50 protein-coding genes and 1 pseudogene (1 of these 51 only partly in view) are annotated in these 57,330 nt (G+C 72.8%); 26 read left to right on the top strand and 25 right to left on the bottom strand.

The genetic code is table 11. The features are described 5' to 3' along the window. Positions 1-388, top strand: partial view of a DUF1992 domain-containing protein gene (locus tag AB0C12_RS31100; RefSeq protein WP_360553413.1) — the 3' portion only. It extends 23 nt beyond the left edge of the window; 388 of the gene's 411 nt are visible here — the last part of the coding sequence; its start codon lies beyond the left edge, outside the window; its stop codon occupies positions 386-388. Positions 389-392: 4 nt separating this feature from the next. Here the strand turns inward: AB0C12_RS31100 and AB0C12_RS31095 are convergent, their stop codons facing one another. The 3 genes from AB0C12_RS31095 to AB0C12_RS31085 all read right to left on the bottom strand — a co-directional run bounded on the left by AB0C12_RS31095 (position 393) and on the right by AB0C12_RS31085 (position 4,208). Beyond that, complete coding sequence (locus AB0C12_RS31095; RefSeq protein ID WP_360553412.1) at positions 393-1,832, bottom strand: hypothetical protein; 1,440 nt, start codon at positions 1,830-1,832, stop codon at positions 393-395. A gap of 16 nt (positions 1,833-1,848) precedes the next feature. Then, positions 1,849-3,489 carry a DUF6114 domain-containing protein gene (locus AB0C12_RS31090; RefSeq protein ID WP_360553411.1) on the bottom strand — a complete coding sequence of 547 codons (1,641 nt, stop codon included), beginning with the start codon at positions 3,487-3,489 and terminating at the stop codon, positions 1,849-1,851. A gap of 83 nt (positions 3,490-3,572) precedes the next feature. Then, positions 3,573-4,208, bottom strand: coding sequence for a DUF6230 family protein (locus AB0C12_RS31085; RefSeq protein WP_360553410.1), 636 nt, complete (start codon positions 4,206-4,208; stop codon positions 3,573-3,575). Between the two features lie 443 nt (positions 4,209-4,651). Between AB0C12_RS31085 and AB0C12_RS31080 the strand changes: the two genes are divergently transcribed. From AB0C12_RS31080 to AB0C12_RS31060, 5 genes are all read left to right on the top strand, one after another. Further along, positions 4,652-6,280 (top strand): ATP-binding protein, encoded by a 1,629-nt coding sequence (locus tag AB0C12_RS31080; RefSeq protein ID WP_360553409.1) that lies wholly within the window; start codon positions 4,652-4,654, stop codon positions 6,278-6,280. 10 nt (positions 6,281-6,290) lie between these two features. Further along, a complete protein-coding gene (locus tag AB0C12_RS31075) occupies positions 6,291-8,207 on the top strand; it encodes an ATP-binding protein (protein ID WP_360553408.1) in 1,917 nt (638 codons plus the stop codon). Between the two features lie 178 nt (positions 8,208-8,385). Next, positions 8,386-9,015, top strand: coding sequence for a hypothetical protein (locus AB0C12_RS31070; protein ID WP_360553407.1), 630 nt, complete (start codon positions 8,386-8,388; stop codon positions 9,013-9,015). Between the two features lie 107 nt (positions 9,016-9,122). Then, entirely contained in the window at positions 9,123-11,552 is a 2,430-nt protein-coding gene (locus AB0C12_RS31065; RefSeq protein WP_360553406.1) for a glycogen/starch/alpha-glucan phosphorylase, read from the top strand. A 127-nt stretch (positions 11,553-11,679) separates the two neighbouring features. After that, positions 11,680-12,477 (top strand): hypothetical protein, encoded by a 798-nt coding sequence (locus AB0C12_RS31060; RefSeq protein ID WP_360553405.1) that lies wholly within the window; start codon positions 11,680-11,682, stop codon positions 12,475-12,477. 13 nt (positions 12,478-12,490) lie between these two features. Here the strand turns inward: AB0C12_RS31060 and AB0C12_RS31055 are convergent, their stop codons facing one another. The 4 genes from AB0C12_RS31055 to AB0C12_RS31040 all read right to left on the bottom strand — a co-directional run bounded on the left by AB0C12_RS31055 (position 12,491) and on the right by AB0C12_RS31040 (position 17,002). Beyond that, entirely contained in the window at positions 12,491-13,591 is a 1,101-nt protein-coding gene (locus tag AB0C12_RS31055) for a crosslink repair DNA glycosylase YcaQ family protein (protein ID WP_360553404.1), read from the bottom strand. A 78-nt stretch (positions 13,592-13,669) separates the two neighbouring features. Then, positions 13,670-14,584: a carbohydrate ABC transporter permease gene (locus AB0C12_RS31050; protein ID WP_360553403.1), complete on the bottom strand. Its 915-nt coding sequence runs from the start codon at positions 14,582-14,584 to the stop codon at positions 13,670-13,672. Then, the gene (locus AB0C12_RS31045) at positions 14,581-15,522 is read right to left on the bottom strand and encodes a sugar ABC transporter permease (RefSeq protein WP_360553741.1); all 942 of its coding nucleotides are present in this window, start codon (positions 15,520-15,522) and stop codon (positions 14,581-14,583) included. Before AB0C12_RS31045 ends, AB0C12_RS31050 begins: the two co-directional genes overlap by 4 nt. A gap of 115 nt (positions 15,523-15,637) precedes the next feature. Further along, a complete protein-coding gene (locus AB0C12_RS31040; RefSeq protein WP_360553402.1) occupies positions 15,638-17,002 on the bottom strand; it encodes an ABC transporter substrate-binding protein in 1,365 nt (454 codons plus the stop codon). A 293-nt stretch (positions 17,003-17,295) separates the two neighbouring features. On the opposite strand from AB0C12_RS31040, the gene AB0C12_RS31035 reads away from it, so the two are divergent. Continuing rightward, positions 17,296-19,134 (top strand): diguanylate cyclase, encoded by a 1,839-nt coding sequence (locus AB0C12_RS31035; protein WP_360553401.1) that lies wholly within the window; start codon positions 17,296-17,298, stop codon positions 19,132-19,134. A gap of 79 nt (positions 19,135-19,213) precedes the next feature. On the opposite strand, the gene AB0C12_RS31030 is transcribed toward AB0C12_RS31035, so the two are convergent. From AB0C12_RS31030 to AB0C12_RS31020, 3 genes are all read right to left on the bottom strand, one after another. Further along, entirely contained in the window at positions 19,214-19,903 is a 690-nt protein-coding gene (locus AB0C12_RS31030; protein ID WP_360553400.1) for a response regulator transcription factor, read from the bottom strand. Between the two features lie 114 nt (positions 19,904-20,017). After that, a complete protein-coding gene (locus AB0C12_RS31025; RefSeq protein ID WP_360553399.1) occupies positions 20,018-21,235 on the bottom strand; it encodes an APC family permease in 1,218 nt (405 codons plus the stop codon). 45 nt (positions 21,236-21,280) lie between these two features. Then, a complete protein-coding gene (locus tag AB0C12_RS31020) occupies positions 21,281-21,913 on the bottom strand; it encodes a phosphotransferase (RefSeq protein WP_360553398.1) in 633 nt (210 codons plus the stop codon). Positions 21,914-22,032: 119 nt separating this feature from the next. On the opposite strand from AB0C12_RS31020, the gene AB0C12_RS31015 reads away from it, so the two are divergent. Both AB0C12_RS31015 and AB0C12_RS31010 read left to right on the top strand, forming a co-directional pair. Beyond that, the gene (locus AB0C12_RS31015; protein ID WP_360553397.1) at positions 22,033-22,836 is read left to right on the top strand and encodes an FAD binding domain-containing protein; all 804 of its coding nucleotides are present in this window, start codon (positions 22,033-22,035) and stop codon (positions 22,834-22,836) included. Beyond that, positions 22,833-25,514, top strand: coding sequence for a molybdopterin cofactor-binding domain-containing protein (locus AB0C12_RS31010; RefSeq protein WP_360553396.1), 2,682 nt, complete (start codon positions 22,833-22,835; stop codon positions 25,512-25,514). Before AB0C12_RS31015 ends, AB0C12_RS31010 begins: the two co-directional genes overlap by 4 nt. Before the next feature lie 22 nt (positions 25,515-25,536). Here AB0C12_RS31010 and AB0C12_RS31005 read toward each other — a convergent pair whose 3' ends face one another. The 4 genes from AB0C12_RS31005 to AB0C12_RS30990 all read right to left on the bottom strand — a co-directional run bounded on the left by AB0C12_RS31005 (position 25,537) and on the right by AB0C12_RS30990 (position 29,930). Further along, complete coding sequence (locus AB0C12_RS31005; RefSeq protein ID WP_360553395.1) at positions 25,537-26,181, bottom strand: response regulator transcription factor; 645 nt, start codon at positions 26,179-26,181, stop codon at positions 25,537-25,539. Next, positions 26,172-27,875: a histidine kinase gene (locus tag AB0C12_RS31000; RefSeq protein ID WP_360553394.1), complete on the bottom strand. Its 1,704-nt coding sequence runs from the start codon at positions 27,873-27,875 to the stop codon at positions 26,172-26,174. Before AB0C12_RS31000 ends, AB0C12_RS31005 begins: the two co-directional genes overlap by 10 nt. A gap of 84 nt (positions 27,876-27,959) precedes the next feature. Beyond that, positions 27,960-28,796, bottom strand: a complete 837-nt coding sequence (locus AB0C12_RS30995) for a type II CAAX endopeptidase family protein (RefSeq protein WP_360553393.1) — start codon at positions 28,794-28,796, stop codon at positions 27,960-27,962. A gap of 81 nt (positions 28,797-28,877) precedes the next feature. Beyond that, complete coding sequence (locus tag AB0C12_RS30990; protein ID WP_360553392.1) at positions 28,878-29,930, bottom strand: class I SAM-dependent methyltransferase; 1,053 nt, start codon at positions 29,928-29,930, stop codon at positions 28,878-28,880. Positions 29,931-30,002: 72 nt separating this feature from the next. On the opposite strand from AB0C12_RS30990, the gene AB0C12_RS30985 reads away from it, so the two are divergent. Then, positions 30,003-32,105 (top strand): alpha/beta fold hydrolase, encoded by a 2,103-nt coding sequence (locus AB0C12_RS30985; protein ID WP_360553391.1) that lies wholly within the window; start codon positions 30,003-30,005, stop codon positions 32,103-32,105. On the opposite strand, the gene AB0C12_RS30980 is transcribed toward AB0C12_RS30985, so the two are convergent. Next, positions 32,042-35,329 carry an AAA family ATPase gene (locus tag AB0C12_RS30980; RefSeq protein ID WP_360553390.1) on the bottom strand — a complete coding sequence of 1,096 codons (3,288 nt, stop codon included), beginning with the start codon at positions 35,327-35,329 and terminating at the stop codon, positions 32,042-32,044. The two genes, AB0C12_RS30985 and AB0C12_RS30980, sit on opposite strands and share 64 nt — an antisense overlap. 131 nt (positions 35,330-35,460) lie before the next feature. On the opposite strand from AB0C12_RS30980, the gene AB0C12_RS30975 reads away from it, so the two are divergent. The 5 genes from AB0C12_RS30975 (at position 35,461) to AB0C12_RS30955 (ending at position 38,618) form a co-directional block, all read left to right on the top strand. Beyond that, complete coding sequence (locus AB0C12_RS30975) at positions 35,461-35,898, top strand: SRPBCC domain-containing protein (protein WP_360553389.1); 438 nt, start codon at positions 35,461-35,463, stop codon at positions 35,896-35,898. Continuing rightward, positions 35,885-36,223, top strand: coding sequence for a metalloregulator ArsR/SmtB family transcription factor (locus AB0C12_RS30970; protein WP_360553388.1), 339 nt, complete (start codon positions 35,885-35,887; stop codon positions 36,221-36,223). The genes AB0C12_RS30975 and AB0C12_RS30970 overlap by 14 nt, the downstream gene beginning before the upstream one ends. Positions 36,224-36,291: 68 nt before the next feature. Further along, on the top strand, positions 36,292-37,083 hold the full coding sequence (locus tag AB0C12_RS30965) for a DUF899 domain-containing protein (protein WP_360553387.1): 792 nt from the start codon (positions 36,292-36,294) through the stop codon (positions 37,081-37,083). 133 nt (positions 37,084-37,216) lie between these two features. Continuing rightward, entirely contained in the window at positions 37,217-37,699 is a 483-nt protein-coding gene (locus tag AB0C12_RS30960; RefSeq protein ID WP_360553386.1) for a CAP domain-containing protein, read from the top strand. A gap of 46 nt (positions 37,700-37,745) precedes the next feature. Beyond that, the gene (locus AB0C12_RS30955) at positions 37,746-38,618 is read left to right on the top strand and encodes a 5'/3'-nucleotidase SurE (protein WP_360553385.1); all 873 of its coding nucleotides are present in this window, start codon (positions 37,746-37,748) and stop codon (positions 38,616-38,618) included. 4 nt (positions 38,619-38,622) lie between these two features. On the opposite strand, the gene araD is transcribed toward AB0C12_RS30955, so the two are convergent. The 3 genes from araD to AB0C12_RS30940 all read right to left on the bottom strand — a co-directional run bounded on the left by araD (position 38,623) and on the right by AB0C12_RS30940 (position 41,717). Continuing rightward, complete coding sequence (gene araD, locus AB0C12_RS30950) at positions 38,623-39,342, bottom strand: L-ribulose-5-phosphate 4-epimerase AraD (RefSeq protein ID WP_360553384.1); 720 nt, start codon at positions 39,340-39,342, stop codon at positions 38,623-38,625. Positions 39,343-39,539: 197 nt separating this feature from the next. Then, positions 39,540-40,337, bottom strand: coding sequence for an ATP-binding protein (locus AB0C12_RS30945; RefSeq protein WP_360553383.1), 798 nt, complete (start codon positions 40,335-40,337; stop codon positions 39,540-39,542). A gap of 162 nt (positions 40,338-40,499) precedes the next feature. After that, on the bottom strand, positions 40,500-41,717 hold the full coding sequence (locus tag AB0C12_RS30940; protein ID WP_360553382.1) for a cysteine desulfurase-like protein: 1,218 nt from the start codon (positions 41,715-41,717) through the stop codon (positions 40,500-40,502). Positions 41,718-41,769: 52 nt separating this feature from the next. Between AB0C12_RS30940 and AB0C12_RS30935 the strand changes: the two genes are divergently transcribed. Continuing rightward, positions 41,770-42,213 carry a PPOX class F420-dependent oxidoreductase gene (locus tag AB0C12_RS30935; RefSeq protein ID WP_360553381.1) on the top strand — a complete coding sequence of 148 codons (444 nt, stop codon included), beginning with the start codon at positions 41,770-41,772 and terminating at the stop codon, positions 42,211-42,213. Positions 42,214-42,225: 12 nt separating this feature from the next. Here AB0C12_RS30935 and AB0C12_RS30930 read toward each other — a convergent pair whose 3' ends face one another. Then, positions 42,226-43,413, bottom strand: coding sequence for an SGNH/GDSL hydrolase family protein (locus tag AB0C12_RS30930; RefSeq protein ID WP_360553380.1), 1,188 nt, complete (start codon positions 43,411-43,413; stop codon positions 42,226-42,228). Positions 43,414-43,535: 122 nt separating this feature from the next. Between AB0C12_RS30930 and AB0C12_RS30925 the strand changes: the two genes are divergently transcribed. Further along, complete coding sequence (locus AB0C12_RS30925) at positions 43,536-43,838, top strand: DUF1905 domain-containing protein (RefSeq protein WP_360553379.1); 303 nt, start codon at positions 43,536-43,538, stop codon at positions 43,836-43,838. Between the two features lie 13 nt (positions 43,839-43,851). Here AB0C12_RS30925 and AB0C12_RS30920 read toward each other — a convergent pair whose 3' ends face one another. Further along, complete coding sequence (locus AB0C12_RS30920; RefSeq protein ID WP_360553378.1) at positions 43,852-44,601, bottom strand: class I SAM-dependent methyltransferase; 750 nt, start codon at positions 44,599-44,601, stop codon at positions 43,852-43,854. Between the two features lie 30 nt (positions 44,602-44,631). Further along, entirely contained in the window at positions 44,632-45,330 is a 699-nt protein-coding gene (locus AB0C12_RS30915; protein WP_360553377.1) for a hypothetical protein, read from the bottom strand. Positions 45,331-45,434: 104 nt separating this feature from the next. Here AB0C12_RS30915 and AB0C12_RS30910 point away from each other — a divergent pair, with 104 nt between their 5' ends. After that, the gene (locus AB0C12_RS30910) at positions 45,435-45,932 is read left to right on the top strand and encodes a cupin domain-containing protein (protein WP_360553376.1); all 498 of its coding nucleotides are present in this window, start codon (positions 45,435-45,437) and stop codon (positions 45,930-45,932) included. On the opposite strand, the gene AB0C12_RS30905 is transcribed toward AB0C12_RS30910, so the two are convergent. After that, the gene (locus tag AB0C12_RS30905; RefSeq protein WP_360553375.1) at positions 45,929-46,681 is read right to left on the bottom strand and encodes an SDR family NAD(P)-dependent oxidoreductase; all 753 of its coding nucleotides are present in this window, start codon (positions 46,679-46,681) and stop codon (positions 45,929-45,931) included. The genes AB0C12_RS30910 and AB0C12_RS30905 overlap by 4 nt on opposite strands. 100 nt (positions 46,682-46,781) lie before the next feature. Here AB0C12_RS30905 and AB0C12_RS30900 point away from each other — a divergent pair, with 100 nt between their 5' ends. The 6 genes from AB0C12_RS30900 to AB0C12_RS30875 all read left to right on the top strand — a co-directional run bounded on the left by AB0C12_RS30900 (position 46,782) and on the right by AB0C12_RS30875 (position 52,681). Continuing rightward, entirely contained in the window at positions 46,782-47,147 is a 366-nt protein-coding gene (locus AB0C12_RS30900; RefSeq protein ID WP_360553374.1) for a helix-turn-helix domain-containing protein, read from the top strand. 78 nt (positions 47,148-47,225) lie between these two features. After that, positions 47,226-47,402, top strand: a complete 177-nt coding sequence (locus tag AB0C12_RS30895; protein ID WP_360553373.1) for a hypothetical protein — start codon at positions 47,226-47,228, stop codon at positions 47,400-47,402. 387 nt (positions 47,403-47,789) lie between these two features. Further along, the gene (locus AB0C12_RS30890; RefSeq protein WP_360553372.1) at positions 47,790-48,473 is read left to right on the top strand and encodes an ABC transporter ATP-binding protein; all 684 of its coding nucleotides are present in this window, start codon (positions 47,790-47,792) and stop codon (positions 48,471-48,473) included. Further along, positions 48,470-50,749 carry an FtsX-like permease family protein gene (locus tag AB0C12_RS30885; protein WP_360553371.1) on the top strand — a complete coding sequence of 760 codons (2,280 nt, stop codon included), beginning with the start codon at positions 48,470-48,472 and terminating at the stop codon, positions 50,747-50,749. Before AB0C12_RS30890 ends, AB0C12_RS30885 begins: the two co-directional genes overlap by 4 nt. Then, positions 50,742-51,968 (top strand): sensor histidine kinase, encoded by a 1,227-nt coding sequence (locus AB0C12_RS30880; protein WP_360553370.1) that lies wholly within the window; start codon positions 50,742-50,744, stop codon positions 51,966-51,968. The genes AB0C12_RS30885 and AB0C12_RS30880 overlap by 8 nt, the downstream gene beginning before the upstream one ends. Next, on the top strand, positions 51,965-52,681 hold the full coding sequence (locus AB0C12_RS30875) for a response regulator transcription factor (RefSeq protein WP_360553369.1): 717 nt from the start codon (positions 51,965-51,967) through the stop codon (positions 52,679-52,681). The genes AB0C12_RS30880 and AB0C12_RS30875 overlap by 4 nt, the downstream gene beginning before the upstream one ends. On the opposite strand, the gene AB0C12_RS30870 is transcribed toward AB0C12_RS30875, so the two are convergent. Continuing rightward, entirely contained in the window at positions 52,635-53,114 is a 480-nt protein-coding gene (locus tag AB0C12_RS30870) for a MarR family transcriptional regulator (RefSeq protein WP_360553368.1), read from the bottom strand. The two genes, AB0C12_RS30875 and AB0C12_RS30870, sit on opposite strands and share 47 nt — an antisense overlap. 104 nt (positions 53,115-53,218) lie before the next feature. Between AB0C12_RS30870 and AB0C12_RS30865 the strand changes: the two genes are divergently transcribed. Further along, complete coding sequence (locus AB0C12_RS30865) at positions 53,219-53,575, top strand: nuclear transport factor 2 family protein (RefSeq protein ID WP_360553367.1); 357 nt, start codon at positions 53,219-53,221, stop codon at positions 53,573-53,575. 25 nt (positions 53,576-53,600) lie between these two features. Here AB0C12_RS30865 and AB0C12_RS30860 read toward each other — a convergent pair whose 3' ends face one another. Then, a complete protein-coding gene (locus AB0C12_RS30860; RefSeq protein ID WP_360553366.1) occupies positions 53,601-54,299 on the bottom strand; it encodes an SDR family NAD(P)-dependent oxidoreductase in 699 nt (232 codons plus the stop codon). A gap of 103 nt (positions 54,300-54,402) precedes the next feature. Here AB0C12_RS30860 and AB0C12_RS30855 point away from each other — a divergent pair, with 103 nt between their 5' ends. Beyond that, the gene (locus tag AB0C12_RS30855) at positions 54,403-55,341 is read left to right on the top strand and encodes a helix-turn-helix transcriptional regulator (RefSeq protein ID WP_360553365.1); all 939 of its coding nucleotides are present in this window, start codon (positions 54,403-54,405) and stop codon (positions 55,339-55,341) included. Between the two features lie 887 nt (positions 55,342-56,228). Here AB0C12_RS30855 and AB0C12_RS30850 read toward each other — a convergent pair. After that, positions 56,229-56,435 (bottom strand): annotated as a pseudogene (locus AB0C12_RS30850) (transposase); the annotation flags it as partial. Positions 56,436-57,330 lie beyond the last annotated feature (895 nt).

Genomic DNA, 57,330 nt, shown 5'->3' with positions numbered 1-57,330 from the left:
CATCGACCGCAAGATCCGCGAGGCCCAGGAGCAGGGCCAGTTCGACAACCTTCCGGGCGCCGGCAAGCCGCTCAGCGACCACGGCCGGGAGTACGACGAGGACTGGTGGGTCAAGGACTGGCTGCGCCGCGAGGGTGCGACCGCCGGGGCGCTGCCGCCCACGCTGCCGCCCACGCTGGCGCTGCGCCGCGAGGCCCAGGATCTGCGCGACAGCATCGACCGGCGCACCTCCGAGGCCGACGTCCGCGCCTACGTCGCCGGGCTCAACGAGCAGCTGCGCAAGGCGCGGGCCGGCCTGCTCGACGGCCCGCCGGTGCTGCTGCCGCCGATCGACGCCGACAAGGCGGTCCGGGGCTGGCGCGAACGCCGCGCCGGCAAGGCCTCCTGAGACCTCAGGGGCGGCCCAGGCGGGGCATGACCATGCGGACCGCCACCGGGGCACCGGGGGCGCCGCCGGCCCGCGAGGCGTACTGCGGGACGCCGACGCAGGTGAAGATCAGGGTGGCCAGGTCGGTGGTCGCGCCGAGCAGGGCCGGGACCTCCGAGTCCAGGAAGGTCATGCCGCTGGCGCCGGCCCCGAGTGCGTACGCCGCCAGGTGCAACCGCCCCTCGACCAGCCCGGCCTCCAGCTGCGCCTCGCGGTAGCTCCGGTCGTCCAGCCCGGACAGTGCGGTGGCGGCGATCGCCACGTACGCCGCGTCGCCGGCCAGCCCCTGGTCCAGGGCGATACGCACCAGCTCGTCGCGCAGGTCACCGGCGCGCAGTGGATCGCTCAGGTTCGGCCAGCGGTAGAGGCCCGGCGTGACGTCGTCGACGCCGTGCACGGCCACCCAGTGTGGTACCCGGACCCCGCGCAGCGCCGCCGCCATCGGCCATTCCAGCGCCGCCCGGGACAGGGTGCGGGAGCGGTCCATCCGGCGCTGGGAGCCGCGCCGGCGGATCACCTCGTCGAGCGAATCCGACGGTGGCGGCGCCGGCAGCTCCGCCCCGCGCGGCCAGGGTTCGCCGAGCTCGTCACGGTCCCCGGCGCGCTGGGCCGCGGTGCACAACGGCAGCTCGACCCGGGGCAGCTCGCCCGGCACCGCCGGTCCGCCCGGCCCGATGGCCGGCTCGTCGTCGCCGAAGGTCAGCAGAGCCAGCGGATACTCGTGCACGCCGTCCGCGCCGACCAGGGTGCTGACCGTGGCGTCCGGGAACAGGGAGCGCAGCCGGGGCGACAGACCGGCGCTGTCGGCGGCGGCGGCGAGCTGAGCGAGCACAGTGCCGGCGTCCCAGTAGAGGTGGCGCCACCCGCGTTCGGCGTAGCGCCAGCCGGTCCGCCACGGGACACCGGTGATGATCAGTGTGGTGGCGGTGCCGCCGGCGGCCGGGCCCACTGTGACGAGGGCGTGCTGCTCCGGGTCGTACCAGTGCACGCCGTCCGGGATGCCGGCGACGCCGCGCGTGCTCGCATAGAGCTCCAGCGGGAAGCGGGCGCCGGCCGAGCCGGCGGCGCGGAACAGGATCCGGCGCCCGGCCCGCTCGGCCGTGCGGACGACCCCGGCGCCGAGGAAGAGCACCCGGCCCAGCTGGGCGGCGTCCAGCGGCCGGGCCGGAGCCGGTACGCCGGCCAGCACGGCCGTCGCGCCCACCCCCGGATCGTCGAGCTCCCGCGGCAGCGCGAGGCGGGGCGAGGTGCCCGGAAAGGCCTTGACCGGCGGCGGCAGCGTCGCCGGGTCGCTGGGTACGAGATCGTGGCGCACCCGGGGATCGTCGACGGGCACGTCCCACTCGCGTCCCGGCTCGTAGGAGGTCAGCCGGTGCAGCAGCCCGGCCCCGCTGTCGAGGTTCACGGAGCCATCCTGCCGGTTACCGCTTCTCGCTCACCTTCAGGGGCTCGCCCGTCAGGGTGTCGCAGCGGACGAAGGCCAGGTTGATCTGCACGTCGGTGAACCACAGGACCGGCAGCGTCAGCGGCGGCGGCGACTCCGGGGTGAACGTCACCGGGATGACGCCGAACAGCTTGCCCTTGAACGAGGGGGTGTAGAAGCGCACGGTGCCGTCGGTGGTGAGCTTGTTGCTCTCGATCAGGGTGGTGTGGCCGCCGACCTCCGGGATGGTCAGCTTGAACGGCTCGTTCACCGCCTTGGTCATGCTGAACTTCAGCGCGGCCAGCTTGCCCTTGGCCGTGTCCAGTTGCACCACTCCGTCGTAGGTGGAGTTGTACATGGTCAGCGAGGCGGTCTCCAGGGTGCTGCCCTTGGTCGACACCATGGGGACGTCGTCCGGGCCGGCCACCTTGAAGACGCGCGGACCCAGGCACGGGATGTCGCTGGAGCTAGGCGTCGGCGACGCCGAGCTCGGCGAGGTGCTCGGGGTCCCGGAGCCGTCGGGCCGGCCGGACGGGCCGGGGGCGGGCGAGGACGGCTCGCCCGACGGGGTCGCGGTGCCGGTCGGGTCCGGGGTGGCCGGTGGTCCGGTGGTCGTGCTCGGCTCCGGCTCGGGTTCGGCCTGCTCGTTGTCGCCGATGCCGAGCAGGTCCCCGACGCCGTCCACGAGCCCGTTCCAGCCGTCGACGATCGGGTTGCCGGTCCCGTCGCCCTCCTCCTCGGCCTCGGCATCACCCGAGGCCGAGGCGGAGGCGGAGGGCGAAGCGGAGGCCTTGGCCGTCGGCGTCTTCTTCGCGGCCGTACGGCTCGGCGAGGGCTTGGCCGAGGACTGGCGGGCCGCCTCCTTCTTGGCCGCGGCGGCCGGGCGCGACGGCAGGCCCTCGGGGCACTCGGGCTCGGCCCGGGCCGGGGTGTTGCTGCCGGCGATCAGCAGAGCGGCGGTCATCGCGAGCGGGACCAGCGTGATCACGAGGGTCTTGCGGTGCACGCCGTTGGACGGCCGGGGCGGCTCGGCCGGCGGGGGCTCGTCACCGGGGTAGCCCGGCTCGGCGGGGAACTGCTGGGCGGGCTCCGCCGGGCGCAGGGGCGCGGGCGCGCTCCGGTGGTCGTCCGGACCGCCGGTGAAGCCCGGCACGATCATGGTGGCCGCGGGGTCGTGCTGATGCTGGTCCGGCTCCTGCGGCGCCGAATCCTCGTCGTCGGTGTCGTGCGCCGCCGGGTCCTCGTCGGACGCGGCCGGGGCGGGTGCCTGCGGCCTGGGCCGGGTGGGTGCCCAGGCGAGCACGAGCGCGCCGCCGAAGATGCCGAGCAGCATGCCGAGTCCGAAGCCGCCGAGGTTCAGGCCGACCAGCGAGTAGACCGCGGTGAGCAGGCCGAGCACGCCGTAGAACAGGCGCTGTCCCGGGGTCACCCAGCTGAGCACGCCGGCCAGCACGAGCAGCAGCGGGAGCAGGTAGGACAGGAAACCCTCCGGCCCCATGTGGACCTCGAGATCGCCGAGGGTCAGGTTGGCGCTGAGGAACAGCTCCAGCCCGGCGATCAGGAGCAGCAGGCCGCCCCAGAAAGGCCTGCTTCGCCGCCAGCGGCGGAAACCGCCGTCCGACGCGTTGGTTGTTGCCACGTACTCCTCCAGAAAATCGTGCTGGGCCCCCCGGCATGGTGGAGGCCCGCGGCCGGTGATCTCCGCGGGCCTCGGGAACTACCTCAGAAGCACTCCGGTGGGTTGCCGTCCTTACCCGGGAAGTTGATCTTCAGGTTGAGCCCGGTCAGCGTGAACGTGCCGGCCGTGGTGGAGACCGCGGTCTGCTTCAGGTCGGTGATCACGACGCGGGAGGCCTCCTGGCCGAAGGAGCCCAGCGGGCCCTTGGCCTCAGGGCCGCCCTGACCCAGTGTCGACGCGTCCTGGCCGATGTTGATGTCGGTGAACTCCGCGTTGCCGTTGAGCTCGGACATGCCGATCAGCAGGTTCGTCGCCTTCGCCGGGGCGTTGGCGTCGCGGCCGGCCCGGATCGTCAGGCTGATCGGCGAGCCCGGGGCCCGTACCGACTGGCACAGGTTGTAGAGCTTCGCCGAGGCGATGCCCGACATGGCGACCGGGACGTCCTGGTCACCGCTCTTGGCGGTTTCCAGCTGGCCGCCGTACTGCGCGAAGCCGACGCCGTCGAGCTTGTCGGCCGAGATCTTGAACGGCTGGCCGGAGATGGCGAACGAGGCGGCGAACGCCCCGTTGGCCAGGCCGAAGACCAAGGCACCGGCGGCCGCGGTGGGGACCGCCACCGCTACGGCGAAACGGCGCCAGTTGGTGCGACCGTAGGCCGGATCGCCTTGCGCATCCTTCACGGATCCTCCTTGTGGGAACTACAACGGCTGCGACCGCACCGCCATGCGGCTCGCATCGCGGGCGACTCTAGGTCAACCGTTGGTATGCAGGCCCGTCGATGCGGCCGTCTTAACGTGCGGGAAATGTTGCCTCCACCTGCGGATGAGGACAAGAGCCTGGGCTACCGGCCAGTAACCGGTCGGCCGCAAGATCGATTACTGTCGGTCACCGCAATCGGGGTACGCCTCCGTGAGATGCGTCGCTAATGGACACATCGGTCGGCCCACAGCCCTGTGATCGTCACCACACGTACGCATGAGGCTGAAGTTACGGATCGGTAACAACTTTCAGGAAGCTCTCAGGTCTGTGCACTCAGCGTGCGTGCACCACCGGTTCAAGTCGCGGCAATACCTGCCGAACTAGGTCACGAGGGCTGATGCCGCCGTGCGGAGAGGAACGGGCGTTGAGTCGAGACGAGCACCAGCGCCTGGCCGCGTTGCACGAGTACCGCGTGCTCGACGCGCCCGCCGACGACGAGCTGGAGGCGGTCGTCCGGGTCGCCGCGATGGTCGCCGGGGTGCCCACCGCGACCCTCAACCTGATCGACGAGCACCGCCAGTGCCAGCTCACCACCGCGGGTTTCACCGGCGGTGACTCCGCGCGCTCCGACTCGATGTGCGCCCTGCGGTTCCAGGACGGGCAGTTCGTGCACGTCCGGGACGCCCGTACCGACCCCACCTACCGCGACAACCCGTGGGTGACCGGGGTGCTAGCCGACGTGCGGTTCTACGCCTCGGCTCCGCTGGTCACGCCGCAGGGACACGCGCTGGGCACGCTGTGTGTCTTCGACTCGGTGCCCCGGGAGCTGACTGGCGAGCAGATCGAGCGCCTGCAGGACCTGGCCGGGGTGATCCTCGCGCTGTTCGAGCGGCGCCGGCAGGCCCGCGTCATGGCCGAGCTGGCCGCCGAGGCGGAGGCCCGCCAGCAGTTCACCGACACCGTGCTGGACACGATCGACGTGGCGGTGGTCGCCGCCGACCGGTCCGGGCACCTCACCGTCTTCAACCGGGCCGCGCGTGACTGGCACGGCCTCGACGCCGACCCCTCGGTCGAGCCGGCGGACTTCGCCGAGCGCTACCGGCTGTTCCGCGCCGACGGGGCCACTCCACTGCCCAGCGAGGAGATCCCTCTGCTGCGGGTCCTGCGCGGCGGCGCGGTCAGCGACGCCGAGCTCGTCATCCGCCCCGACGACCGGCCGGCGCGGCACGTCGTCGTGGGCGGCCGCGCCCTCCCCGCCCCCGACGGCACACCGCTCGGGGCGGTCGTGGCGATGACCGACGTCACCGCGGACCGGGCCCAGCAGCAGGCCCTGCGGGAGGCCCACGCCGAGCTGCTGCGCTCCAACGCCGAGCTCGAGCAGTTCGCCGCGGTGGTGAGCCATGACCTCGCGGCGCCGCTGGCGGTCGTCAACGGCTACCTGGAACTGCTCGGCGACCACTACGCCACGGAGATCGACGCCCAGGGCCAGAACTGGATCGGGGCCACCGTGCGGGCGGTCGGCCGGATGCAGGCGCTCATCGAGTCGCTGCTGACCTACGCCCGGGCCGGCAGCGGCCCCTGCCGGCGTGCGGACGCCGACCTCGCTGAGCTGGTCGATCAGGTCCTGACGGACCTGCGGGAGACCATCCGCGACGGTGGCGCCACCGTCCGGGTCACGCCCCCGCGGATCACCCTGCCCTGCGACCCGACGCTGGTGCGCCAGCTGCTGCAGAATCTCATCGGCAACGCGGTCAAGTACCGCGACCCGGCCCGGGACTGCCGGATCGAGGTCTGCGCCCGGCGGCAGGGCGACGAGTACGTCGTCACGGTCCGCGACAACGGCATCGGCATCCCCGCCGACCAGCGCCGCCGGGTCTTCGAGATGTTCGCGCGCGCCGAGGCGGCCGGCATCGCCGGGCACGGTGTCGGGCTCTCCACCTGCGAACGGATAGTCACCCGCCACGGCGGCCGGATCTGGGCCGACGCCGCAACCGGCGGCGGCACCGCGATCTCGTTCACGCTGCCGGTCTCCCGCACCCCCACGGACGCCTGAGGTGGCCTCGGTGCGGGCCCGCGTCGACGCGGGCGTCATCGCGGTCCTGGTGCTGTTCATCGGCGTCGTGGTGACCCAGTTCGTGGTCAGCGACAACCTGCAGAGCCGCCACGAACGGCGGGTGGCCCGGGTCGAGGCCGCCCGCGACGCCAACACCGCGGTGCTGCAACACATGACGGACGCCGAGACCGGCGTACGGGGCTTCCAGCTCACCGGCGACAAGCGCTTCCTGCAGCCGTACGACCAGGGGCGCGTCGGCGCGTTCACCTCCTTCGACGAGGTCGCCGCCCGGACCACCGACCCGACCGTGCGACGGCTGCTGACCGCCGAGCGGGCCGCCGCGTCCCGCTGGCTGTACGCGTTCGCGTACCCGGTCGTCAACGCCGGGGTGGCCGATCCCGGCTACTCGCAGACCGGCCGGGGCAAGGAGCTGTTCGACGATGTCCGTGCCGCCAACGCGGCTGTGGCCGAGGCGCTGCAGGCCGACATGCGCCGGGTCAACGCGGCGGACCGGCGCGCCGCGCGGCTGGCCCAGATGCTGTTCGCACTGCTCGCCATCGGCTTCCTGGCCGTCACCGTGGCCCTCGCCGCGGTCGCGCGCCGGCTGCTGCTGGCCCCGCTGGAGCACATGCGGATGACACTGCAGCGGCTGGCCGCCGGGGAGCTGTCCGCCCGGGCGGTGCCGGCCGGACCGGCGGAGATGCGCGCCGTCATCGGCACGCTGAACCGGCTCGCGGCCGAGACACAGCGGCTGCTCGCCGAGGACGACGCCCGGGTCGCCAGCACCGAGTTGCGCCAGGCGGTGGCGCTCGCCCTGCGGGAGACCTGTGATCCCGCCGCGACCGCCTGCCGGGTCGCCGAGCTCGTCGGCCGCGCGCTCGGCGCCGACGCGGTCCACAGCCGGATTCCCGTCGGCGGCACCGACGAGGTCGACGTGCGCTGGCCGGACAACGCGCCGCCGATGCCGGACTGGACCGTGCGGGAGGTTCTGGCCGGGGAGGCCGGCGCCGTGCGGCTCGTGCCGGACGTCGCGGGCGGCGTGGCCGTGCCCATCGGCGGCGACGCCGACTGCCCGCCCGGCTTCATCCACGTCGTACGCCCCGACCAGCCGGACTGGACCGCCGACGAGCGGCGCCTGCTCGCCGCCGTGGCCCGCGAGGTCGACCACACCGTGCGCCAGCAGCGCCTGCAACGCCGCCAGGCCCGGCTGATCACGGAGCTTCGGGTGCTCGACGAACGCAAGGACGCCTTCGTCGCCACCGTGACCCACGAGCTGCGTACCCCGCTGACCAGCATCCTGGGCTACACGGAGATGCTGGCCGACGGCGACGGCGGGGACCTGTCCCCGCTGCAGCAGCGCGGTGTCACCGCGATCCTGCGCAACGCCCACCGGCTGCAGGAGACAATCGCCGACCTGCTGCTGCTGGACCGGGCCAACAACACGGTCGGCGCGGCCACGGCCCGGGTGGACCTGGCCGAGGTGATGGCGGCGCTGCGGACCGAGTTCGAGCCGGTGGCCCGCGGCCGCGACCTCAGCCTGACCGGGGAGGCCGAACAGGTCTTCGTCGACGGCGACGCCCGGCAGCTCGAGCGGGCGCTGCGCAACCTGCTGGACAACGCGGTGAAGTTCACCGGGCCCGGCGGGGCGGTCGCCTACCGGCTGCGGGCCGTGGACCGCGCGGCGGTGCTGACCCTGACCGACACCGGGATCGGCATCCCCGAGGGCGACGTGGCCGGCCTGTTCACCCCGTTCCACCGGGCGGCCAACGCGATGGACCAGGCGGTGCAGGGCTCGGGCCTGGGACTGGCCATCGTGCGCAACATCGTCGCCGAGCACGGCGGCTCGGTCACCGCCGAGTCCCGGCTGGGCCAGGGCAGCACCTTCACCGTCACGCTGCCGGCCGCCGAGGCACCGCGCCCGGCCTGAGCCGTCATCGGGGCCGGCGGAACGCCGCCCTGAGCTGACCACCGGCGATCAGCACCAGAGCCGCCGACCAGAACCCGCGCCCGCTGGGCACGGCAACCTGCCCGCAACCGGACCGGGCACCGGTTCGCACCGCGGCGGGCCGATGCTGATCTCACCCCCGAAACAAGGAGATCTCCCGATGCGTCTGCGTCGTACTGCTGTCGCCGCCCTGCTGGCCGCCGGGATCGTCGTTCCCGCCGTCGGTACGGCCGCCACCGCCTTCGCCCAGCCGGGCGGTAAGCCGGTCTCCGCGCAGAAGGCGCACCCGAAGCCGAACAAGACCAAGAAGCCCGTGCGGACGCCGTTCGCCGCGTCCGGCAAGGTCACCGCCGTCGACGCCGCCGCGGGCACCGTGACGCTGCTGGCCAGCGGCGGCACCAAGGACGTCCGCAGGCAGACCGTGACCGTCGCCGTGCCCGGTAACCTGCGCGTGGTCGTCAACGGCAAGCGCACCACCCTCAAGACGGTCGCGGTCGGCGCCAGGATCACCGTCAACGGCATCCGGGTCGGCACCGCCTACACCGCCACCAAGGTGTCGGTGACCCAGAAGAGGAGCCCGGTGGTCAAGCCGACCCCCACGCCCACCGTGTCGCCCACCCCGCAGCCGACGCCGCCGGCCGACGACACGCCGGCCGAGGACATCCCGGGCGACGACACTCCGGACGACGACACCCCCACGGCGGAGCCCACGCCCACCACCAGCCCGGAGCCGGACGAGGACCCCACCCAGGACCCCGAGGACGAAATCTCCGACGACTTGTCCGCCTGACACCGTGAAACGCCCCGTTCCGCACCCCGGAGCGGGGCGTTTCCGCTGAGCGTCGATACTCCCCGTGAGACCGTCGAGGGACGGATCACCGTCGGGAGGGACCAGCCGTGACCTACGTGACGTCGCCGCATTCCGGCGACACGCCCGGCGATTTCGGGCGCGACCTGCTCAGCAACCTGTACTACCAGCGCGGCACGACCCTGGAGTCGGCCAGCGCGCAGGACGCCTACCACTCGCTCGCCCTGACCGTGCGGAACCGGCTCGTCGACCGCTACATCCGCACGGCGGCCGCGCACTACCGGGCCAACCCCCGGTTCATCTACTACCTGTCGGCCGAGTACATGCTCGGCAAGCAGCTCGACCAGAACCTGCTCTACTCCGGCACCGAGGACAGCGCCCGCCGCGCGCTGGAGGGCCTCGGGCTGTCCAGCGCGGACCTGGACGCCCTGGACGTCGAGCCCGGCCTGGGCAACGGCGGCCTGGGCCGGCTCGCCGCCTGCCTGCTGGACGCCATGGCGACCCAGGACATCCCGGCGGTCGGGTACGGCATCCGCTACGACTTCGGCATCTTCAAGCAGGCGTTCCACGACGGCGGCCAGGTCGAGCGGCCCGATGACTGGACCTTCTACGGCAACCCGTGGGAGTTCCACGCCTCCGACGACCAGCAGACGGTCGGCTTCTACGGCCACGTCGAGCCCCTGGAGGGCTTGCGCAGGAGCTGGGTCCCGGGCGAGGTCGTGCTGGGCGAGCCCAGCCACATGCTGGTGCCCGGGTACGGGACCGCCACGGTCAACATCATCCGGCTGTGGCGCGCCCGCGCCGCCCGGGAGTCCTTCGACCTGTCCCGCTTCGGCGCCGGCCAGTACGGCGAGGCGGTCGAGGAGATCGTCCGCTCGGAGAACATCAGCAAGGTGCTCTACCCGGACGACAGCACCGAGCTCGGCCGCGAGCTGCGCCTCAAGCAGCAGCACTTCCTGGTCACCTGCGCGCTGCGGGACATCGTGCGGCGGTTCCGGCTGCGCAACAACGACTGGGACGACTTCGCCGGCAAGGTGGTCATCCAGCTCAACGACACCCACCCGGTGATGGCCATCGCCGAGCTCATGCGGATGCTGGTCGACGAGGAGGGCCTGGAGTGGGACCGGGCCTGGTCGATCACCCGGCGGGTGTTCGCGTACACGTGTCACACGCTGTTGCCCGAGGCGCTGGAGACCTGGCCGGTGGCGCTGGTGCAGCGGCTGCTGCCCCGGCACATGGAGATCATCTTCCTGATCAACCACCTGTTCCTGCAGGAGGTGGCCGCCCGCTACCCGGGTGACGACGCCAAGCTGCGGGAACTGTCGATCATCCAGGAGGGCGGCGAGCAGCGGGTCCGGATGGCCCACCTGGCCGTGGTGGGCAGCTCGGCGGTCAACGGCGTCGCGGAGCTGCACTCGCGCCTGCTGGCCGCCACCACTCTGCGCGGCTTCGCCGAGCTCTGGCCGGGACGCTTCCACAACGTCACCAACGGCATCTCGCCCCGCCGGTTCGTCCGGCTGGCCAACCCGCGGCTGTCCGACCTGATCAGCCGGCGGATCGGCGGCCGGGAGTGGCTGACCGACCTGGACCGGCTGGTCGAGCTGGAACCGGCCGCCGACGATCCCGGCTTCCGCGAGCAGTGGCGCGAGGTCAAGCGGCGCAACCGCGAGGAACTGGCCCGGCACGCGCTGGCCGCGACCGGCGTGGCGATCGACCCGGACGCGCTCTGCGACGTGATGATCAAGCGGTTCCACGAGTACAAGCGGCAGCTGCTGCGGGTGCTGCACGTCGTCGCGCAGTACCACCGGATCCGCCGGGACCAGGTCCAGGACGTGGTGCCCCGCACGATCGTGTTCGGCGGCAAGGCGGCGCCGGGCTACTACGCGGCCAAGCGGATCATGCGCCTGGCCAACACGGTGGCCGACCTGGTCAACCAGGACCCGGTCGTCTCGCCGTACCTGAAAATGATCTTCCTGCCGGACTACAACGTCTCCCGGGCCCAGCTGATCATCCCGGCCGCGGACCTGTCCGAGCAGATCTCGCTGGCCGGCAAGGAGGCCTCCGGGACCAGCAACATGAAGCTGGCCCTCAACGGCGCGCTCACCATCGGCACCCTGGACGGCGCCAACGTGGAGATCCGCGACCGGGTCGGCGCGGACAACTTCTTCCTGTTCGGACTGGACACCACGGAGGTGGACGCGGTCCGGGCCCGGGGTTACGAACCGCGCGCCTACTACGACCGGGACGCCGAACTGCGGGAGGTGCTCGACACGGTGGCCCACTACGACAAGGAGATCGTGGACGACCTGCTGAACCGCGACGAATACCTCACGCTGGCCGACTACCGGGCCTACGTGGACTGCCAGGACCGGGTGGCCCGGGCCTGGCGGGACCGGGAGGGCTGGACCCGCAAGTCCATCCTCAACACGGCCCGCAGCGGCTTCTTCTCCTCGGACCGCACGGTCCGCGACTATTGCCGCGACATCTGGCACGTGACCCCGCTGCCCATCGACGGCTGAGCCTGGCCGCAATCATGAGCGCTACTCATGAAAGTGCTGACAAATTCCACTGTGCCCGCCCCGGGTGACGGTCCAGGCTGGAAACGGCCGAACCGCTACTCACCGTTCGGGGGGCGTCATCCTTCTTGTGATCGCCGCAGTTGTGCTCAGCGCCGTGCTCGGCTATCTGATCAATCAGCTGCCCGGTATCCAGAGCTGGTCGGTGGCCGCGCGGGTGACGCTCTTCCTCGCGGTGGTCGCGGCTTCGTCCCTCGTCGCGGCGGCCACCAGCGCGGCCACCGAGAACAAGGAGGCCACCCCGGTCCCGAGCCCCACTACGAGCTCCTCGGCGCGCCCGCTGAGCCTGAGTGAGTACATCGCGAAGTGGCGCGCCGGGCCGGTGAAGCTGACCGTCGAGCACTACAACGCCTGGGTGATCCGGAAGAACAGCAAGGACGTCAAGGACTGGACGGAATTCGACATGCGGTTCAGCGTCCGCAACGAGACGACCGGACCGCTCGACCTCGGGGAGGCACCGACGTCGCTCGTGCTCGTCAGAAACGCCGTCTATCCCGCTGACGACACCTTCACCGACAACCAGCGATCGATCGCCGAGGTTCCGGCCGACTGGAACCTCTACGGCGTGGGGTTCGACAACGTGCCCGACTATGTCAGCGTCGGCGACAAGAAATACGACATCTTCTGGACCGGGTCCACGCTCAAGGTCGCCGACGAGTTCACCTCCTCCAGCACCGCGGGCAATGGCATCTCGTATCAGATGCCCGCGCCGGCGAAGGCGGTGAAGGGGGAGCTCGACGCGATCCCGCCGAGCTCGGTCAACGTCATCGGAGCGGCCTGGCTCGGCACCGACGGGCTGGTGCAGGGGTTCACGCCGATCTCCGAGTGGAAGGGTCCCAACTCGATCGACTCCTTCATCGCGGGGTGAGCGCCGCGGCTGGTCAGGTCGGCAGCGCGAGGTCCAGACCGAGCCAGCTCGCCAGGTCTGACACCTCGTCCCGCACAGCGGTGGTCATCGCCGGGGTGAAGGGCACGTCCTGGTGAATGGCATGGACCCGGAACACCCCCGCCCGGCGGTCCGCGGCGGCGTCCAGCTTGCCCACCAGCCGGTCGCCGTCCAGGATCGGCATCGCCCAGTAGCCCCAGCGGCGCTTCGCGGCCGGTTTGAACATCTCCAGCTGGTAGTCGTACTCGAACAGCTCGGTCAGGCGCCGGCGGTCGTAGACCAGGCGGTCGAGCGGGGACAGCAGGGCGACCCGGCCGGTGAAGCTCTGATCCAGGTGCCGGGGGTCGACCCGCCACCGGCCTTTCACACCCTCGACGGTCGCCGGCTCGCCCGCGGCGCCCACGTCGTCGGGCTCGCTCGGGCTCTTCGGCGCCTTCGCCCGGGCGATGCCCAGCGCGCCGAGGCGGCGTTCGTCGCGGCGGCGCAGCGCCTCCTCGTAGGGCACGACGTCGTCCGGATAGACCCGCTCGGCCAGGTCCCACAGCCGGTCGGGGCCACGCCGGCCGGCCGCGGCCACCTCGCCGCGCTGGACCAGGAAGCCGAGCAGTTTCGTGACGTTGCGGTTGTCCGTCCAGCCGGAGGAACGCCACGGGATCTCGCAGGTGTCCGGCAGCTCGCGGGTGATCAGCGGGCCGTCGGCGCGCAGCCGGTGCAGGATGTCGAGCCGGCAGCCGTTGTTGGCGTCGACCCATTCCCGCAGGTCTTCCTGCCACTCGCGCAGCGGTGGCCGGCCGGGCCACTCGGCCATCTCGGTCCGGTACAGCGCGATGTCCTCCGGCGGGCGGACCATGCCGTGCAGCTCCAGCAGGGTCTGCTCGTCGAGGGCGTCACGCAGCTGCCCGGGCCGGTAGGCCGAGCCGAGCCGGCTCCACAGCACCAGGTCGGCGCTGGGCGCGACGGCGGTGGCCGGGTCGTTCTGCAGCAGCGTCAGGCGCCGCACCACGTCGAACAGATCGGTCGGTGAGCGCGCGTCCAGCAGCTGGGCGCGCACGGCGATGCGGCGCGCATCGGCCCGCGACAGCTTGTGCACGGTCATCGCCCGACCCTAAGTGCCGGGTACGACAGAAGGGCCCGGAACCGCCGCAGCGGTCCCGGGCCCCTTGTGCGCCTCGGGTCAGCCCTTGACACTGCCCGCGAGCAGGCCGCGGACGAAGTACCGCTGGAGCAGCAGGAAGATCGTCACCGGCACCAGGATCGACACGAAGGCGCCTGCCGACAGCAGGTGCCAGGCCGTGCCGCGGGTGCCGCTGAGGTTGGCCAGCGCCACGGTGATCGGGGCGACCGCGTCGCCGCCGCCCGCGAAGGTGAGGGCGACCAGCAGGTCGTTCCACACCCAGAGGAACTGGAAGATGCCGAACGCGGCCAGGGCCGGTCGCAGCAGCGGCAGCAGCACCCGGAAGAAGATCGACACGTGTCCGGCGCCGTCCACCCGGGCCGCTTCCAGCAGGGTGGCCGGGATCTCCCGCATGAAGTTGTGCAGCAGGTAGATCGCCAGCGGCAGGCCGAAGATGGCGTGCGAGATCCAGATCGTCCAGAAGGTGTTGGCCAGGCCCGCGTCCACGTACAGCGTGAGCAGCGGGATCAGCGTCACCTGCAGGGGCACGATCTGCAGCGCGAAGATGATCAGGAACAGGATGTTGCGCCCGGGGAACTTGATCCAGGCGAACGCGTACGCGGCCAGCGCGGCCAGGCACAGCGGGATGAGCACCGAGGGGATGGTGATCACCAGCGAGTTCACGAAGAACGAGCCGAGCCCGGCGCCGCTCTCGGCGTCCAGCACGGCCTTGTAGTTGTCCATGGTGAACGTCGGGTCGGAGAAGAAGGTCCACCACCCGGTCGTCTTGATCGCCCGCTCGGGGCGGAACGACGACACCAGCAATCCGAACGTCGGCAGCGTCCAGAGCACCGCGATGACCAGGGCCGCGAGCGAGGCCCAGGGTGAGGTCAGCTTCTTCTTGGCGACCGCCGCCGCGTTCGGCTTGTCCGGGGTCAGCGGTGGCGTCGTGGTGACCGGCGTGACGGTGGTCATAGCGCCTCCGAACTGCGGATCTGCCGGATGTTGTAGGCGACGATCGGGATGACCAGCAGGAACAGCAGCACCGCGAGGGCCGAGCCGAGGCCCTGGTTGTCGCTGCGGAAGCTCTGGCTGTAGAACTCGTTGGCGATGACGCTGGTGTCGAACTGGCCGCCGGTCATCGTGCGGACGATGTCGAAGACCTTCAGCGTGCCGATGCCGATGGTGGTCAGCACGACCACCACCGCCGGGCGGATGGCCGGCAGGGTCACGAAGCGGAACATGCCCCACGGGCCGACGCCGTCGAGGCGGGCGGCCTCGATGATGTCGTCCGGGATGGCCTTGATGGCCGCCGACAGCACGGTCATCGCGAAGCCGGCCTGGATCCAGATCATGACCACGATCAGCAGGAACGTGTTCAGCGGCGAGTCCACCAGCCACTGCTGGGGGCTGCCGCCGAGCCAGACCAGGACCTGGTTGAGCAGCCCGATCTGCTTGACGTTGCCCTGGTCGGGGCGGAACTCGTAGACGAACTTCCAGATGATCGACGCACCCACGAACGAGATCGCCATGGGCAGGAACACCAGTGCCTTGGCGAAGGACTCCATCTTGGCCTTGTCGACCAGGATGGCGTAGAGCAGGCCGACGGCGGTGGCCACGAACGGCGTCACCACGACCCAGAAGACGGTGTTGCGCAGCACCGTCAGCTGATCGCTGTCGGTGAAGATCGTCTTGTAGTTGTCCATGCCGATGAACGCGCTGCCGGCCGCGTCGAAGAACGACTGGTAGATGGTGCGGACACCCGGATAGACCAGCCCGACCAGCAGCATGAGCAGCGTCGGGGCGAGATAGGAATAGGCGACGATTTTGTCACCGCGGCGGCCGCCGAAGCGCCCCGCGATGAACAGGATGATGCCCACGACCGCGGCGAAGAGAAGGATCGCAGCGAACATCTGCGTGAACTTCTCGGCGGTGGTGTCGGCGGTGTCGAACACGCGACCCGTACCTCCTCTGGAGAGCGGCGGGGCCGGTCGCCTTGCGGCGACCGGCCCCGGGTGAAGATTCAGATCACTTGGGCCAGGCCTTCTCGATGTTGTCCACCGTCACCTTGGTGTCCTGTCCGGTGATCCAGCTCGTCGTCTGCTTCCAGTAGGCGTTGGAGCCCACGGCGGCCGGCATCTGGTCCGAGCCGTCGAAGCGGAAGACAGTGTTCGGGTCGAGCAGGATCGTCGCGGCCAGCTTGTCGATCGGGTTGCTCAGGTTGTTCGGGTCGATCTTCTTGTTGGCGCTGACCCAGCCCTGGGAGGCCTTGGCCTTGATGTTCGCCCAGGTGTCGGTCGACAGGTACGTCTGGAAGGCCTTGACCTCCGGACGGTCCGCGAACGCCACGTTGAACTCGCCACCACCGAGCACCGGCTTGTCCGTGGCGGTCTTGCCCGGCAGGTAGAACGCGAAGACGTCGCCGTCCTCGGCCACCTTGGTGCCCTTGGGGAAGTTCGCCGCGTAGAAGCTGGCCTGGCGGTGCAGCGAGCAGGTGCCCTCGAGGATGGGCAGGCCGGCGTCCTGGAAGGTGGTCGTGGCGATGCTCTTGACGTCGCCCAGGCCACCGTTGACGTACGCCGGGTTCTTCAGGTAACCGCCGACCGCGTCCAGCGCCGCCGTGGACTCGGGGCCGTTGAACGGGATCTCGTGCTTGACCCACTTGTCGAAGGTCTCCGGGCCGCTGAGGCGCAGCATCATGTCCTCGTGCCAGTCGGTGAGCGGCCAGCCGGTCGCCTCACCGCTGCTGATGCCCGCGCACCACGGCTTCTTCTTGTCCGCGACCATCTTGTCGGTCAGCGTCTTGAGCTCGTCGAGCGTCGTCGGCACCGTGTAACCGGCGTCCTTGAACTCGCTCGGCGAGTACCAGACCAGCGACTTGACGCTGGCCCCGGAAGGCGCGCCGTAGAACTTGCCGTTGACGGTCGCGTACTCCTTCCAGTTCTTGTCCCAGAACTTGTCGACGTTGGCGGCGACCTCGGCCGGCGCCTCGACGGCCTTGCCGGTGGCCACGAGCTGCTGGAGCAGGCCGGGCTGCGGCACGATCGCCAGGTCCGGCGGGTTGCCCGCCTTGGCGCGGACCAGGATCTGAGTCTCGAAGGCCTTGTCGCCCTCGTACTTGATGGTCACGCCGGTGCACTGCTCGAAAGGCTTGTACGAGTCCTTGTACGCCTTGTCCTCGGGCGTCACGATGCCCGTGTAGACCGAGACCGTCTTGCCCTTGAGGTCTCCGAACGAGCTGAACTGCGCGCAGTCGATCGACTGCGCGGCCGTGTTGGAATCGTCGTCCGAGTCGTCACTGCCGCCGCAAGCAGCCAGGCCGAACACCAGGCCGATGCCCAGCGTGCCGGCGAGCGCGCTCCTGAAGCGCGGGCTATTGGATTGACCGAACATACCTCTCCCTATCTCACATCACGCCGGGGCGTGACATCACCGTCACCGTCTCCGGTTCCCCCGGTTGCCAGTCAAGAGGTGGAAACGGTGTTTCGCAATGTTTCCGCTTGATCAACCGAGTAACGATTCGGCACCGGGCCAGGGGAGACCTTAAACGGTTAAGAAAGCTAACCGTAAAACGGGCCGCGCACCGGTCTCACCCCGGGCGTGCACCCGCACCGCTACCGCGTACCGGTGTAGTGAGTGGGCGCGGCGTGGCCGTGCCGAGCCCGAACGCCCGCAGGAGGATCGCGATGCCACCCGAGCGGTCCGGCTCGTTGCCCCGTACGGTCGCGTCCGACCCGGTGGTGCTCACCCTGGCCGGGGTGTCCCTGGCGGTGATCGGCTGGCTGCTCTGGGGGCCCGGCGGCATCGCGTTCCACGTGCTGCTGCGCGCGTGGCTGGGGCCAGCGCTCAATCTGGTCCTGCTGGCCGGCGCGGTGCGGTTGGCCCGCCGGTCCGGGCGCGACGCCGCGGACCGCCGGTTCTGGCGGGCCATGACGGCCATGGGCGCGCTTCTGCTGACCGGCCACCTCGGCCGGCTCGCCGGCGCGTTGCGGAACCCCGACGCCGGTGCCGTGCCGACCGGCCAGTTCCAGAGCGTCTGCGTGCTCGCGGGCGTCACCGTGCTGGTGGTCGCCGCGCTCACCCACCCCCGCCCACCGGCGTCCAGCCGGGTCCGGCTGCGCTACCTGCTCGACACCACCGCGGTCGGGACCGCCGCCGTCGTGGCCATCTGGTTCATGGCCGACCGCTCGGCCGCCCTGGGTGTCAGCTCGGCCGCGTCCATGGCCGCGGTCGCCATCGCCGTCGTGACCACCTTCGCCGTCATCCGGCTCGTCATGGGCGGGCACAGCCCGATCAGCTCGGCCACGGCGGCTCCGCTCGTCGTCGCCGCGGTGGTCCAGTGCGTCAACGGCGGCGTACTGCCGGGCAGCGCCGGGTGGCGTGCCCAGCTGGCCCTGCAGATCACCGCTGTCGCCCTGGTCAGCGTGGCCCCCAGGGTGCAGGAACTCGCCGACCGGACGGCCGCGGGCCGGCCCGCGCGGCGCCGCCGGACCTACAGCGTGCTGCCGTACGCCATGCTCGGGCTCGTCTTCGCCGTCCTGCCCGCCGTGCTGCCGTCCGGGCTGAGTGCCACCGCCCAGGTCGCGCTCGGCGGCCTGCTGGTGAGCACCGCCGTCGTGGTGGCCCGGCAGCTGCTCACCTTCGCCGAGAACGAGTCGCTGGTCCGGCGCTCCGACGCCGGCCTGGAGACGTTGCGCCGGCAGGAGGAGCGCGTCCGGCTGCTGCTGGAGTACTCGACCGACATCACCTCGCTGATCGACCACACCGGCGCGATGGTCTACCTGACCCCGGCCACCCGGATGCTCGGCTACGAACCGGGCGAGATGCTCGGCGTCCGGGTGATCACGCTGATCCACCCGGACGACCTGCCCGCTCTGCTCGGCGACCTGCAGCAGCTGATGGCCACGCCCGGCGCGACCTTCACCTACCAGGCCCGCTACCGGCACAAGGAGGGCTCCTGGCGCTGGCTGGAGGTCACCAGCCGCAACCTCACGCACGAACCGAGCGTGGCCGCCGTGGTGAGCAACGCCCGCGACGTCACCGACGCCCGCGAGCTGCAGGACCGGCTGCGGCACGAGGCCACCCACGACGCGCTCACCGGGCTGGCCAACCGGGTGCTGTTCGGCCGCCGGCTGACCGCGGCGGTCGGCGGCGGGGTCGCGCTGCTGCACATCGACCTGGACGGTTTCAAGCCCATCAACGACACGTACGGCCACCACGCCGGGGACGCCGTGCTGGTACGCGTGGCCGAGTGCCTGCGTGCGGCGCTGCCGGACACGGCTGTCGCGGCCCGCCTGGGCGGCGACGAGTTCGCGGTGCTGCTGCCCGGGGCCGGCACCGACACCGCCGATGCGGTCGCCGAGCGGTTCCGGGCCGCCCTGGCCGAGCCCGTCGAGGTGGACGGGCACCGCCTGACCATCGGCGCCAGCGTCGGCGTGGTGGCCGGCACCGGGGTCGATCCGGAGGCCCTGCTGCGCCGCGCCGACGAGGCCATGTACCGCATCAAGCACGCCGCCCGGCGCTGACCGGCACGCCACCCGGCGCTGACCGGCACGCCGCCCGGCGCTGACCGGCACGCCGCCCGGCTCTGACCGGCACGCCGCCTCAGGGCAGCCGGGCGCGCAACGCGTACCCGAAGCCGCGGTGCGTCGCGATCAGCGGTGGGCCGAGTCGCTCCAGCTTGCGGCGCAGCGACGCGACGTGGGCCTCGATGAGCTCGTGCCCGCTGCCCGGGACGTCCGGCCAGACCCCGGCCCGGATCTCGTCGTGCGACAGCACCCGGCCCGGATGGCGCAGCAGCAGGCGCAGCAGCTCCCGCTCGGACGGTGACAGCGCCACCGGCTCCCCGGCCCGGCGCACCTCGCCGGTGTCCTGGTCCAGCTCCAGGTCGGCGTAGCGCAGGACCCGGTTGCCCGGCGCGTCGGCCAGGCGTCGCAGGGCGGCGTGCACCCGGGCCAGCAGCACCTCGACGTCGAACGGTTTGGTGATCCAGTCCTCGTCGCCGTAGGCCAGCTCGGCGACCAGGTCGTCGCGGGTGTCCCGGGCGGACAGGAACACCACGCCGGTCTCCGCGCCCTCGGCCCGCAGCCGCCGACGCACGTCGATGCCGTCGCCGTCGGGTAGCGACACGTCGAGCAGGACCAGGTCGGGCCGCTGCTCCACGGCCTTCTCGACGGCCTGCGCCGCCGTCCCCGCGGTGTCGACCGCGAAGCCGTGGCCGGTCAGCACCGTGGACAGCAGGTCCACGATGGTCGGCTGGTCGTCGACGACCAGGATCCGTGCGTTTCCCGTCATGTCGCCCCCATGAGACACAGCGTGAGCACCCGGCGGGTACACCCCCGACAGTCCTCCCGGTCGGGACATGGAGGAAAGACCCTGCCCACATGGCAGGAAGCCGGCAGCGGCGGATCACGCTCTCCGGGCCGTGCGGCGGCGGATCCACCACACCGCGACGCCCAGCGCGAAGACCGCCAGCCCCGCCACGACCGAGGGCAGGGGGAGCGTCGCCGCCAGCAGCAGGCAGCCCGCCAGCCCCAGGACGGGCAGCGGCCGCCACGGGGCCCCCTCGTCGCGGCGCAGGGTCATCGCCGAGGCGTTGGCGATCGCGTAGTAGCCGAGCACGCCGAACGAGGAGAAGCCGATCGCGCCGCGCAGGTCCACCAGCAGCACCAGGACGGCCACGGCGACGCCGACGGCGGCCTCGGCGCGGTGCGGCACCCCGGTCCGCTCGCTGACGGCGTCCAGCACTGCGGGCAGGTTGCGGTCACGGGCCATCGCGAAGGTCGTCCGGGAGACGCCAAGGATCAGTGCGAGCAGTGAACCGAGCGCCGCCACCGCGGCTCCGGCCCGGACGACCGGGGCCAGCCAGCCCGGCCCGACCTCGGCCAGCGGTGCGGTCACGGCGGCCAGCCGGGCCGGGCCCAGGCTGCCGAGCAGGGTGAGGGCGACCGCGGCGTACAGGACGAGGGTGATGGTGAGCGCGATCGGCACGGCCCGGGGGATGGTGCGGGCCGGGTCGCGGACCTCCTCGCCCAGGGTGGCGATGCGGGCGTACCCGGCGAAGGCGAAGAAGAGCAGGCCGGCGCCCTGCAGCACGCCCCAGACCGAGACCCGCGGGCCGCTGCCGAGGTGGGCCAGGCCGTCCGTGGAGCCCGCGGCGACGACCGCCAGCAGCACGACGATCACGGTCGCCACCAGGATCCGGGCGGCCAGCGCCGACTTCTGCACCCCGGCCAGGTTCAGCGCGGTCAGGGCCGCGACGGCGAGCACGGCCAGCAGCCGTTCGTGGCCGGGGGCGACGTACGCGCCGAAGGTCAGCGCCATCGCCGCGCAGGAGGCGGTCTTGCCGATGACGAAACCCCAGCCCGCGAGGAAGCCCCACAGGTCGCCCAGCCGCTTGCGCCCGTAGACGTAGGTCCCGCCCGAGGAGGGGTGGACCGCCGCCAGCCGCGCCGACGAGACCGCGTTGCAGTACGCGACCACAGCCGCCACGGCCAGCGCGAGCAGCAGCCAGCCACCGGCGACCGCCGCGGCCGGGGCGAAGGCCGCGAAGACGCCCGCGCCGATCATCGCGCTGAGGCCGACCACCACCGCATCGGTGACGCCGAGCCGCCGGGTCAACTCCACCGGATCACCCTTCCCCGGCCAGATGAACGCCCGGCGGCCGGGCAGTCACAGCTCGGTCCAGCCGGCGGTCGTCCGCACGGCCTGTGCCCAGCGCTGGTAGCCGGGGTCGGCGAGGCCCAGGGTGCGGCGCAGGGCCAGCATGTCCCGGCACTTGGCCAGCATGGCCGCCTGTCGCCGGGGCCAGGGCGGGCGGCTGCCGTACCCGGCGAACAGCTCGGTCAGCGCGCCGGTCGCGCCCGGATGGTGGGTACGCACGATCCACTCGCACCAGGCCAGGTCCGCCACCGGGTCGGCGCCGGACCGGGCCCACTCCCAGTCCAGGATCCCGGTGATGGCGTGAGTGCCGGGATCCAGCAGAACGTTGTTGGGGCCGTAGTCACCGTGGGTCACGTCGGCCGCGACGAGCCTGCGCACCATCGCGCCGCACGAGCGCAGCACCGGCCCGGCGTGCCCGGCCTCGATCAGCTCCTGGCCGTGCACCCCGCCGAGGTGGGTCAGGTGCAGCTCTCCCGTCGGCGCGGACAGCAGCACCGGAACCGGCAGCCGCCCGGCCAGCACCTGAAGCATGTCGCGTTCGGTGGCCCAGCGGGTGCGGTCGTCCGGGCCCGTGAAGCGCTTGACCACGACGGCCCCGTCACCGCGGGTGTCGTTGGTGTACCCGTGTCGCAGAGGCTGCATCCGTCCCGCCGTTGCTCAGCGTATGACGGGTGAGGATAACCGTCCACGCGCCGGAAACACACCGCGCGTACCGTAACGTTCCAGGTCAAGCAGGGTGCGTCGAAGCAGGGGGACCGCACGTGGATCTGCACACGGTCGTCGAGGTGGTCAGTCCGGCCGCCGTCGGGCAGTGGCGGCCGGGGGACGCCTGGCTGGCCGGCGGGACGGCGTTGTTCGCCGAGCCGCAGACCGACGTGACCCGGCTGCTCGATCTGGTGGCCGCGGGCTGGACCCCGATCACCGTGTCCGGGCACGGCCTGGAGATCGCCGCGACCTGCACGGTCGCCGACCTCGCCGGGTACGAGGGCGCCGGGCACTTCACCGCCTTCCACGAGCTGGCCACCGCCTGCTGCCGGGCCTTCCTCGCCTCCTTCAAGATCTGGAACGTGGCCACCGTCGGCGGCAACCTGTGCGCCGCCCTGCCCGCCGGGCCGATGATCGCGCTGACCGCGGCGCTGGACGGCGAATGCCTGATCCTCGGCCCGACCGGAGAGCGGCGGCTGAGCGTGGCCCGATTCGTCACCGGTGACGGCGCGACCGCCCTGACCGCCGGTGAGCTGCTGCGCTCGATCACCCTGCCGGCCGCCGCGCTGACCGGGCGGACGGCGTTCCGCCAGGGCTCGCTGTTCGCCCACGGCCGGTCCGCCGTGCTGCTGATCGGCCGCCGCGCCGGCGCCGGGCTGGTCCTGACCGTCACCGCGGCGACCGTGCGCCCGTTCCAGCTGCGCTTCGCCGAGGTCCCGGACGCCGGTGAGCTGGCCGCCGCCGTACGGGAGACCATTCCGGACGACGCCTATGTGGACGACGTGCACGGCCTGCCCGCCTGGCGCCGCCACCTGACCGCCCGGTACGCCGAGGAGATCCGCGCGGAGCTGGCCGGATGAGCGTACGGATCAACGGCACCGACCACGAGCAGCCGCCGCGGCCCGGGCAGTGCCTGCGCACGTACCTGCGTCAGGAGGGCTGCTTCGGCGTCAAGAAGGGCTGCGACACCGGCGACTGCGGAGCGTGCACCGTGCACGTCGACGGCCGCCCGGTGCACAGCTGCGTCTACCCGGCGTTCCGGGCCCAGGGCCGCCAGGTCACCACCATCGAGGGGCTCGCGCCGCCGGACGGTCTGCACCCCGTGCAGCAGCGCTTCCTGGACGCGCAGGGCTTCCAGTGCGGTTTCTGCACCGCCGGCATGATCATGACGACCGCCGCGCTGGACGGGACCAGGCGGGCCGACCTGCCGCGCGCGCTCAAGGGCAATCTGTGCCGCTGCACCGGATACCGGGCCGTCGCCGACGCGATCAACGGCGTCCGGACGGTCGAGGAGCCCGGCGCCGGCCCGGCGATCGGCGCCGGCCTCGGCGCGCCCGCCGGCCCGCAGATCGTCACCGGTACGGCCCGCTACACCTTCGACGTCGACGTGCCCGGCCTGACCCACCTCAAAGTGCTGCGCTCACCGCACGCGCACGCCCGGATCACCGCCGTCGACACCGCCGAGGCGCTGGCCGTGCCGGGGGTGCTGGCCGTGCTGACCCACGAGGACGCCCCGTCCCGGTACTTCTCCACCGCCCGCCACGAGCACCCGACCGAGGACCCGGCCGACACCCGGGTGCTCGACGACGTCGTCCGGCACGTCGGCCAGCGGGTCGCCGCCGTGGTCGCGGAGACCGAGGCCGCCGCGGAGGAGGGGTGCCGGCGGTTGCGGGTCGCGTACGAGATCCGGCCGGCCGTCCTCGACCCGGAGGCCGCGATGCGGCCCGGCGCCCCCGCCGTGCACGGCGACAAGGTGACCGGGCACCGGATCGCCCGCGCGGCCGACAACGTGGTGGGCGAGCTGCACGCCGAACTGGGCGACGTCGAGGAGGGGTTCGCGGGCGCCGACGTCGTCTACGAGCAGACCTTCCGCACGCCCCGGGTGCAGCACGCGGCGCTGGAGACGCACGGCGCGATCGGCTGGCTCGACGAGGGCGGGCGGCTCACGCTGCGCACCAGCTCGCAGACCCCGTTCCTGACCCGGCGGGCCCTGGCCGAGCTGTTCGAGCTCGAGCTGGATCAGGTGCGGGTGCTGACCGGCCGGGTCGGCGGCGGCTTCGGCGGCAAGCAGGAGATGCTGGTCGAGGACCTGGTGGCGCTGGCCGTACGGCGCACCGGCCGGCCGGTGAAGCTGGAGTACACCCGCGCCGAGCAGTTCACCGCGGCGACCACCCGGCACCCCTTCACCGTACGGATGAAGGCCGGCGCCCGCCGCGACGGCACCCTGACCGCCCTGTCCCTGCGGGTCGTCTCGGACACCGGCGCGTACGGCAACCACGGCCCGGCGGTGATGTACCACGCCTGCCACGAGTCGATCGCCGTGTACCGCTGCGCGAGCAAGAAGGTCGACGCGTACGCGGTCTACACCAACACCGTCCCCTCCGGAGCGTTCCGCGGTTACGGCCTGGGCCAGGTGTCGTTCGCCGTCGAGTCGGTGCTCGACGAGCTGGCCCGCCGGCTCGGGCTGGATCCGGTGCTGCTGCGGGAACGCAACATCGTGCGTCCCGGGGAACCGCTGGCCGCGCCCGGTGACCACGCCGACGACCTGATCATCGCCAGCTACGGCCTGGACCAGTGCCTGGACGCCGTACGGTCGGCGGCGGCCGAGCCGGTCACGCAGCCGGTGCCCGACGGCTGGCAGGTCGGGGAGGGCATGGCCCTGGCCATGATCGCCGCCGGGCCGCCCGGCGGGCACTTCGCCGACGCCGCGATCACCCTGCTGCCCGACGGCCGCTACGAGATCGCCGTCGGCACGACCGAGTTCGGCAACGGCAGCACCACCGTGCACGCCCAGCTGGCCGCGGACACGCTGGGCACGACCCCGGACCGGATCCTGGTCCGCCAGTCCGACACCGACGTGGTCGCCCACGACACCGGTGCGTTCGCCTCGACCGGCGTGGTCGTGGCCGGTCAGGCCGTCCTGCACGCGGCCCGGGCCCTGCGCGAGCGGCTGCTGGTGCTGGCCGGGCCGGGCGCGGTCCGCCTGGGCGTGGACGCCGTGACCCTCCAGCAGGGTCGGCTCAGCCTGAAGGACCTGGCCGCGTCGGCGCGCGAACCGGTACGGGCCGAGGGGCACTGGACCGGCACCCCGCGCTCGGTGGCGTTCAACGTGCAGTGGTTCCGGGTCGCCGTCGACCCGGGCACCGGTGAGCTGCGGATCCTGCGCAGCGTGCACAGTGCCGACGCGGGCACCGTGCTCAACCCGCTGCAGACCCGCGGCCAGATCGAGGGCGGGGTCGCCCAGGCGCTGGGGGCCACCCTGGCCGAACACGTGGACATCGACGCCGAGGGGCGGGTCACCACGGCCGGGTTCCGGCAGTACCACCTGCCGACCCTGGCCGACGTGCCGCCGACCGAGGTGGTGTTCGCCCGGACCGAGGACGCGATCGGCCCGCTCGGCGCCAAGTCGATGAGCGAGAGCCCGTTCAACCCGGTGGCGCCGGCCCTGGCCAACGCCCTGCGTGACGCCACCGGGGTGCGCTTCACCGAGCTGCCGTTCACCCGCGACCGCATCTGGCAGCGCCTGCAAGCCGGCTGAGCCGGGCCGGCTGAGTCCGGGGTCAGCTGCGCAGGAAGAGCAGCACGGCCAGGACCCGGCGGCTCTCGCTGCCGGTGGCGGGCAGGCCGAGCTTGCCGAAGATGCTCGACACGTACTTCTCGACCGCGCGCAGGGTGATCACCAGGCGGTCGGCGATCCCCTGGTTGGACGTGCCGGCCGCCATCAGTTCCAGGACCTCCCGCTCGCGGGGCGTCAGCCGGGCCAGCGGATCGTCGCGGCGCCGGCGCGACAGCAGCGTCGACACGATCGTCGGGTCGACCGCCGAGCCGCCCGCCGCCACCCGGCGGACCGCGCCGATGAAGTCACCGACGTCGCTGATCCTGTCCTTGAGCAGGTAGCCCACGCCGTCGGCCGAATCGGCCAGCAGACGCATGGCCAGGCCGATCTCGACGTACTGCGACAGCACCAGGACCGCCAGACCGGGGTGGGCGGCGCGGAGCTCGATCGCGGCCCGCAGACCCTCGTCGGTGTGCGTCGGCGGCAACCGGATGTCCACGATCACCACGTCCGGGACCTCGACGCGGAGCTGCGCGCGGAGCTCGTCGGCGTCACCGCACCGGGCCAGCACCTCGAAGCCCGCGTCGGCCAGCAGCCGGGCGATGCCCTCGCGGAGCAGGACGCTGTCCTCGGCGATCGCTACCCGCACGGCAGGTCCGCCCGTACCCGGGTGCCGCCGCCGTTGGGGGTCCACACCCGCAGCATCCCGTCGAGGGCCTCCACCCGGTCGGCGAGGCCGCGCAGGCCGGTGCCGCGTTCGGTGTCGGCCCCGCCGACCCCGTCGTCGACGACCTCCACCACCAGGTCGTCACCGGTCCGGAACACCTCGACCGTGGCCGTGGTGGCCTGCGCGTGCTTGCCGATGTTGGCCAGGCTCTCGCACACGACGTAGTACGCGGCCACCTCGATCGCCTCACCGACCCGGCCGGGCAGGTCGACGGTCAGCCGCACCGGCACCGGGGCCCGGGCCGCCAGCGATTCCACCGCCACGGCCAGGCCGTGGTCGCTGACCACCGCCGGGTGCAGGCCGCGGGCCAGGTCGCGCAGCTCGGCCAGGGACACCGCGATCTCCGTCCGGGCCTCGGTCAGCAGCGCCGCGGCCTCGGGGTCGGCGCCCAGCCGGGTCTGCAGCACGCCCAGGCTCAGCGACAGCGCGACCAGCCGCTGCTGGGCGCCGTCGTGCAGGTCGCGTTCCAGTCGCTGCCGTTCCCGCTGCTCGGCCGCGACGACCCGGGCCCGGGAACCGCGCAGCTCCTCCAGGTTGGCCCGCAGCTGGGCCTGGAGCCGGCCGGTGCGCAGGGCGATGGCCGCGGCCGCCGTGACCGCGGCCAGCAGCGCCGGCTCGTCGCGCAGGGCCGGGTCGTGGACGAGCGCGGCCAGGGGCGCACCCTCGTCGTCGATGGGGGTGATCCGGGCCGGGTCCGCGGGCGGGGTGACCCGGCGTCCCTGCTCGTCGGCCCACGCGCCGAAGCGCGGCAGCCAGTAGAGCAGGTCGAGGGACGGGTCGCGCAGCGCCAGGGCGATCGGGGTGCGCAGGTCGGCCGGATCGCCGCGCAACGCGACGACCAGGTCGCCGACCGCGCTGCGGGCCAGCCGGGCCTGGAGCAGGCCGGCCAGGAAGGCGATCGGGGCCACGCCCAGCAGGGCCAGGCTGATCCGCTGCACCACCGGGAACGCCGGCCCGCCGAGCACCCCGACCACCAGCAGCACGGCGATCATCACCAGGCCGACGGCGAACGAGTCGACCAGCAGCGACAACGAGCGGCGCAACGGCCGGCCCTGGGTCCGGCGGCGGACCACCAGCAGCACGACACCGGCCAGAGCCACGGCGCTGACGACGGCCAGCTCCGTGTCGTAGACGGCCGCGGCCAGTCCCGGCCGGTCCAGCACGGTCATCCGGTGCGGTCGCAACCCGCCGAGCAGCATCGCGGCGAGCTGACCGCCGAGCGCCGCGACCCAGCCGGTGGCGACGATCAGCCGCTCCGGGCGGGCCCGCAGCCGGCCGCTGGGATAGGTCAGGAACACGTGCACGAACAGCACCAGCGGGAGCACGTCCACCGCCTGGCCGACGGTGTGCGCGATGCCGTCGCCGCCGGTCCAGCTCAGCGCGCCGGCCAGGGCGCCGGCTCCGGCGAGGACCATCAGCGGGCCCAGGCGGCTCGCGGGCCGCAGGCGCCAGGCGATCAGGCCGCTGATCCCGTAGGCCAGGACCAGCCAGCTGATGATCGCGATGTGCGCCGGGTGGACGCCGCCGGACACGCCCAGCTCGACGATCCCGGCCAGAGCCGCCACCAGAGTGGCGCCGATCGTCAGCAGCAGCACGGAGGAGGGACGGCTCGGCATCACGGCTCCTGTCCCGGACGGTCGTTCCCGGACGGCGGACGGCTCGCGCTCAGGCTACGCCGTCCACCGCCCGGAATCGGGTGCTCATCGCGCCGGCTGGTCCACCCGGCCGGGACCGCGCCAGGCGGCCCGGTCCAGCCCGATCAGCAGGGCGGCCACGACGGTCCACGCGGCGAACTCGATCCACTGCTGCCGGGTCAGGTCCGTCCCGGTGTAGCCCAGGTCGCCCATGGTCACGAAGCCCTGGGCGTTGTGGAACAGCAGCACGAGCAGCACGCTGCCGCCGGTCCGGTTGAACAGCCAGACGTAGACGATCGTGATGACGAACGTGGTCACGATGCCGATCCAGCCGGTGTCTCCGACCAGCGGCAGATGCCAGAGCGCCACGAGCACGCCGAGGATGACGGCCGACCTGAGCGGCGAACGGCGTTCCTGCAACCGCGGCACCGCGAAGCCCCGCCAGGCCGGCTCCTCGGCCAGCGGCCCGTCCATCGGATTGACCAGCCGGACCAGGAACATCACCGCGAAACTGCTCCAGGCCAGATCGCTCCACCGTGGCGCGGGCCCGCTGTTGACCAGCACCGCCGCGAAACGGACGATCAGCGGCAGGCCGAGCGCGAACGCGTAGAAGTACCACGGCACCCGCCAGCGGATCATCCGCCGGCCCAGGTCCCGGAACCCCGGCCGGCCCTCGGCGACCGCGATGACGATGAGGGCGGCCAGCAGCGCGCCGATGGCGTTGAACGCCTGCCGCGGCCAGATGTCGAACCGGTACAGCGGCCACGACCACCAGGCCAGCACGAACGCCAGCACGAAGAAGGTGGTGAGCCGGTGGCCGCGGACCCACGCCGCGACCCCCGGCCGTTGCTCGGTGGTGACCGGCCGGAGCTCCGGCCCGTCCTGGATGACTCGGGATCTCATGGCGTTGACGCTGCCAGCGGAGGCGGCCGCCGGTAAGCCGGGCGACTGGCCAACCGGGGGGCCGGTTTTCTGGTGTGCCGGTCAGCGGCGGGCCTCGTACACGTTGTTGAACGGGGTCTCACCGGACCGGCGGAAGCGGGTGAAGCCCGCATCGGTCACCAGTTGCCGCACGGCCGCCTCGCCCGCCTGCGCACCCAGCGCGTAGCCGCCGGGCTGGGACATCGCGCTGGGTACGCACAGGAACGTGGAGAACCCGTAGTAGACCCGCCCGACCGGATTCATGTTGTCCGCGACCGTGTCCCCGGCGGCCGGTTCGACGATCATCCAGGTGCCGTCCGGGGCCAGGGCGTCGCGGATGTGCCGGGCCGCCCCCAGCGGGTCGCCCATGTCGTGCAGGCAGTCGAAGGTGGTCACCAGGTCGTAGTGGTCGCCGCTGAACTGCTGGGCGCCGGCCGCCTCGAAGCTGACCCGGTCCGCGACGCCGGCGTCGGCCGCGCGCTTGTGGGCCAGGTCGATCGAGCCCTGGTGGTGGTCGCAGGCGTGCACGGTCGAGCGCGGGTACGCCGTGGCCATCAGCACCGACGACGCGCCCAGCCCGCAGCCCACGTCGGCGATCCGGGCGCCGGAGCGCAGTTTGGCCTCGACGCCGTCCAGCGCCGGGATCCAGCTCGGTACCAGGTTGGCGATGTAGCCGGGGCGGAAGAACTGCTCGCAGCCGACGAACACGTCCGCGTCGTGCTCGCCCCAGCCCAGGCCGGCGCCGCTGCGGAAGGCCTCGGTGATCCGCGGCTCGGCGCGCAGGGCACCGAGGGCGAGCAGGAACGCGCCGGGTGCGTACAGCGGGCCGTCCGGGTCGGCCAGCGCGAACGCCTGCTCCTCGCTCAGGACGTACCGGTCGTCGCCGTCACGGTCGACGTAGCCGCCCGCCGCCTGGCCGCGCAGCCATTCGGTGACGTACCGCGGGTCGGTCTCGGTACGCTCGGCCAGCTCCGCGGGCGTGAGCGGATCACCGGTCAGCGCCTTGTAGAGACCGAGGCGGTGCCCGATGACCACGTTGCCCGCCGCGACGGTGGCGCCCAGGTCGCCGACGAAACGGCCGATGAACTCGTTCAGCTTGTTCTCGTTGACAGTCATGCCGCCACGGTGCCGCCGGGCGTTGCGCCGCCGTTGCAACCGGACTGCAATGGCGGGGGAGAGGGTGGCGCGATGAGGGCACGGGAACCCGACGCCGAGGGCTGGGTCGACCACGACGGCGTCAAGGTGGGCTACGCGGTGTACGGCAGCGGCGACCGCACGGTCCTGCTCGCGCCGAGCTGGCTGGTCGTCGACGCGCGGATCTGGAAGTTGCAGGTGGCGTACCTGTCCCGCCACTTCCGGGTGATCACGGTCGATCCGCGGGGCAACGGGCGCTCCGACCGCCCGGCCGATCCGGCGGCGTACACCGACCGGGCCCACGCCGGGGATCTCGTCGCGGTGCTGGACGCGGCCGGGGTGGACCGCGCGACGGTGGTCGGGCTCAGCCGGGGTGCGTGGCGGGCGGCGCTGGCCGCGTCCGAGCATCCGGAGCGGTTCACCGGCCTGGTCGCGATCGCGCCGCGGGTGGCCGGTCTCGCCCCGCCGCTGCCGGAACGCGCGGTGTTCGACTTCGAGGCCGACCGCGAGCACTACGAGGGCTGGCAGAAGTACAACCGGCACTCGTGGCGCCGCGACTACCCGGGCTTCGTCGAGTGGTTCTTCGCCACGCTGCTGCCCGAACCGCACTCCACCAAGCAGATCGAGGACTGCGTGTCGTGGGCGCTGGAGACCGGGCCGGAGGCGCTGATCGCCGGCGAGGACGCGCCCGAGTCGGTGCCCGGCCTGCCCGCGGTCGAGGCGCTGCTGCGCGGCCTGCGCTGCCCGGTACTGGTCATCCACGGCGAGGACGACCGGTGCGTACCCATCGGCGTGGGGGAGCGCTTCGCCGAGCTGACCGGTGGGCGGCTGGTCCGGATGGCCGGTGCGGGCCACCTGCCGCCGGCGCGGCATCCGGTGCCGGTGAACCGCTGGCTGCGCGACTTCGTGACCGGCTCGACCCCGGCGCCACGGCGGTGGACCCGCGCCCTGGACCGCCCGCGCCGGGTGCTCTACCTGTCCTCGCCGATCGGGCTCGGGCACGCCCGCCGCGACCTGGCCATCGTGGCCGAGCTGCGCCGGCTGCGGCCCGGCGTCCAGGTCGACTGGCTGGCCCAGCACCCGGTGACCGCGCTGCTGAGCGCCCGCGGCGAACACGTTCATCCGGCCTCGCGGTGGCTGGCGTCCGAGTCGCGGCACATGGAGGCCGAGGCCCACGGGCACGACCTGCCCGCGTTCGCGGCGATCCGGCGGATGGACGAGATCCTCGCGGCCAACTTCATGGTCTTCGCCGACCTGGCCGAACAACGGCGCTACGACCTGTGGGTCGGTGACGAGGCGTGGGAGGTCGACCACTTCCTGCACGAGAATCCCGAGCTGAAGACCGCGGCGTACGCCTGGCTGACCGATTTCGTCGGCTGGCTGCCGACCGCCGGCGGCGGGCCGGCCGAGGCCGCCCTGACCGCCGACCACAACGCGGAGATGATCGAGCACATCGAGCGCTTTCCCCGGGTACGCGACCGCGCGCTGTTCGTCGGCGACCGTGAGGACATCGTCGCGGGGGTGTTCGGCCCCGGCCTGCCCGCCATCGCCGGCTGGACCGAGCGGCACTACGACTTCACCGGCTACGTCACCGGTTTCCCGCCGGCGGACATCGCCGACCGGCCGGCGGTCCGGGCCGAGCTCGGCTGGGGCCCGCACGATCGGGTCTGCGTCGTCGCCGTGGGCGGCACGGCCGTCGGCGTGCACCTGCTGCGGCGGGCACTGGCGGCGTACCCGTCGGCGGCCCGGCAGGTCCCCGGCCTGCGCATGGTCGTGGTCACCGGCCCGCGGCTGGACCCGGCCGAGCTGGCCGCCCCGCCCGGCGTCGAGGTGCACGGCTACCTGCCCGACCTGCACCGCCTGCTGGCCGCCGCCGACCTCGCGGTGGTGCAGGGCGGGCTGAGCACCACCATGGAGCTGACCGCCGCCGGCCGCCCGTTCCTCTACGTGCCGCTGGAGAACCACTTCGAGCAGCAGTCCCACGTCCCGCACCGGCTCGCCCGCTACGGCGCCGGACGCCGGATCGCCTTCGCCGACACCGGGCCCGAGCAGCTCGCCCGGGCCGTCGCCGAGGAGATCGGCCGGACCGTGCGCTACCGGCCGGTCGCCACCGACGGTGCCGCCCGCGCCGCCCGGCGGCTCGCCGAGTTGTTCTGACCGAGCAGGTGGGCCAGCCCGTAGCGGTGGGCCAGGTCCTCGGCCCGGGCCAGCTGCGGCGCGGACCGCGCCCCGGCGGCGGCCGCCGCCTCGGCGTCGAGCAGCAGCGTGGAGACCTGCACGGACCGCCACGGCACCCGGTCGGCCGCGGCGAGCAGCGGGGCGATCACGGTACGGGCCCGAGCCGCCTCGCCCCGGTCCAGCCAGCCCCGCCCCACCGACAGGTACGCCTCCGCCCCGAACAGCCACGCGGTGCCCGGAGGCGTCTCGATGGCGGCGACCAGCGCGTCCGCCTCCTCCAGCACGCTCCGGGAACCGGTCGCCGCGGCGAGCGGACCCAGGCACCGCACCAGATAGGCCTCGCCGCCCTCGCCGCGCCCGCGCTCACAGCCTTCCTCCAGCAGCGCCACCGCTTCCGCCTTGGCCCCCGTGGCGAGCAGCGTTCCGGCCAGCTGGGCGCAGGCGGCCACCCGCCACCACGGGTGGTCGGTGTCGCTGGTCAGCGCGTACGCCTGGCGCCCGTACCCGAGTGCCCGCCGGTGGTCACCGCGCAGCTGGTGCACCCAGCCCAGGTTGCCGGCGAACCAGCCGGCGTACGCGCCGTAGCCGCTGCGCCGGTTGGCCTCCCGCGCCGCCTCGATGCGGTCCAGGGCCTCGCCCCACCGGCCCGCGGCGATCGCCGGGAAGGCGCCCTCGAACAGCGTCCACTGCAGGCGCCACAGGTCGTTCTGCTTGTGCAGCAACGGTTCCAGCTCGTCGAGCACCGGCACCAGCCGGCCGATCTCGCCCAGGTAGGCCCAGCTGGTCTTCAGCCCGTCCAGGGCCACCGCCAGGGCGCGCTCGTCCTGGCCGGGCCGGGTGGTCCGCACGGCCCGCTCGGCGTAGGCCAGCGACTCGGCCAGCCGGAGCCGGTTGCTGGAGATCACCGCGAGCCGGCTCAGCAGGTCGGCCTCCATGGTGCGGTCGGCCAGCGACTCGGCGATGGCCAGGCCGTCGCGCAGGTGCCGCACGCACCGCACGATCGACTGCCCGAGCGCGATCGGCACGTCACCGCCCAGCTCGCGCAGCCCGACCATCTCCAGCCGCCGGTCGCCGACACGCCGGGCGGTGCGCACCGCGGCGTGGAAGTCGGCCATCGCCGCCGGGTACGCCGCCAGCACCTCCCGCACCCGGCCCCGGGCCCGGTACGCCCGCCCGCTCACCTCCAGCGCGCCGGCCCGGTCCGCCGCCTCCAGCGCACTGGTCAGCAGCGCCTCGGCGTCCGCGGCGGCGAACCGGTGACCGGCCTGCTCACCGGCCACCAGGTACGCCCGGGCGGCCCGGTCGAAGTCCCCGGCGGCCTGCGCGTGCGCGGCGACCTGCTCGGGATGGTCGCTGAGCAGCTCGCCGGCCCGCCGGTGGTACGCGACCCGGGCCGGGGCGGGCGTCGTCGTGTAGAGCACCTCGCGGATCAGGTCGTTGGCGAACTCGTACGCCCGCCCGGCGACCACCAGCAGCCGTGCGGCGAGCGCCTGTTCGCAGCGCCGTACGGCTTCGGCGGCCGGCACCGCGAGCAGGTCGGCCAGCAGATCGGGCTCCATCGTGGCGTCCAGGATCGCCGCCGCGCGCAGCAGCTCCTCGACCGCCGTACCCGTGCGCGCCACCCGGGCCAGCACCGCCGCCTGCAGTGATTCCGGGATTCCGTCCTCGCCGGCGGCCAGGGCCCGCAGCGTCTCGACGACGAACAGCGCGTGCCCTCCGGTGCGGTGCAGGATCCGCGGGGCGAGCCGGGCCTGGCCGGCGCTGGTGGCCAGGCTGGTCACCGCGTCGGCCGGGAGCGGGCCCAGCTCCAGCGGGGCGGCGACCTCGGCCAGGGCGCGCAGGGCCGCGGCGCCCTCTTCCGCCCGGACCGTGGCCAGGATGAGCAGCCGTCCGCGGGCGTGCCGGGCGAGGTAGTGCAACAGCTCCACGGTGGCCAGCCCGGCGTTGTGCAGGTCGTCGAGCAGCAGCAGGGCCGGCTGCCGGGTGGCGATCCCGCTCAGGTACCGGGCGACGGCCTGGTAGGCGCGGGCCCGGGCGAGATCGGGAGCGAGCACCGGCCCCGGTGTGTCGCCGAGCAACGCGCCGATCTGCGGCACCAGCTCGGCCAGGGCCGGGGAGGCCAGCGACCGCACCAGCGCGGCGGGCGAGCGGGCGGCGTGCGCACCCAGCGCGTCCACGAAGGGCTGGAGGAACAGCGAGCTCTCCGCGGCGTAGCAGCGCACCGACAGCACGACCCCACCGGTACGCCCGGCCAGCTCGACGATCTCACCGGCCAGGGTGGTCTTGCCGATCCCGGCCTCCCCGCTGATCAGCACCAGCGCGGGCCGGCCGGCCGCCGCCGCACGCCAGGCTCCGGCCAGCCGGGTGGTCTCGTCCGCGCGGCCGGTCAGCGTCGACTCCGCTGCCGTGGCCTCCGTGGTGGTGACGGCGGCCGGTCGTTGCTCCCGCAGGACGCTCAGGTGGACCGCGCGGGTCTCGGCGGCCGGATCGGTGCCGAAGTCCTCGGCCAGCGCCCGGCGCAGCCGCTCGTAGGCCGACAGTGCCCGGGCCGGCTGGGCCAGGGCGGCCTCCGCGCGCATCAGCAGCCGGTACGCGGCCTCGTCGTAGCCGTCCGCCGCGATCGCCGCCGTCGCCAGCCCGCGTGCCGCCGCCGCCTCGCCGGTGGCCAGGGCGGCCTCCGCAGCCAGCTCCCGGGCCCGGCGCAGCAGCTCAGCAGCCTCCGTACGGGCGGGCCGGGCCCACTCCGCGTCCCGGTCCTCGGGCAGCGCCGGCCCGGCACCGAGCAGGTCGAGCACCCGTCCCGCCACCGCCGCGGCCAGCCCGGGCTCGCCGGCCGCGGCACGCCGGGCCGCGTCGGCGAGGTCGGCAGCGGCCAGGTCCAGGTCGACCAGCACCACGGGCGGGCGGCCCAGCCGGTAGCCGTCGCGCGTGCCGGTGACGAGCTCCGGGCCGAACCGGGACCGCAGCCGGCTGACCAGCGTGGCGACGTTGTCGGCGGCCCGGCGGGGCGGCGTGTCGCCCCAGAGCACGTCGACGACGCGGTCCATCGGCACCGGCCCGGCGCGCTCGACGGCGAGCAGCTTGAGCAGCGTGCGGGCCTTGCGGCTGCCGGTCACGGGCACGTCGGTGGCGTCACCGCTCCGGCGGATCGCGAACGCTCCGGCCAGGCGCAGGCAGATCGCGCCGGCCGCCTCGGTGGCCACGCCGCCAGCGTACGAGCGTCGCCACCGGCCGGAACCCCCCGCCCGGGGCAAGATTTCCGACAGGTTGATGCAACCATTCGATTGCTATACCTTGAGTGGCAACCAGATGGTTGCTACTCAGGGAGACCGCCATGACCTTCCCCGACCGGATCGAACGCACCCTGCAGCTCGGCCAGCCGCCCGAGCGCGTCTGGGCCGCCCTGACCACCGCCGAGGGACTGGGCACCTGGTTCGGCAACCGCGCCGAGGTCGACCTGCGCGTCGGTGGCCGGGCCACGCTCACCTGGGACAGCGGCGACACCGCGGTGCTCACCATCGAGCGTCTCGAGCCCCCGCGCGTCTTCGGCTACACCTGGCCGGTCAACGGCCTGCCCGCCGACGACCCGCGCCGCACCTACGTCGAGTTCACGCTGGAGCCGAGCGGCACCGGCACCACCCTGACGATGGTCGAGAGCGGCTTCGCGCAGCTCCCGGACGACGGCGAGCACAAGACGGCCTACTCGGGCAACACCGAGGGCTGGACGCACGAGCTGGGCGAGCTGGTCGCGTACCTCGATGGCCGGTCCTGAGCCCGCGGACCCGGAGCTGGTGGCGCAGGAGGTCTTCACCGCGCTGGCCGATCCCAGCCGGCGGATGATCCTGGCCGCGCTCGCCACCGGCGGGCCGGCCACCGCCACCGACCTGGCCGCCCAGCTGCCGATCACCCGCCAGGCCATCGCCAAGCACCTCGCCCTGCTGGCCGAGGCCGGTCTGGTGGTGGCCGAGCGGGGCGAGCGGCGCCGGGTCCGCTATCGGGTGGACTCCGCGCCGATGAAGGTTGCCCAGCAGTTCCTGGGCGCCCTCGCCCGCGACTGGGACGGCCCGCTGGCCGCCCTGCGGGACCACCTGAGATGACCTGACCGCACCCTGACAGGAGTTCCCATGTTGCTGCCCCATTGCCCCACCCCCTCGGCGCGGGCGTCGTGAGCGCGCCGGCCGGGAACCTGCCCGAGGTGGTGTCCCGCGAGCAGTGGCTCGCCGCCCGCCGGGAACTGCTCGCGCAGGAGAAGGAGCTCACCCGGGCCCGGGACCGGGTCAACGCCGCCCGCCGCCGGCTGCCGATGGTCCGCGTCGACGAGCCGTACACCTTCGAGGGCCCGGACGGGACGGTGAGCCTGCTCGACCTCTTCGAGGGCCGGCCGCAGCTGGTGCTGCACCACTTCATGTTCGCCCCGGAGTGGGACCAGGCCTGCGCGAGCTGTTCCTCAGCCGCCGACGGGATCGGCCGGCTGCGGCAGCTGCACGTACGCAACACCACGCTCGTGGCGGTGTCCCGCGCTCCCTACCCCAAGCTCGCCGCCTTCCGTGAGCGGATGGGGTGGCAGTTCCCGTGGTACTCGTCGTACGGCACCAGTTTCAACTTCGACTTCCACGCCACCCTGGACGACCGCGTCGCGCCGGTGCTGCTGCACTTCCGCACGGAGGACGAGCTGGCCGAGGCCGGCACCCCGTGGACGAACGGACCCTGGACGCCGGGCATGCGCGGCTCGGAGCTGCCCGGCATCAGCGCGTTCCTGCGCGTCGGCGACGAGGTCTTCCACACCTACTCCACGTACGGCCGGGGCATCGAGGACTTCCACAACGGCTACCACTACCTCGACCTCACCGCGCTCGGCCGGCAGGAGGCCTGGGAGGAGCCCAAGGGCCGGGCCACCCCGCTCGGCCTGCACGTCGGCGGCCCCGCGATGCGCGTGCCGGACGAGTACGAGACCTGACGCCCCGGGCGCGAGCCGGCAACCGAACGGCGACGCAGGAGCATCCATCCGGCGATCAAAGCCCCCGGAGCAGGGCCGAAGGGAACGGTGAACCTGGCGATCGGCCAGGCGCCGTACTCCGAGAGGAACCTCCTTGCGCTCGCTCCTTCGCCGCTTCGCCCTGGCCGCCCTCATCGCCCCCGCCGCCGTCGGCGTCTCGATGTTCGCGTCGCCGGCCGAGGCCGCCCCGGCGAGCGCCGAGACCGTGCAGGCTGACGTCGTGCGCCTCACCAATGCTCAGCGCACCGCCTCCGGCTGTTCCGCCGTCACCGTCAACGCGCAGCTCACCGCCGCCGCCGTCGGTCACAGCACCTGGATGGCCCGCACCGGCACCTTCTCGCACACCGGCAGCGCCGGCTCCACGTTCGTCGTCCGGGCCAGGGCCGCCGGCTTCGCCCGCCCGTCCAGCGAGAACATCGCCTGGGGCTACCGTTCCGCCACCGAGCTGGTCAACGCCTGGATGAAGAGCCCGGGCCACCGCGCCAACATCCTCAACTGCAAGTCGCGGACCGTCGGCGTGGGCGTGGCGTACACCGCCAACGGCACCCCGTACTACACCCAGGACTTCGGCTACTGAGCATGACCCGTGGTTGCGTTCCGCGCGTCGGGGAAACACGTGCGGCATGGGTGGATCTCGGCTGCGCGTGCTGGTGACCAATGACGACGGCGTACAGGCTCCCGGTATCCACCGGCTCGCGCGGGCGGCGCTCGACGCCGGCCACGACGTCACCGTCGCGGCACCGCACGAAGAGGCCAGCGGGATGGGCGCGGCGCTGACCGCCGTCACCGACGAGGGCCGGGTGAAGTTCTCCCGGACGGCGCTGACCGGGCTCGACGGCGTCCCGGCTTTCGCGGTCGTGGCGTCACCCGCCTACATCGCCCTGCTGGCCGGCCTCGGCGTGTTCGGCCCGGCGCCGGATCTGGTGCTGTCCGGGATCAACCGGGGCGCCAACGCCGGACGGGCGATTCTGCACTCGGGCACCGTCGGCGCGGCCGTGACCGCGGCCGCCGGTGGGGTCCGGGCCATGGCCGTCTCCCTGGACGTGCTGTCACCGGCGGACGGCAGCGAAGCCAGTGGTGGCGCCGCGATCGCCGCGCTGGACCCGGCCGACGACGAGCAACGGCACTGGGACACCGCCGCCGCGCTGGCCCGGCGCCTGCTGCCGTGGCTGGCCGACGCCCCGGCCGGTACGGTGCTCAACCTCAACGTCCCCGACCGTCCGGCCGGGAAAGTCGCCGGGTTGCGCAGGGCGACGCTCGCCCCGTTCGGTCAGGTGCAGATGGCCGTCGCCGAGTCCGGTGCGGACTTCGTCCGGATGACCATCGAGCAGGGCACCGGCCGGGTGCCCGGCAGCGACATCGACCTGCTGACCGAGGGGTACGCGACGCTCACCGCCGTACGGCCCCTGGGCGAGGCGGGCGACCTCGGGCTGCCGGTGGACGCCGGGATCGTGCGGCCCCGTACCCCGGCCGGGGACAGCGCCCGGCGGCCGTGAGCCGTCAGGCCTCGGCCGCTTTGCTGAGGTCGTTGCCGTAGTAGGCCCCGGCGCCGTGCTTGCGGGTGAAGTGCCGGTCCAGCAACCACTGCGGGGCCGCGGCGGCCGGATTGAGGGCGAGGGTCTTGAGCGCCATCTCGGCCACGGCCTCGCAGACGATGGCGTGCTCGACCGACTTGCCGGCGTCCTTGCCCCAGGTGAACGGGCCGTGGTTGGCCGCCAGCGCCGCCGGGGTGGCCTGGGCCGCGGCGTCGTCACCGATCAGCTCGATGACCGCCCGCGCGGTGTTGAACTCGTACTCCTCGGCGCACTCCTGCGGGGTCAGGTCCCGGGTGACCCGGACCGGTCCGCTGAAGGTGTCGGCGTGCGTCGTGCCGAGCACCGGTACGTCCCGGCCGGCCTGCGCGAACGCGACGGCGTGGGTGGAGTGGGTGTGGGTGATCCCGCCGATCGACGGCCACCGGAGGTAGAACGCCCGGTGGGTCTCGCTGTCCACCGACGGCTTGAGCCGCCCCGAGACGACCCGGCCGGTCTCCAGGTCGACCGGCACCAGCAGGTCGGCGGTCAGGTCGTCGTAGGCGACTCCGGAGGGCTTGATCAGGTAGACGCCCGCGGCGCGGTCCACGCCGCTGACGTTGCCCCAGGTCAGCGCGGCCAGGCCGGCCTTCGGGATGAGCCGGTTGGCCTGCAGCACGGCCTCACGCAGGTCCTGGTCCTTCGTCATGCGGGTCTTCCTCCACGTCCGGGGCGGTCAACCGGAGATGTTAACGTTCACAAGCCGTCGGCGTCGACCGGGACGGCCAATTCGTGCGGTCGCCGCCCAGTCGCCGCGGCACCGGATCCGCGCGCAGGCCTGGTTCGCAGTCGCGGTCGGCGCAGGCGGCCCCGGACGGTCGACGACCGAGGTACGCACCGAGTCTGTCAGAAGGGGCGTTGCCGGCGGGTGCGCAGCGTCGCCCAGACCATCTTGCCGTCGCTGGTGGCCATCGCGCCCCAGGCCGTGGACTTGCCGTCCACGGTGTGCAGCCCGTGGCCGGGTTCGCCGGCCTGCCGGTGCAGCAGCCGCGGCAGCCGCGGATCGCGATCGCGGACCGAGAGGTGCAGCCCGGCCCCGCGCCGCCACACCGCCGCGCCGATGTCCGTGCCCGCGTGCTCGACAGCGTTGCCCACGAGCGCCGACATGATCGCGCGGCTGGGCGCCACCAGCTCCGGCATGCGCCACGAGTCGCAGGCGATGTCCACGAGTTCGCTCGCCACCTCGACCGATGATGGCTCCGGCGGCAGGTGGCTCAGGCACAGGCGTTCCGTCAGCGGCGCCGTACCGGTGAGTGCGGCCCGCGCCTGGTCGAGGTCGGGATAGGCGGGGAAGAAGTGCCCGGCGCCGAGCCGCCGTAACCGGCCCGCGAGCGGTGCTGTCGGCGACAGGGCCAGGGCCAGCCGCACCGGCGGGTACATGGCCGCGGCGGTCCGGTTGATCGACAGCCACATCGCCGCGCTGACGGCGTACGGGTCGTCGAACGCGGCCAGATCGGCGATGATCGCCGTGGGATGCTCGGCCAGGCACTTCCGCAGCCCACCGTAGAGCTCCATGCTCAGGCGCAGGCTGAACCGGCCGCGGACCGAGATCTCCAGCAGGCCGCTCTCCGCATCGCAGGTGACCGAGAAGCACGCGCCGCGATCGTCGCCGCCGAACAGGTAAGGAGGAGCGGCCTCCATCATCGAATCACTCCCGGTAACGGCCGCCGTCGTCGCACGGCCACCTGGGGAGTCTGTGCGCGGCGTCACCGGGCGTCAACGCCGGTCGGGGGTCACCACCCTAACGAGCGACGCGGCGCACGCCACCGATGCGGTAGGCATGATGCATTTCGATGCCCGCGGCGGTCAGCCGCCCAGTGCCGCCAGCAGCCGGTCCACCTCCTCGGCGGTGTTGTAGTGGTAGATGCTGGCCCGCACAGCGCCGCCGCTGTCACGCAGTCCCGCCGCGGTGAAGTACTCGTACGCGTAGTAGTCGCCGGAGAAGACGCAGATTCCTTGCTCACCCAGCCGCCCGGCGGTCTCGGCGGGGGACTGCCCGCGAACCCGGAACGACACCGTCGGGCACCGCTGCTCGGGAGCCGGGAGAACCGTCACCGCCGGATTCGCCGCCAGCCCGGTCAGCAGCCGCTCCAGCAGCTCCGCCTCGTACGCGGCCGCCACGGTCAGCCCGGCCACCACGCGGGCCCGGCGCGTCGTTCCATGGCCGGCCGGACCGCCCCCGGAGAGCTCGGGCAGCGCCGCCAGGTGCTCGACCGCGGCGGTGACCCCGGCGAGCAGCTCGAAGCTCGGCGTGCCGAACTCGAAACGCTCCGGCACCGCGTCCGACGACGGGACCAGCTTGGCCGGCCGCAGCCGTTCCCACCGCGCCGGGTCGGCGATCACCGCGGCGAGATGCGGACCGGACCACTTGTACGCGCTGGTCACATAGAAATCGGCGGCCAGCTCCCGGACATCGGTCGGCACGTGCGCGGTGGCGTGCACACCGTCGACGTAGACCAGCGCGCCGGCCGCGTGGGCCAGGTCGGCGATCTCCCGGACCCGGGGCATCGCGCCGGTCACGTTGCTGGCCGCGGTCACCGCCACCACCCGGGTACGCGGACCGACCAGATCGGCGTACTGCTTCGCGGGCAGCTCCCCGCTGTCGGCGTCGAACTCCGCCCAGCGCACGGTCGCCCCGGCCGCCTCGGCGGCCTGGACCCACGGCCGCACGTTCGCGTCATGGTCGAGCCGCGACACGACCACCTCGTCACCGGGCTGCCATGACGTCGCCAGGGTGCGCGCCACCACGTACGTCAAGGCGGTCGCGCTGGGCCCGAGGACCACGCCGCCCGGGTCGCCGCCGACCAGGTCGGCGACCGCCGCGCGGGCGGCGGCGACGATCTCCCCGGCCCGGCGGCCCGGCTCGAAGGCCGTGCTCCGGTTGGAGACCGCCCGGCGCAGGGTGCCGGCGACGGCGTCCACGACCGGCCCGGCGGCCTGGGTGCCGGCCGCCCCGTCCAGGTGGGCGAAGCCTTCGGCCAGTGCGGGGTAGGTGGCCCGGACGCGGGCGACGTCGTACGTCATCCGCCGACCTTAACGCAGCCTCAGGCGAGGCCCGCGGGTGCATCATTCCGTCATGACTTCTCCCTCCGGAGCCGCGCCGTTCGACCCTCGTACGCTGCTCGCCGAGAGCCGGCTCGGCATCCTCGCAACGATCAAGGCCGACGGCCGCCCGCAGCTGTCCCCGGTGACACCGTTCTACGATCCCGGGACGGGCCTGATCCGCGTCTCGATGACCGAGGGCCGGGCCAAGACCGTGAACCTGCGCCGCGACCCGCGCGCCACGCTGGAGGTCACCCGCGCGGACGGCTGGGCCTGGGCGACCGCCGAGGGCGTGGCCACCCTCGTCGGTCCGGGGTCCGACCCCGAGGGCCCGGAGGTGGAGGCCCTGGTGGACTACTACCGCCGCGCGGCCGGCGAGCATCCGGACTGGGCCGAGTACCGGTCCGTCATGGTGGCCGACCGCCGGGTCCTGATGACCATGACGGTCGACCACGTGTACGGCGCCAGGATCCGCTGATCCCGTTCCGGATCAGCGGAACAGGCCCAGGTCGAGCGCCTCGGCCATGGCCCGCTGCCCGGCGACGTTCGGGTGCAGCGGGTCGGCCTGGTACGCCGGCAGCATTCGGCCCGGCTCCCGCGGATCACGGATCGCGGCGTCGAAGTCGGCCACCCCGTCGAACGCGGCGCTCGTTCGGACCCACGCGTTGACCTGCTGGCGGGTGGCCTCCTGCGCGGGGCCGAAGCAGCCGGACGCACACCCGTACGGGGTGATCGTCGCCCCGATGACCTTGATCCCGGCCCGGTGGGCCCGGCCGGCGATGGTGGTCATCCCGGCGATCAGGCTCGCCGCGTCCGCGTGGTAGCCGATGTCGTTGATGCCCTCGGCGAGGATCAGGTAGCGGGCGCGCGTCTGCGTCCGGACGTCGTGCCGTTCCCGCTTCAGCGCCGAGACGCTGGTGCCCGCGCCGCAGCAGTCCGTGCGGTCGGTCAGGATCTGGTTGCCGCCGATGCCTTCGTTGAGCACCCCGAACTGCCGCCGGGGCGGGAGCGCCTGCAGCCGGGCGGCGAGGACGTCGGTCCAGCGGTCGTTGCCGTTCCAGGTCGTGTACGCGCCGTCGGTGATCGAGTCGCCCAGCGCCACGATACTGCCGGGCACCGCGCGGGCCGCCCGGACGTCGACCCCGTTCAGCCAGAACCAGGAGTTCACGGTGCCGGTGAACGACGCGCCCGAGCCGCCGGCCCGGTTGCCGGCCGCGACGAACTGGGTGCCCTGAGCGGCGTCGTGCCCGGTGATCCCGGCCGCGTCGCCGCCCGCGGTCACATAGAGGTCGACCGCGAGGTCCTGGCCGTACGCGACGCCGAGGGGCACCGGATCGCTGAGGACGTGCGTGCCGGTCCGGACGGTGACCGAGCCGTGGCCCCGGAAGGTGACCGGTCGGGTGGTGCCGCTGACCAGGTCCGGTGCGCCGGGGGCCACCGCCCGGGCCACGCGCACCGCGCCGAAGGTGACGTCCTCGTCGCCGTACTCGTTGCTCAGCCGGATCCGCACCGCCGGGCCGCCGAGGGTCGGATGCACCAGCATGCGCAGGGTCTGCTCGGCGAACGCCGGGCCGCTCTCCCGCTGCGGGCTGGTCGCCCAGGCGCCGGTCCACGGGGTCGGGGCCGCGGCGGCCGGACTGGCGACGAACAGCGAAGCCAGCACCGCCAGGGCGAGCAAGAGCCGCCGAACGTTAACATTTACGATGCTCGATATCTTGGGCATGCCGTCGATAGTCGGCGAAGACGTGCGGAGAGGCAACCTCGGCAGTCTTGTCGGACCCCCGTGCGATGCTCCGGGGCGTGGAAGTCGACTTCGCGGCCGAGCTGTGGAACTGGGATGCCCGCCGGCTCGACAGCTGGACCTTCGTCAGCCTGCCCGTCGAGGCGTCCGAGGAGATCCGCGAGCTGTCCGCCGGCCGGGCGCGCGGCTTCGGGTCGGTGCGGGTCCGGGTCACGATCGGCGGCAGCGTCTGGACCACGTCGATCTTCCCGGACGGCAAACGCGACGCGTACGTGCTGCCGGTCAAGCGGGCCGTCCGCACGGCCGAGGGCCTCGACGAGGGCGACACCGCGCAGGTGCGCGTCGAGCTCCTCGACTTCTAGCGGCGCCTTCTGATCACGGCTTCCGGTGGCGGCGCAAGACCAGGGTGGCGAAGCCGAGCACCTTGCGGTAGCCGCGCAGCCACTGCTCGCGGTGCTCCCGGGCCAGGGCGAGGGCGGCCGGGGCGTCGGGGTGGCCGGGGTTGTCGAGCGCCCACTCGGTGAGCGAGCCGGTCCACGACCACTCGTAGTCGTCCCACTCGGCGGTGTCGCTGATGTGGGCGTACACGGTCGCCCAGCCCGCCTGCTCAGCGAGGTCGACCAGGCCGGCCAGATCGGTGTAGTCCTCGGCCTCGACCCCGAGCGCGGCCGGTGTCCCGGGCGGCGGCGGCACTTCCCAGAAGCCCTCGCCGACCAGCAGCACGCCGTCGGGGTGCACATGCCGCCCGGCCAGCTCCAGCGTCTCGGCGAAGCCTCCGAAGGCGTGGGTCGACCCGACGCACAGCACCAGGTCGTAGTCGCCGTCGGGCACATAGGAGCGGGCGTCGCGTTCGTGCAGGGTCAGGCGGTCGGCGAGGCCACGCTCGGCCGCGGCGGTGGCGGCGCGCTCCAGGGCGTACGGGTCGATGTCGACGCCGTCCGCGTGACCGTCCGGGTAATGGGCCAGGGCCTGCAGGGCCCACGCGCCCGCACCGCAACCGAGATCGAGAATCCGGGCCGCGGGCTGCCGGCCGGCCCGGCGCAGCAGCCGATTGACATTGACGCCCAGAATCGGCGCCGCGATCGGATGATGGGAATGCGCGATGCTGCTGAGTCGGCGATCCATCCTGCCGAGTCAACACCAGTCACGCACCGCTCATACGGGCTGGTCGTCGTCGTCGACCGCCGTGGCCCCCAGCGCCCCCGCGAGCTCCACCATGCGCCGCTCGGTCAGCGTGTCGGCGTCCCTCACCTCGATCACGTCCTCGTCGAAGAAGAACGGCACGGCCCGCCCGGAAGGATGCCCGTTCCAGCAGGCAACCGCCGGACACGGGATCATCCGGCTGCCGGAAGGCAGAACCGCTGCCACGCTCGTGGCCATGATGAAGTCCGGTTGCGCGGCGACCACCGCCGCCCACTCATCGTCCCGGATCGGGGCGTGCCCGTTCAGGCCGCCCAACCACGTGCCCCGGGTGATGAACCGCCGTCGCCCGGCGAACGCCCCGGGACCACGTTGCCGCGCCACGACCCGCTCACCATCCCACTCACAGACCTCGGCATCGTCCCCGATGACCCAGGCGTCCAGGCGCCCCGCCCACTCGACCATGCGACGCAGGAACGCCACCTCCGGATTCTTGACGCTGAGCCGGCCATGCTGAAACAGCAGATGGTGGCCCCGCTCCGAAGGGTCAGCCACCCACACCACGTAACAGAAATCGGCCCTCCGCGGAGCATCCACCGGAATCACCAGCTCCGGCTCCTCCCGGACCAACGCCTCCACTTCACCGCCGAGAATCGGAAAGCGCTCACTCTCCCGCGCCTCGAACGCCCGAGTGATGTGCAGGTCGTAACCCATCCCGAGATCATGGCACCGCACGCGCATCTGACCGGACCACCCGACCGCACGAGAACCGCTGAATACGGTGGCCGGCAAGGCGAAGGGTGCGGTAAGCACATCGGATGACAACAGAAAAGCCGTTGACCGTGGTCCAACCGGGCGGCGGACGCCGAGGCGACCTGGGCGACATCGGCGTGCATTTCAAGCTGTGGGGCGAGGACACCGGCGGCGCCCTGGCGATCGTCGAGCACCCGTTCCCGGTGGGCGCGCTGGTCGCACCACACCTGCACACCCGCGAGGACGAGTACTCGATCGTCACCGAGGGCGAGATCGGCTTCCGCTCAGGCGACCGGGAGGTGGTGCTCGGGGCCGGCGGCTACATCGCCAAACCCCGCGGCGAACTGCACGCGATGTGGAACGCCGGCCCGGTCCCGGCCCGGATGATCGAGATCATCACCCCGGCCGGCTTCGAGCACTTCTTCCGCGAGGTGGCCGAGCTGATCGCGGCCGGACCCGCCGCGGCCGAGGAGGGCGGCGATCTCGCGGAGCGGTACGGCCTGCGGTTCGGCGAGCCGGACTGGCTGCCGGGGATCGTCGAACGGTTCGGCCTGACCACCTAGGCGGGCACAGAGTCGACGCCGAGGGCGTTGAAGGTCGCCTCCGCACCGTGCTGGCCGGCCGACAGCTCCCAGGCGGTGTCGGCGATGGTGTCGGGATCGAGGGTGGGCAGGCCGGCGGCCACGGCCGGGCCGACCGCGGCGACGGCGTGCCGGTGGATGTCGCCGCGTTCGACGAGCCCGCCGATGACCAGTGCCCCGGCGTAGACCCCGGTGCCGGCCAGGGCGGCGTTCACGGTCAGGGCGTACGTGCGCAGCGCCGCCGACGCGACCGCGAGAGCGCCCATGTCCGGCAGCGGAACGACCGCGCCCAGGCCCGCGACATACAGCAGCGTGCCGCTGCGGCGTTCGAGCATGCCCGGCAGCACCATCGCGGTGAGGTCGACGGCGGGACGGGCAAAGGTGTCCACTGCGGCCGACACGTCGACCGCCGCCGCTTGCAGGATCGGCGCCGGTCGTGCGGTCGGGTCGGCGGCGCCCGGTCCGAAGTACACGGCGCCGATCGGGCCGAGCTGCTCGGTCGTGGTGGTGACGGCGGCGCGTAGCTGATCGGGCCGGGTGATGTCGGCGGCGACGGCGATGGCGGTGATGCCGTCCCGGCGCAGCGAGGCCAGGTAGGACCCGTGCCGGTCGGGGTGGCGCGACAGCAGGGCGACCGGATGTCCCTCACGGCCGAACCGCCGGGCGACAGCAAGACCGAGCCCCGGTCCCACGCCGGCGATGAGCATGCTGGAAATCTGTGCTGCGGGCACGTACGCCTCCTCTGTCATGGTGGACAGGTGTCACTGTCGCGGCCCTGTGATCCGTACGGAAGAAGGCACTTCAATGTCTGGTGGGAACACCGCTGTTCCTTTGCTGGTCGAGACGCCCCTGGCCCGCCGGGTGCCGGTCGCGGAATACGCGGCGTGCCCGGTCACCGGCCTCTTTCACCGCCTCGGCGACAAGTGGTCGCTGGTGACCCTGGTGCTCCTCGGCGAGCGGCCGCACCGCTTCAACGAACTCCATCAGCGGATAGAGGGCGTGAGCCAGCGAATGCTGACCCGGACACTGCGGGCGCTGGAGTCCGACGGGCTCGTGCTCCGCACGGTCCACCCGACCGTTCCGCCCGCTGTGGAGTACGCGTTGACCACGCCCGGACAGGCGCTGCTCGGGCCGCTTTCCGAGGTCGCGGAATGGGCGGTCGAGCACCATTCCACCGCGTCGACCCGTGTTCGTTGATGGCGCCGGTTCGCCGCGTACTCGGCGGTCGCGGACGATGAGGACTTCTTCGAGACGTGTTCCGACACCTTCAAAGAGGTGCTCGATGAGGCCGCGAGCAATGGCGAGGACTTCGGTGACCGCCACGCCGAAAATCTGACTTCGACGGCCAAATTCGTCGGCAGGACGGCTGCGACGGTCGCGGTGACCGCCGCCGTGGGCGGAGCGGGTAGAGGGGCGAAGGAGATCTGGCAGGCAAAGCCTCCGGGTGCCTGAGGCACGTCGGAGTCATAACGAGCGTGCTCCGTTTCGGCCTGACTCCGGGCGGTTCGCGGATGAGAGGCGTCAGGGTCCGCCGCTCGCCTGAGCAGGCTCTCCGCAACCGGCCGGAACCGGCGCGGCGCACGCGGCGATTCATGGTCGCCGCTGACCAGGAGCGCCCGCCATCCGGCCGGCGCCGGCTCGAGCACCCACCAAGGACCGAATGCGCCGGCCAGGGTCAGTCGGCGGTCTGGCCGGATGCCGTCCGACTTGAGTAGTAGTCCGGCGCCGACGTACGACTCAAGTCGTACGCGAAGTCCATCATCAAGTCGGACGCGCGCCTCCCCGCCCTGCTCCTAGCGTCATGGACGTCCCCGGTCCACGATCCACCAGGAGCTCCCCGTGCCCTCGTCACCCCTGCTCGTCGCCGACGGCGTGAGTAAATCGTTCGGCATCACCCGGGCTCTGAACGGCGCCTCGCTCCAGGTCCGCCCCGGCGAGGTGCTCGCGCTGACGGGACCGTCGGGTTCCGGCAAGTCCACGCTGCTGCACTGCCTGTCCGGCATCCTCGCCCCGGACTCCGGCCGCGTCAGCTTCGAGGGCCGCGACCTGACCGCCATGAGCGACCGGGAGCGCAGCGCCCTGCGGCGGGGCGCGTTCGGGTTCGTCTTCCAGTTCGGCCAGCTGGTGCCCGAGCTCACCTGCCTGGAGAACGTGGCGTTGCCGCTGCGGCTCGCCGGCGTGCGGCGGAGCCGGGCCGAGCGGCGCGCCGCCGAGCTGCTCGTGCGCCTGGAGGTCGTCGAGGTGGCGGGCAAACGTCCCGGGCAGGCGTCCGGCGGGCAGGGCCAGCGCGTCGCGGTGGCCCGCGCGCTGGTCACCGACCCGCAGGTGATCTTCGCCGATGAGCCGACCGGTGCGCTCGACTCCCGCAACGGTGAGCAGGTCATGCGGTTGCTGGTCGCTGCCGCGAAGGAGCGGGGGAGCGCGGTCGTGCTGGTCACCCATGAGGCGCGGATCGCCTCGTACGCTGATCGCGAAGTCTCCTTCCGTGACGGCGCGGCTGTTGTCGCTGAAGGTGTCCGATGAGCGCCGCCTGGCTGCGGGAGCTTGTCCTGGGCGTGCGGCTGAGCGTCTCGGGCGGCCGCTCGGGCTGGCTGCGGCTCGCCCTGATCGCGGCCGGGGTGGGTCTCGGCGTGGGGATGCTGCTCGTCCTGGCCGCCGCGCCGACAGCGGTTGCGGCACGGGAGCAGCGCCGGGCCGATCGTGCGCTGGGTGCGAGCGTCGAGCAGGCCGGGCCGGGCACGCTGCTGGCGCTCACCACGGAGACGCGGTTCCGGGATGAGCCCGTACGAGGCAGGATCGTGCGCCCGGAGGGCGACCGCGCGCCGGCACCGCCCGGGGTGGCCCGGATGCCGGCGGTGGGGGAGCTGTACGTCTCCCCGGCGCTCGCCGCCCTCATCGCCGGACCCGGTGGTGAAGTGCTGGCCCAACGGTGGTCCGCGCACGTGGCCGGCACGATCGCGCCGCAGGGGCTCTCCGGGCCCGACGAGGTGTACTTCTACGTGGGGTCCGGCACGCTGACCACCGACGACGGGGCGGCGCGCATCGCCTCGTTCGGTGGCGGCAGCCCACCCACGACCGACCCGACGATCGTGGTGCTGGCGGTCATCGGGGCAGCCGTCCTGTTGCTGCCGGTCCTGGTGTTCGTGACGACGGCCGTACGTTTCGGCAGTGAGAGCCGGGAGCGGCAGCTCGCCGCGATCCGGCTCGTCGGCGCCGACAGCAGGATGACACGCCGCATCGCGACCGGCGACGCGCTGATCGGGGCGGTGCTGGGGCTCGCCGTCGGCGGTCTCGTCTTCCTCGGTCTGCGGCGGGGCGTCGGGGTGCTGCTGCCGGCCGACTTCAGCCCGTACCCGTCGGATCTGCGCCCGGTGCCGGCGCTGCTCGCCGCGATCCTGCTGCTGGTGCCGGCCGGCGCTGTGCTGGTGACCCTGTCGGCGCTGCGGCGGGTCGTCATCGAGCCGCTCGGCGTGGTGCGGCAGAGCGGCGTCCGCCGCCGGCGGCTCTGGTGGCGGCTGATTCCGCCTGGTGCCGGTGTCGCACTGCTGTACCCCCTGCTCGGCGGGCTGCCCGGCGACGTCGGGGCGGGCACCCGGGTCCAGCTCGCCGCGGGCGCGATCCTGCTGCTGACCGGCGTGGTCGTGCTGCTGCCCTGGCTCGTGCAGGCGGTGGTACGGCGCCTCGGCGGCGGCAGCGTCGCGTGGCAGCTCGGCATCCGACGCCTGCAGCTGGACAGCGACACCGCCGTACGGTTCGTCTCGGGCATCGCGGTGTCGGTCGCCGGCATCATCGCCATCCAGGGCCTGCTCAGCACCTCGATAGCCGCGACCAGCGGGAACCAGCCGCCGGCCGACCGCCTCCAGGCCGTCGTCTACACCAACGGGGCCGACGGCACCGGCTGGCAGGCAGCTCTGGCCGGCACCCCGGGCGTCGAGGCGGTGCGGACCTCCGGTTACGGCTACCTGCGCACGGACCCCGACCAGCCGGGCGTGACCGTCCGGGTCGGCGACTGCGACGTGCTCCGGCAGTACGCGCCGCTGCCGTCCTGCGCCGACGGCGACAGCTTCCAGGCCGTGCACCCGGGCTGGGAAAGCCCCACGCTGCCGGCGGGAGCCACCACCCCCGTCTTCGGCACCGACGACGCGGCACCGCTCTCCCACTGGCAGGTGCCCGCCGGCCTCCCCGCCGTGACGCTCTACACCAGCGAAGCCGCCCCGATGTCGTACCTGGCCACCCCGGCGGCGCTGAAACTCCGGCCCGACCTGCGCGGCATCTTCACCGACGCCTACCTGCTGGGTCTGGACCCGTCCCGCCCGGACGCCATCGAGCAGGTGCGCAACACGATGACCCGGCTGGCCCCGGCCGCACCGCTGCAACTGTTCGGCGACGAGCGGATCGGCAACCAGTTCGCCGGGGCCCGGCAGGTGGCCCAGGGCTGCGCCGTCCTGTTCCTGCTGTTCATCGGCGCTAGCATGCTCGTCGGCGTCACCGAGCAGCTGCGCGAGCGGCGCAGGTTGCTGGCCGTACTCGCCGCCTTCGGCACCCAGCGGCGCACGCTGTCGGCGTCGTTGCTCTATCAGGTGGCCATCCCGGCTTCCGTCGGACTGCTTCTGGCCGTCCTCATCGGCAGCAGCCTGTCGGCGGTCCTGCTCGCGGCCACGGAGGCCCCGGTCGAGCTGGACTGGGCCGCGATCGCCGCGATGACGGCGACGGTGGCGACTATGGTCGTGGCCGTCACAGCTGCCGGCCTGCCGCTGCTGTTCCGTCTGCTGAAGGTTCAGGAGTTGCGCAGTGAGTGAGACCCATACGCTGAGCAGCATGGTGTCGCCTGCCCTGACCCGCGGCAGCGGACTGCTGGGTGACCTGGTGGTGTCCGGCTCGGTGGCCGCCCTGTCCACGTGGTGGTGGCACCAGTACAGGCTGGGTGGCTTGCTGTTCGGTGTGCTGGCCGGGCTGGTGCTGATGTGGCGGCGCCACCGCCCGATCACGGTTCTCGTCCTCGTGGCGGTGCTGACCGCGGTCACGGCGACGATCGAGGTCAACGGCACCCAGCTGCACGACGGCATGCTGCTGATCACGGTCGCCACCGCGATGTACGCGGTCGTCGTCCACGCCTCGACATTGCTGCGGGCGGCGGTGGGCGGGCTCGGCGGCTGGCTGTTCGCGTCGCTGCTGCTGCCCCTGCAGAACTACTCCCGCGCCGGGTGGTCGACGTTCTCGCTCGAGGAGCTCACGCGCGGCTCCGGGCTCCTGCTGGGTTACGGGGCCGTGGTCTGGGCGATGGCCCTCAGCGTGCGGTACTTCGGCCAGCTCAATCTGAACACGTCCGAGCGTCGGCAGAGCGCGGAACGGGAACGCCGGCACGTGGCCCAGATCGCCGTCGCCGAGGAACGGGCGCGCATCGCCCGGGAGCTGCACGACATCGTCGCGCACTCGCTGTCGGTGATCATCCTGCAGGCCAACGGGGCCGCGTACGCCTTCGACCACGATCAGCAACGGGCCCGCGAGGCACTGCGGACGATCGGCGCGACCGGCAGCGACGCCCTGGAGGAGATCCGGCAGCTCGTGGAGCTGCTCCGGAGCGCCGGCGACAGCCCGCCTGACCGCACCCCGGTCGCCCTGGACCAGATCGAAGCCGTGGTGCAGCGGGCCCGCGACTCGGGCCTGACCGCCGACCTGACCGTGCACGGCACGCCACCCGAGGTTCCCGGCGGAGTGGCCCTGGCGGTCTACCGGATCGTGCAGGAATCCCTGACCAACACCTTGAAACACGCCGGCCCGGCGCCGGCCGCCACCGTGATCGTCAGCTACCGGCCGGAGGTCATCGACATCGAGGTGACCGATTCCGGCGCCGGGCCGAAAGCCACGAGTCCCGGCGGGCACGGCCTGGTCGGCATGCGCGAGCGGGTCGCCCTGTACGGCGGGACGTTCGCAGCCGGCCCGAAACCGGACGGCGGCTGGCTGGTGCACGCGCGCATCCCCCTCACCGGCGCCGCGGCCCGGGCGGTGGTGGCGTGATCCGGGTCGTGCTCGTCGACGACCAGCATCTGGTCCGGGCCGGATTCCGGATGGTGCTGGACTACCAGAGCGACATGACCGTGGTCGGCGAGGCGAGCGACGGCGCGGAGGCGTTGCGTCTGCTGCGCACCACCCCGGCCGATGTCGTCGTGATGGACCTGCGGATGCCCGTGCTCGACGGGGTGACCGCGACCAGGCGGATCTGCGCCGCCGGTCCGCTTCCCCGGGTGCTGGTGCTGACCACGTTCGACACCGACGAGGACGCGTTCGCCGCGCTCCAGGCCGGGGCGAGCGGGTTCCTGCTCAAGAGCGTGCCGCCCGACGACCTGCTGAGCGCGATCCGGGTGGTGGCCGGCGGTGACGCCGTCGTGGCGCCCCGGGTGACCCGGCGGCTGCTGGACCGCTTCGCCGGCCGGCTCGTCGCCAAGGACGCGGCCGAGGCCGGCCTGCCGGAGATGACCGACCGGGAACGCGAGGTGCTGCTGCTGGTGGCGCAGGGACTGTCGAACCTCGAGATCGGCGGCCGGCTGCAGGTCGCCGAGGCGACCGTCAAGACCCACATCGGCCGGATCCTGGCCAAGCTCGGCCTGCGTGACCGGGTGCAGGCCGTCGTCTTCGCGTACGAGTCAGGGCTGGTGCGGCCCGGCAGCGATCCCGGGACCGAGGTCAGTCCGTCACAGGAGGCGCGAGGTGACGCTGGAGGGTCTCCATGATCTCGGCCAGCGCCTCCAGCTGCGGCACGGTGAGCACGTCGGCGAAGTGCTCCCGGACGGCCCGCGAGTGACCCTGGGCCGCGTTCAGGAAGACGGCGCGGCCCTCGTCGGTCAGGTGGACCTCGGCGACGCGGTTGTCGGCGTGGTGACGGCAGCGGCGGATCAGGCCGCGGCGTTCCATCCGGGCGAGGTGGTGCGACAGCCGGGACTGCTCCCAGCCGATCAGGTCGGCCAGCTCGGTCGAACGGCACGGCCGGTCACCGCGCTCGTGCAGGGTCACCAGCACGGGATAGTCGCTGCCGGTGAGCCCGGAGTCCGCCGTCAGCAGCTGGTCGAGACGCCGTCGCAGCAGGGGCGTGGTCTCGATGAGCCCGCGCCAGGCCCTCAGCTCGACCGGGTCCAGGCTGCCGGCTCCCGTCGCCTCGTCCGCCACCGCACGAACCTACCGCAGCCACCCTACCGATTACATGACGCGTCATATATCGTCGGCCTCGGGACGCGCCCGAGCCGGGCGCGCCGGGCGGAGGGACGTGCACCGTGGCGACGATCGAGCAGCTCATGCGGGCGAATTTGCTGGAGGTCTTCAACGAGCGGGACGGCGAGCGCCGCCGGGCCGCGATCGCCCGCACGTACGCTCCCGGCGTGCACTTCGCCGACCCCGAGGGGACGGTGCAGGGCCACGACGCGCTCGAGGCGAAGGCGCAGAAGATCCTGGACGACGCGCCGGGCTTCGTCTTCGTGGCTGACGGCCCGGTGCGCGTCACCCAGGACCTCGGCTATCTCGCGTGGAGCTTCGGCCCCGAGGGCGCCGCCCCCGTGGTCCGGGGCGCCGACATCGCGCTGGTCGCCGACGGCCTGATCACCTCGGTCCACACCCTGCTGCTCACCGACTGAGATCGCCCGCCGGCGATCCGGTGGTTCAGGACCAGGCGATCTCACCGGTACGGTCGACGAAGCGCCCGGAACCGTGGCCCGGTCCCTCGGTGGCCAGGCGCACCACGGCGTCGGTCCCCTCGGTGACGGTCTGCGGGCCGGTGTTGCCGTTGAGATCGGTGGCCGTGTATCCCGGGTCGGCCGCGTTGATGCGGAGGTCGGTCAGCGACTTGGCGTACTGGGTCGTGAGCATGGTGAGCGCCGCCTTGGAAGCCGTGTACGCGGGCGCGATCGCCTTGGACTCGGCACGCGACGGATCGTGCGTGGCCGCCAGGGAGCCCATGGCGCTGCTGACGTTGACGATGACCGGGTCGGCCGAACGTCGCAGCAGCGGCAGGAACGCCGTGGTGGTCCGCACCACGCCGACGACGTTGACATCGAGCACGCTCAGGATGTCGGCGCCCGTCAGGCCGCTCGGGTCACCGTGCGCGCCGTGAACGCCGGCGTTGTTGATCAACACGTCGATGGCGCCTTCGTGCTTCTCGACGTCGGCGGCCGCCGCCGCGACCGAATCGTCGTCCGTGACGTCGATCTGCACAAAGCGGGCACCGAGTTCCGTGGCCGCCGCGGTCCCGGCCTTCGCGTCGCGGGCGCCGAGCAGCACGGTGTGGCCGTGGGCGAGGAGGCGGCGGGCGGTCTCGTAGCCGAGGCCCTTGTTGGCCCCGGTGATGAAAGTGATCGTCATGCGCCCATGGTTTGCCGGCGCCGCGACGTGCGCCAGGGAAGGCCTGACGGTAGGAAAACGGCTACCACCCTCGGGCGCCGGGCAGCGAGGCACAATCGGTGCCATGACCACTCACGGCTCGGAGTTCGGCGCCACCGTGCGCGCCTGGCGCGACCGGCTCACGCCGTCCGCGGTGGGCCTGCCGAGTGGCCGCGCCCGCCGCGCGAGCGGGCTGCGCCGCGAGGAACTCGCCGAACTCGCCGGGATCTCGGTCGACTACGTCGTGCGCCTGGAACAGGGCCGGTTCACCACACCCTCGGCGCAGGTGGTCGCCGCGCTCGCCCGGGCCCTCCAGCTCACGAACGCGGAACGCGACCACCTCTACCGGCTGGCGGGGCTCGTCCCGCCCGCCGACGGTGAGATCTCCGACCACATCCCACCGGGCGTCCAGCGCGTCCTGAACCGCCTCGGCGACGCGGCCGTGGGGGTCTTCGCCGCCGACTGGCAGCTGATCTGGTGGAACCGCGGCTGGGCGGCTCTGCTCGGCGACCCGTCGTCGGCACCGCGTGAGCGCCGCAACTTCGCCCGCGACACCTTCCCGGTCAACAGCGACCGGCCCAGCCTGTCGCAATGGCCGGTGATCTCGTACGCCCCCGACGCGGTCGACGCGGCCATCGTGTCCGACCTACGCCGCGCCACCGGCCGCTTCCCGGACAACCCCAGGCTGACCAACCTGATCCGCTCACTCACCGAGGGCAACCGACGCTTCGCCGACCTGTGGGCCGCCGGTGCGGTCGGCACCCACCGCGAGGACCACAAGATCGTCAAGCACCCAACGGTCGGCCCCATCGAAGTCGACTGCGACGTCATGACCGACGGCGACGCCGAACTCAAGATCGTGATCCTGACCGCGGCCCCCGGAACGACCGACGAAACCAAACTCCGTCTGGCCCTGATCTCCGGCGTCCCCGACCCGGCAGACAACGCAGCCACCGAGGCGAGATCCGCGCCCGTTCAGTCGCTGGCGTCGGCCGATGGCAGCGCGGCAGCCGCCCCCGGCTGAGGGCCGAACAGTTCCGCGCACACCGGAAAATGTGGCGGCTCGCCGCGCTCAGCCGTTGCGGCTCGGCGCCATGTCGGCAGCGCTCGCGTGCAGGACGAAGAGGCCGATCGCCTGCTCACCGACCGGAACCAGACGCCGGCCACCCTCCACGAGCGCCGGATCCGCCGGCCGGACGGCGCGCTGAAAGGCGGCCTCAGGCGGAGGCGTCTCCGACAGCAGGCTCGCGGTCTCGGCGTCCGGCCTTCACACTCTGCCGCACCGCAAGCAGCCGGCTGGGCACGACCAGCACCGCATACAGCCCGGCCATCCGCACCCCCAGAGCCCGGTGCGGACGCGGATGCCCCTGCCGGACAAGCCGCGCCAACCACCGCCTCTCCAACCGACGCCCCGCCACCGCAGCCCCCAAGGAACCAGCCACGACGGTGGTGAGCACGGCAGCCCCGACAGCACCGGCCACAACGACTCGTCGATGCGCCTCCGCATCGGACGGCTCATCCTCGGGAAGCGTGATACCGACGTCCACAAAGGGAAGCCCAGAAGCAGCACCCGGATCCGCCGCCCCCGAACCCCCCGCGACGGCAGAGCGCCCGCCCCGAACCGCCGGAGCCCCCACGGCGACGGTAACCGCCGCCAAAGCCCCCCGAGCAAGCCGCCGCCGAGCCGGAGGCAACTCAGCAGCGGCAACCCAAGCCCCAACGGCCGCAACATCAAACCCGGCATCAACAAGAGCCCGAACATAAGGCCGCCAAGCCGACCCACCCGAGAACCCAGTCATCCACCGACCGTATAAACCCCGAACCACCCACCCCCAACCCAAACCAAAGCCCGGGGCGCGGGCGGGTGGTCCGGGACTGTCAAACGAACGGTGTAACTGCGGGTGTTGAGGGTTACTTGCGGGCCGCCGTGAGGCGGCCTTCGAAGGTCATCTCGAAGGCGTTCAAGGCGGGTTTCCAGCGGATCGCCCATCGGCGGCGGCCGGTGCCGGTCGGGTCGAGACTCATGATCGCCAGGTAGACACACTTCAGCGCGGCGGTCTCATTCGGGAAGTGCCCACGGGCCCAGACGGCTCGGCGGATCCGGGCGTTGACGCTCTCGCCATCGAGAGCGGCCTCGACCACGCGTTTGGTCAGCTGCTGCAACAGACCGCCTTCGCCGGTCAGTTGCAGGCCCGCTGCGCGGGCTTGCTCGACCAGCCGGGCCACCAGTTCGGCGTCCACCCCGCCGTCGGGATCGTTCTTCGCCACCGCGGGAGTATCCACGGCTGTCGTTGACTCTGTCACGGCATCGCTCCTTGATCAGGAGTTACACCGTTCGTTTTACAGACCCCCGCGACACGGGAACTCGCCGGTCGCGGTAGGGGTGGGGCGGTTGGTTGTTGGCCGCGGCGCGGGAGGGTGACGGCCGCGGGTCGTGGTGGGGGTGGTTGGTTGTTGGCCACGGCGGGGGAGGGTCGCGGGTCGCGGTAGGGGTGGGGGCGGTTGGTTGCTGGCTGCGGCGGGGGAGGGTCGCGGGTCGCGGTAGGGGTGGGGGCGGTTGGTTGCTGGCTGCGGCGCGGGAGGGTGGCGGTCGCGGGTTGTGGTGGGGGTGGGGGTGGTTGGTTGCTGGCTGCGGCGCGGGAGGGTGGCGGTCGCGGGTTGTGGTGGGGTGGGGGTGGTTGGTTGCTGGCCGCGGCGCGGGAGGGGTCGCGGGTCGTGGTGGGGGGCGGGGCGCATGATGGCCTGCCGCGGCACGGGAGGCGTGCTGGTGCTGGTGGGTGTCGATGGCGGCGTGGGTGAACGGTCGAAAGATGGTCACAGCGCCCCGCGACGACGATCAATCCCGGACCGCAACCGGCGAGGTGCGTACGCAAGACCCACCACTCAGGTCGGCCTGCCCGACAAAATCCCCCGCAAGGACCACAGCGCGGCAGCCAGACCCCTCACCGCAAGGGGATCACCCAGGAAAGCGCAGCACCCAGCGACGAGCAACCAAAATCCAACCCGGAACAGG

The organism is Actinoplanes sp. NPDC048967 (assembly GCF_040649415.1).
GTDB lineage: Bacteria > Actinomycetota > Actinomycetes > Mycobacteriales > Micromonosporaceae > Actinoplanes.
Note: the sequence above shows the minus strand (reverse complement) of the source record. Positions and strands in the feature narration are given on the sequence as shown.

Excerpts from the sequence above, each read along its gene's own strand:
- AB0C12_RS31000 (WP_360553394.1), bottom strand. The coding sequence starts at position 27,875 with ATGCCGAGCCGTCCCTCCTCCGTGCTGCTGCTGACGATCGGCGCCACT.
- AB0C12_RS30990 (WP_360553392.1), bottom strand. The coding sequence starts at position 29,930 with ATGACTGTCAACGAGAACAAGCTGAACGAGTTCATCGGCCGTTTCGTC.
- araD (WP_360553384.1), bottom strand. The coding sequence starts at position 39,342 with ATGACGAAGGACCAGGACCTGCGTGAGGCCGTGCTGCAGGCCAACCGG.
- AB0C12_RS31020 (WP_360553398.1), bottom strand. The coding sequence starts at position 21,913 with ATGCAGCCTCTGCGACACGGGTACACCAACGACACCCGCGGTGACGGG.
- AB0C12_RS30855 (WP_360553365.1), top strand. The coding sequence starts at position 54,403 with ATGACCACTCACGGCTCGGAGTTCGGCGCCACCGTGCGCGCCTGGCGC.
- AB0C12_RS30955 (WP_360553385.1), top strand. The coding sequence starts at position 37,746 with ATGGGTGGATCTCGGCTGCGCGTGCTGGTGACCAATGACGACGGCGTA.
- AB0C12_RS31035 (WP_360553401.1), top strand. The coding sequence starts at position 17,296 with ATGCCACCCGAGCGGTCCGGCTCGTTGCCCCGTACGGTCGCGTCCGAC.
- AB0C12_RS31055 (WP_360553404.1), bottom strand. The coding sequence starts at position 13,591 with ATGACCGTGCACAAGCTGTCGCGGGCCGATGCGCGCCGCATCGCCGTG.
- AB0C12_RS31040 (WP_360553402.1), bottom strand. The coding sequence starts at position 17,002 with ATGTTCGGTCAATCCAATAGCCCGCGCTTCAGGAGCGCGCTCGCCGGC.
- AB0C12_RS30975 (WP_360553389.1), top strand. The coding sequence starts at position 35,461 with ATGACCTTCCCCGACCGGATCGAACGCACCCTGCAGCTCGGCCAGCCG.
- AB0C12_RS30915 (WP_360553377.1), bottom strand. The coding sequence starts at position 45,330 with ATGGGTTACGACCTGCACATCACTCGGGCGTTCGAGGCGCGGGAGAGT.
- AB0C12_RS30945 (WP_360553383.1), bottom strand. The coding sequence starts at position 40,337 with ATGATGGAGGCCGCTCCTCCTTACCTGTTCGGCGGCGACGATCGCGGC.
- AB0C12_RS30920 (WP_360553378.1), bottom strand. The coding sequence starts at position 44,601 with ATGGATCGCCGACTCAGCAGCATCGCGCATTCCCATCATCCGATCGCG.
- AB0C12_RS30970 (WP_360553388.1), top strand. The coding sequence starts at position 35,885 with ATGGCCGGTCCTGAGCCCGCGGACCCGGAGCTGGTGGCGCAGGAGGTC.
- AB0C12_RS30885 (WP_360553371.1), top strand. The coding sequence starts at position 48,470 with ATGAGCGCCGCCTGGCTGCGGGAGCTTGTCCTGGGCGTGCGGCTGAGC.
- AB0C12_RS31070 (WP_360553407.1), top strand. The coding sequence starts at position 8,386 with ATGCGTCTGCGTCGTACTGCTGTCGCCGCCCTGCTGGCCGCCGGGATC.
- AB0C12_RS30910 (WP_360553376.1), top strand. The coding sequence starts at position 45,435 with ATGACAACAGAAAAGCCGTTGACCGTGGTCCAACCGGGCGGCGGACGC.
- AB0C12_RS30985 (WP_360553391.1), top strand. The coding sequence starts at position 30,003 with ATGAGGGCACGGGAACCCGACGCCGAGGGCTGGGTCGACCACGACGGC.
- AB0C12_RS31010 (WP_360553396.1), top strand. The coding sequence starts at position 22,833 with ATGAGCGTACGGATCAACGGCACCGACCACGAGCAGCCGCCGCGGCCC.
- AB0C12_RS30860 (WP_360553366.1), bottom strand. The coding sequence starts at position 54,299 with ATGACGATCACTTTCATCACCGGGGCCAACAAGGGCCTCGGCTACGAG.
- AB0C12_RS30940 (WP_360553382.1), bottom strand. The coding sequence starts at position 41,717 with ATGACGTACGACGTCGCCCGCGTCCGGGCCACCTACCCCGCACTGGCC.
- AB0C12_RS31045 (WP_360553741.1), bottom strand. The coding sequence starts at position 15,522 with ATGTTCGCTGCGATCCTTCTCTTCGCCGCGGTCGTGGGCATCATCCTG.
- AB0C12_RS31050 (WP_360553403.1), bottom strand. The coding sequence starts at position 14,584 with ATGACCACCGTCACGCCGGTCACCACGACGCCACCGCTGACCCCGGAC.
- AB0C12_RS31030 (WP_360553400.1), bottom strand. The coding sequence starts at position 19,903 with ATGACGGGAAACGCACGGATCCTGGTCGTCGACGACCAGCCGACCATC.
- AB0C12_RS30935 (WP_360553381.1), top strand. The coding sequence starts at position 41,770 with ATGACTTCTCCCTCCGGAGCCGCGCCGTTCGACCCTCGTACGCTGCTC.
- AB0C12_RS30995 (WP_360553393.1), bottom strand. The coding sequence starts at position 28,796 with ATGAGATCCCGAGTCATCCAGGACGGGCCGGAGCTCCGGCCGGTCACC.